The organism is Nocardioides sp. YIM 152588, from assembly GCF_040191335.1.
In the GTDB taxonomy this organism is placed as follows: domain Bacteria; phylum Actinomycetota; class Actinomycetes; order Propionibacteriales; family Nocardioidaceae; genus Nocardioides.
This window is the reverse complement of the sequence record NZ_JBEGDJ010000003.1, coordinates 110,387-165,594: the sequence shown is the minus strand read 5'-3', so window position 1 is coordinate 165,594 and position 55,208 is coordinate 110,387. Positions and strand designations below refer to the sequence as shown.

Annotated in this window: 54 protein-coding genes and 1 pseudogene; 13 read left to right on the top strand and 42 right to left on the bottom strand. The window is 72.5% G+C overall.

The annotated features are described in order from the left end of the window. Positions 1-152: 152 nt before the first annotated feature. Positions 153-317 carry a hypothetical protein gene (locus tag ABLM29_RS03475; RefSeq protein ID WP_349712427.1) on the top strand — a complete coding sequence of 55 codons (165 nt, stop codon included), beginning with the start codon at positions 153-155 and terminating at the stop codon, positions 315-317. Continuing rightward, positions 314-736: a DUF4439 domain-containing protein gene (locus ABLM29_RS03470; RefSeq protein ID WP_349712426.1), complete on the top strand. Its 423-nt coding sequence runs from the start codon at positions 314-316 to the stop codon at positions 734-736. Before ABLM29_RS03475 ends, ABLM29_RS03470 begins: the two co-directional genes overlap by 4 nt. A gap of 673 nt (positions 737-1,409) precedes the next feature. On the opposite strand, the gene ABLM29_RS03465 is transcribed toward ABLM29_RS03470, so the two are convergent. The 10 genes from ABLM29_RS03465 to ABLM29_RS03420 form a co-directional block, all read right to left on the bottom strand. Then, positions 1,410-2,135, bottom strand: coding sequence for an HAD family hydrolase (locus ABLM29_RS03465; protein ID WP_349712425.1), 726 nt, complete (start codon positions 2,133-2,135; stop codon positions 1,410-1,412). Beyond that, positions 2,132-3,637: a succinyl-CoA:acetate CoA-transferase ScpC gene (gene scpC / locus ABLM29_RS03460; protein WP_349712424.1), complete on the bottom strand. Its 1,506-nt coding sequence runs from the start codon at positions 3,635-3,637 to the stop codon at positions 2,132-2,134. Before scpC ends, ABLM29_RS03465 begins: the two co-directional genes overlap by 4 nt. A gap of 55 nt (positions 3,638-3,692) precedes the next feature. Next, positions 3,693-5,480, bottom strand: coding sequence for a proline--tRNA ligase (locus ABLM29_RS03455; protein ID WP_349712423.1), 1,788 nt, complete (start codon positions 5,478-5,480; stop codon positions 3,693-3,695). 66 nt (positions 5,481-5,546) lie between these two features. Further along, positions 5,547-6,392, bottom strand: coding sequence for a GNAT family N-acetyltransferase (locus tag ABLM29_RS03450; RefSeq protein ID WP_349712422.1), 846 nt, complete (start codon positions 6,390-6,392; stop codon positions 5,547-5,549). 95 nt (positions 6,393-6,487) lie between these two features. Next, positions 6,488-7,645, bottom strand: a complete 1,158-nt coding sequence (ispG, locus tag ABLM29_RS03445) for a flavodoxin-dependent (E)-4-hydroxy-3-methylbut-2-enyl-diphosphate synthase (protein ID WP_349712421.1) — start codon at positions 7,643-7,645, stop codon at positions 6,488-6,490. Positions 7,646-7,725: 80 nt separating this feature from the next. Continuing rightward, positions 7,726-9,096, bottom strand: a complete 1,371-nt coding sequence (locus ABLM29_RS03440; protein WP_349712419.1) for a M50 family metallopeptidase — start codon at positions 9,094-9,096, stop codon at positions 7,726-7,728. 8 nt (positions 9,097-9,104) lie between these two features. Then, positions 9,105-10,205, bottom strand: a complete 1,101-nt coding sequence (locus tag ABLM29_RS03435) for a 1-deoxy-D-xylulose-5-phosphate reductoisomerase (protein ID WP_349712418.1) — start codon at positions 10,203-10,205, stop codon at positions 9,105-9,107. Positions 10,206-10,217: 12 nt separating this feature from the next. Next, the gene (locus ABLM29_RS03430; protein ID WP_349712416.1) at positions 10,218-10,631 is read right to left on the bottom strand and encodes an MmcQ/YjbR family DNA-binding protein; all 414 of its coding nucleotides are present in this window, start codon (positions 10,629-10,631) and stop codon (positions 10,218-10,220) included. Positions 10,632-10,667: 36 nt separating this feature from the next. Then, the gene (gene meaB / locus ABLM29_RS03425) at positions 10,668-11,615 is read right to left on the bottom strand and encodes a methylmalonyl Co-A mutase-associated GTPase MeaB (RefSeq protein ID WP_349712415.1); all 948 of its coding nucleotides are present in this window, start codon (positions 11,613-11,615) and stop codon (positions 10,668-10,670) included. Then, a complete protein-coding gene (locus ABLM29_RS03420) occupies positions 11,599-12,801 on the bottom strand; it encodes an acetyl-CoA C-acetyltransferase (protein WP_349712414.1) in 1,203 nt (400 codons plus the stop codon). The genes meaB and ABLM29_RS03420 overlap by 17 nt, the downstream gene beginning before the upstream one ends. 166 nt (positions 12,802-12,967) lie before the next feature. On the opposite strand from ABLM29_RS03420, the gene mce reads away from it, so the two are divergent. Further along, positions 12,968-13,417 carry a methylmalonyl-CoA epimerase gene (gene mce / locus ABLM29_RS03415; protein ID WP_349712412.1) on the top strand — a complete coding sequence of 150 codons (450 nt, stop codon included), beginning with the start codon at positions 12,968-12,970 and terminating at the stop codon, positions 13,415-13,417. Between the two features lie 22 nt (positions 13,418-13,439). On the opposite strand, the gene ABLM29_RS03410 is transcribed toward mce, so the two are convergent. From ABLM29_RS03410 to ABLM29_RS03400, 3 genes are read right to left on the bottom strand one after another with little or no spacing between them, the layout of a single operon-like run. Further along, positions 13,440-14,291 carry a 5-oxoprolinase subunit C family protein gene (locus ABLM29_RS03410; protein ID WP_349712410.1) on the bottom strand — a complete coding sequence of 284 codons (852 nt, stop codon included), beginning with the start codon at positions 14,289-14,291 and terminating at the stop codon, positions 13,440-13,442. Next, a complete protein-coding gene (locus ABLM29_RS03405) occupies positions 14,288-14,938 on the bottom strand; it encodes a 5-oxoprolinase subunit B family protein (protein ID WP_349712408.1) in 651 nt (216 codons plus the stop codon). The genes ABLM29_RS03410 and ABLM29_RS03405 overlap by 4 nt, the downstream gene beginning before the upstream one ends. Beyond that, positions 14,935-15,672: a 5-oxoprolinase subunit PxpA gene (locus ABLM29_RS03400; RefSeq protein ID WP_349712407.1), complete on the bottom strand. Its 738-nt coding sequence runs from the start codon at positions 15,670-15,672 to the stop codon at positions 14,935-14,937. The genes ABLM29_RS03405 and ABLM29_RS03400 overlap by 4 nt, the downstream gene beginning before the upstream one ends. A 183-nt stretch (positions 15,673-15,855) precedes the next feature. Here ABLM29_RS03400 and ccrA point away from each other — a divergent pair, with 183 nt between their 5' ends. From ccrA to ABLM29_RS03385, 3 genes are all read left to right on the top strand, one after another. Next, positions 15,856-17,196 carry a crotonyl-CoA carboxylase/reductase gene (ccrA, locus tag ABLM29_RS03395; RefSeq protein ID WP_349712405.1) on the top strand — a complete coding sequence of 447 codons (1,341 nt, stop codon included), beginning with the start codon at positions 15,856-15,858 and terminating at the stop codon, positions 17,194-17,196. Positions 17,197-17,354: 158 nt separating this feature from the next. Then, entirely contained in the window at positions 17,355-18,584 is a 1,230-nt protein-coding gene (locus ABLM29_RS03390) for a coiled-coil domain-containing protein (RefSeq protein ID WP_349712404.1), read from the top strand. Beyond that, entirely contained in the window at positions 18,581-19,738 is a 1,158-nt protein-coding gene (locus tag ABLM29_RS03385; RefSeq protein ID WP_349712402.1) for an AI-2E family transporter, read from the top strand. Before ABLM29_RS03390 ends, ABLM29_RS03385 begins: the two co-directional genes overlap by 4 nt. A 448-nt stretch (positions 19,739-20,186) precedes the next feature. Here the strand turns inward: ABLM29_RS03385 and ABLM29_RS03380 are convergent, their stop codons facing one another. Then, on the bottom strand, positions 20,187-21,164 hold the full coding sequence (locus ABLM29_RS03380) for an EamA family transporter (protein WP_349712400.1): 978 nt from the start codon (positions 21,162-21,164) through the stop codon (positions 20,187-20,189). A 38-nt stretch (positions 21,165-21,202) separates the two neighbouring features. Here ABLM29_RS03380 and ABLM29_RS03375 point away from each other — a divergent pair, with 38 nt between their 5' ends. Then, the gene (locus ABLM29_RS03375) at positions 21,203-21,739 is read left to right on the top strand and encodes a CGNR zinc finger domain-containing protein (RefSeq protein ID WP_349712399.1); all 537 of its coding nucleotides are present in this window, start codon (positions 21,203-21,205) and stop codon (positions 21,737-21,739) included. Positions 21,740-21,813: 74 nt separating this feature from the next. Here ABLM29_RS03375 and ABLM29_RS03370 read toward each other — a convergent pair whose 3' ends face one another. Continuing rightward, positions 21,814-22,599: an alpha/beta fold hydrolase gene (locus tag ABLM29_RS03370; protein ID WP_349712397.1), complete on the bottom strand. Its 786-nt coding sequence runs from the start codon at positions 22,597-22,599 to the stop codon at positions 21,814-21,816. Positions 22,600-22,755: 156 nt separating this feature from the next. Between ABLM29_RS03370 and ABLM29_RS03365 the strand changes: the two genes are divergently transcribed. Continuing rightward, the gene (locus ABLM29_RS03365; protein ID WP_349712395.1) at positions 22,756-23,280 is read left to right on the top strand and encodes a DUF4189 domain-containing protein; all 525 of its coding nucleotides are present in this window, start codon (positions 22,756-22,758) and stop codon (positions 23,278-23,280) included. Positions 23,281-23,317: 37 nt separating this feature from the next. On the opposite strand, the gene ABLM29_RS03360 is transcribed toward ABLM29_RS03365, so the two are convergent. Beyond that, on the bottom strand, positions 23,318-24,481 hold the full coding sequence (locus ABLM29_RS03360) for a 3-hydroxyacyl-CoA dehydrogenase family protein (protein WP_349712394.1): 1,164 nt from the start codon (positions 24,479-24,481) through the stop codon (positions 23,318-23,320). A gap of 122 nt (positions 24,482-24,603) precedes the next feature. Here ABLM29_RS03360 and nucS point away from each other — a divergent pair, with 122 nt between their 5' ends. Both nucS and ABLM29_RS03350 read left to right on the top strand, forming a co-directional pair. Continuing rightward, positions 24,604-25,293, top strand: a complete 690-nt coding sequence (gene nucS, locus ABLM29_RS03355) for an endonuclease NucS (protein ID WP_349712392.1) — start codon at positions 24,604-24,606, stop codon at positions 25,291-25,293. A gap of 39 nt (positions 25,294-25,332) precedes the next feature. Beyond that, positions 25,333-25,938: a DUF952 domain-containing protein gene (locus ABLM29_RS03350; protein WP_349712391.1), complete on the top strand. Its 606-nt coding sequence runs from the start codon at positions 25,333-25,335 to the stop codon at positions 25,936-25,938. Positions 25,939-25,998: 60 nt separating this feature from the next. On the opposite strand, the gene ABLM29_RS03345 is transcribed toward ABLM29_RS03350, so the two are convergent. Next, positions 25,999-26,523 carry a ferritin gene (locus ABLM29_RS03345; RefSeq protein ID WP_349712390.1) on the bottom strand — a complete coding sequence of 175 codons (525 nt, stop codon included), beginning with the start codon at positions 26,521-26,523 and terminating at the stop codon, positions 25,999-26,001. 44 nt (positions 26,524-26,567) lie between these two features. Next, positions 26,568-26,765, bottom strand: coding sequence for a hypothetical protein (locus ABLM29_RS03340; protein WP_349712388.1), 198 nt, complete (start codon positions 26,763-26,765; stop codon positions 26,568-26,570). A gap of 87 nt (positions 26,766-26,852) precedes the next feature. Between ABLM29_RS03340 and ABLM29_RS03335 the strand changes: the two genes are divergently transcribed. After that, positions 26,853-27,212, top strand: a complete 360-nt coding sequence (locus tag ABLM29_RS03335; RefSeq protein ID WP_349712387.1) for an ArsC/Spx/MgsR family protein — start codon at positions 26,853-26,855, stop codon at positions 27,210-27,212. A 57-nt stretch (positions 27,213-27,269) separates the two neighbouring features. Here ABLM29_RS03335 and ABLM29_RS03330 read toward each other — a convergent pair whose 3' ends face one another. Further along, a complete protein-coding gene (locus ABLM29_RS03330) occupies positions 27,270-29,303 on the bottom strand; it encodes an ethylmalonyl-CoA mutase (protein ID WP_349712386.1) in 2,034 nt (677 codons plus the stop codon). Between the two features lie 89 nt (positions 29,304-29,392). Continuing rightward, positions 29,393-29,713, bottom strand: a complete 321-nt coding sequence (locus ABLM29_RS03325) for an STAS domain-containing protein (protein ID WP_349712385.1) — start codon at positions 29,711-29,713, stop codon at positions 29,393-29,395. A gap of 199 nt (positions 29,714-29,912) precedes the next feature. Here ABLM29_RS03325 and ABLM29_RS03320 point away from each other — a divergent pair, with 199 nt between their 5' ends. Both ABLM29_RS03320 and ABLM29_RS03315 read left to right on the top strand, forming a co-directional pair. Then, complete coding sequence (locus ABLM29_RS03320; RefSeq protein ID WP_349712384.1) at positions 29,913-30,503, top strand: cob(I)yrinic acid a,c-diamide adenosyltransferase; 591 nt, start codon at positions 29,913-29,915, stop codon at positions 30,501-30,503. 67 nt (positions 30,504-30,570) lie between these two features. Further along, the gene (locus ABLM29_RS03315; RefSeq protein ID WP_349712382.1) at positions 30,571-33,762 is read left to right on the top strand and encodes an SNF2-related protein; all 3,192 of its coding nucleotides are present in this window, start codon (positions 30,571-30,573) and stop codon (positions 33,760-33,762) included. A 130-nt stretch (positions 33,763-33,892) separates the two neighbouring features. Here ABLM29_RS03315 and ABLM29_RS03310 read toward each other — a convergent pair. From ABLM29_RS03310 to argS, 22 genes and pseudogenes are all read right to left on the bottom strand, one after another. Next, positions 33,893-34,335: pseudogene (locus ABLM29_RS03310) on the bottom strand (DUF2550 domain-containing protein). A gap of 3 nt (positions 34,336-34,338) precedes the next feature. Next, positions 34,339-34,749 carry a F0F1 ATP synthase subunit epsilon gene (locus ABLM29_RS03305; RefSeq protein ID WP_349712381.1) on the bottom strand — a complete coding sequence of 137 codons (411 nt, stop codon included), beginning with the start codon at positions 34,747-34,749 and terminating at the stop codon, positions 34,339-34,341. A gap of 1 nt (position 34,750) precedes the next feature. Next, positions 34,751-36,205 (bottom strand): F0F1 ATP synthase subunit beta, encoded by a 1,455-nt coding sequence (atpD, locus tag ABLM29_RS03300; RefSeq protein WP_349712380.1) that lies wholly within the window; start codon positions 36,203-36,205, stop codon positions 34,751-34,753. 40 nt (positions 36,206-36,245) lie between these two features. Further along, entirely contained in the window at positions 36,246-37,160 is a 915-nt protein-coding gene (locus ABLM29_RS03295; protein ID WP_349712379.1) for a F0F1 ATP synthase subunit gamma, read from the bottom strand. A gap of 6 nt (positions 37,161-37,166) precedes the next feature. Beyond that, positions 37,167-38,804 carry a F0F1 ATP synthase subunit alpha gene (atpA, locus tag ABLM29_RS03290; RefSeq protein WP_349712378.1) on the bottom strand — a complete coding sequence of 546 codons (1,638 nt, stop codon included), beginning with the start codon at positions 38,802-38,804 and terminating at the stop codon, positions 37,167-37,169. A 63-nt stretch (positions 38,805-38,867) separates the two neighbouring features. Beyond that, positions 38,868-39,671, bottom strand: a complete 804-nt coding sequence (locus ABLM29_RS03285) for a F0F1 ATP synthase subunit delta (protein WP_349712377.1) — start codon at positions 39,669-39,671, stop codon at positions 38,868-38,870. Beyond that, a complete protein-coding gene (locus ABLM29_RS03280) occupies positions 39,671-40,231 on the bottom strand; it encodes a F0F1 ATP synthase subunit B (protein WP_502889156.1) in 561 nt (186 codons plus the stop codon). Before ABLM29_RS03280 ends, ABLM29_RS03285 begins: the two co-directional genes overlap by 1 nt. 59 nt (positions 40,232-40,290) lie before the next feature. Continuing rightward, positions 40,291-40,512, bottom strand: a complete 222-nt coding sequence (atpE, locus tag ABLM29_RS03275; protein ID WP_149726302.1) for an ATP synthase F0 subunit C — start codon at positions 40,510-40,512, stop codon at positions 40,291-40,293. Positions 40,513-40,595: 83 nt separating this feature from the next. Continuing rightward, positions 40,596-41,393, bottom strand: a complete 798-nt coding sequence (gene atpB, locus ABLM29_RS03270) for a F0F1 ATP synthase subunit A (protein ID WP_349712376.1) — start codon at positions 41,391-41,393, stop codon at positions 40,596-40,598. A 9-nt stretch (positions 41,394-41,402) separates the two neighbouring features. Next, the gene (locus ABLM29_RS03265) at positions 41,403-41,648 is read right to left on the bottom strand and encodes an AtpZ/AtpI family protein (protein WP_349712375.1); all 246 of its coding nucleotides are present in this window, start codon (positions 41,646-41,648) and stop codon (positions 41,403-41,405) included. Between the two features lie 32 nt (positions 41,649-41,680). After that, positions 41,681-42,070, bottom strand: a complete 390-nt coding sequence (locus ABLM29_RS03260; RefSeq protein WP_349712374.1) for a hypothetical protein — start codon at positions 42,068-42,070, stop codon at positions 41,681-41,683. Between the two features lie 135 nt (positions 42,071-42,205). After that, entirely contained in the window at positions 42,206-43,408 is a 1,203-nt protein-coding gene (locus tag ABLM29_RS03255; protein ID WP_349712372.1) for a glycosyltransferase family 4 protein, read from the bottom strand. A 4-nt stretch (positions 43,409-43,412) separates the two neighbouring features. After that, entirely contained in the window at positions 43,413-44,159 is a 747-nt protein-coding gene (locus ABLM29_RS03250) for an L-threonylcarbamoyladenylate synthase (protein ID WP_349712371.1), read from the bottom strand. A gap of 77 nt (positions 44,160-44,236) precedes the next feature. Then, positions 44,237-45,094: a peptide chain release factor N(5)-glutamine methyltransferase gene (prmC, locus tag ABLM29_RS03245; RefSeq protein WP_349712370.1), complete on the bottom strand. Its 858-nt coding sequence runs from the start codon at positions 45,092-45,094 to the stop codon at positions 44,237-44,239. After that, on the bottom strand, positions 45,095-46,168 hold the full coding sequence (prfA, locus tag ABLM29_RS03240; RefSeq protein ID WP_349712369.1) for a peptide chain release factor 1: 1,074 nt from the start codon (positions 46,166-46,168) through the stop codon (positions 45,095-45,097). An 88-nt stretch (positions 46,169-46,256) separates the two neighbouring features. Further along, positions 46,257-46,475 carry a 50S ribosomal protein L31 gene (rpmE, locus tag ABLM29_RS03235; RefSeq protein ID WP_349712368.1) on the bottom strand — a complete coding sequence of 73 codons (219 nt, stop codon included), beginning with the start codon at positions 46,473-46,475 and terminating at the stop codon, positions 46,257-46,259. A gap of 132 nt (positions 46,476-46,607) precedes the next feature. Beyond that, complete coding sequence (gene rho / locus ABLM29_RS03230; protein ID WP_349712367.1) at positions 46,608-48,419, bottom strand: transcription termination factor Rho; 1,812 nt, start codon at positions 48,417-48,419, stop codon at positions 46,608-46,610. 270 nt (positions 48,420-48,689) lie between these two features. Then, positions 48,690-49,598 (bottom strand): homoserine kinase, encoded by a 909-nt coding sequence (thrB, locus tag ABLM29_RS03225; RefSeq protein WP_349712366.1) that lies wholly within the window; start codon positions 49,596-49,598, stop codon positions 48,690-48,692. A 17-nt stretch (positions 49,599-49,615) separates the two neighbouring features. Continuing rightward, positions 49,616-50,716: a threonine synthase gene (gene thrC / locus ABLM29_RS03220; protein WP_349712365.1), complete on the bottom strand. Its 1,101-nt coding sequence runs from the start codon at positions 50,714-50,716 to the stop codon at positions 49,616-49,618. Continuing rightward, positions 50,713-52,041 carry a homoserine dehydrogenase gene (locus ABLM29_RS03215; protein ID WP_349712364.1) on the bottom strand — a complete coding sequence of 443 codons (1,329 nt, stop codon included), beginning with the start codon at positions 52,039-52,041 and terminating at the stop codon, positions 50,713-50,715. The genes thrC and ABLM29_RS03215 overlap by 4 nt, the downstream gene beginning before the upstream one ends. Continuing rightward, complete coding sequence (gene lysA / locus ABLM29_RS03210) at positions 52,042-53,433, bottom strand: diaminopimelate decarboxylase (RefSeq protein ID WP_349712362.1); 1,392 nt, start codon at positions 53,431-53,433, stop codon at positions 52,042-52,044. A 16-nt stretch (positions 53,434-53,449) separates the two neighbouring features. Beyond that, the gene (gene argS / locus ABLM29_RS03205; protein WP_349712361.1) at positions 53,450-55,129 is read right to left on the bottom strand and encodes an arginine--tRNA ligase; all 1,680 of its coding nucleotides are present in this window, start codon (positions 55,127-55,129) and stop codon (positions 53,450-53,452) included. Between the last annotated feature and the right edge of the window lie 79 nt (positions 55,130-55,208).

Here is a 55,208-nt window from a genome sequence, read left to right as displayed (position 1 = left end):
CAGGTCGGTGCGGTCAGCCTGGCCGGCGCCCCGTGGCTGCCGTGGTACGCGCTGCTGCTCGGCGCCCGGATCGGGTTCAACGCCGACCTGCACACGCTGCCGCCGGTCACCTCGCCGAGCTGGAGTGGGACGGGTCCGTCGACGAGGCCGAGGTGCCCCGCGGCGAGCGCCGGGCGCGGTCGACGCTGCTGGAGACCGAGGCGGCGCTGCGCGGCGACCTCGTCGAGGGCGCGCTGGACGCCGGCAGCGGGGCCCTGGCCCAGGTCCTCGCCTCGATGGCCACCGCGGTGGCGCAGCGCCTGGTGGTGCTCGGATGAGCGCCGACGCCACGCTGGAGGCGCTGCAGCGGACGCTGGCCGGCGAGCACGCGGCCGTCTTCGTCTACGGCGCCCTCGGCGCCCGCACGTCCCGCTCGGCCGCGCCCCTCGCCTACGCCCGGATCACCGACGCCTACCTGGTCCACCAGGAGCGCCGGGACGCCCTGCTCGCGATGATCGACGCCGCAGGCGGTACGCCGGAGGCGCCCGAGCCGGGCTACCGGCTCGGCGACCTGGGGGACGCCGCGGCGATCGACGCCCGCGCCCGCGAGCTGGAGCAGGCCGCCGCGGCGAGCTACGCGTTCCTCGTCGCCAACAGCACCGAGCGCACCCGCCGCTGGGCGATCGACGCGCTGCTCGACGCGGGCGTGCGGAGCCTGGAGTTCGGCGGCCGGCCGCAGACGCTGCCCGGCCTCTGAGGCGAACGGGTCTCGACGGCCTCGACCAGCCGGAGCAGGTGGTTTCGAGGCTCGCTTCGCCCGCACCCCGACCACCGGCGGGAACGGTGGTTTCGAGGCTCGCTTCGCTCGCACCCCGACCACCGGCAGGAAGGGTGGTCGTCGCGCAGGTGGTTTCGAGGCTCGCTTCGCTCGCACCTCAACCACCGGCGCCAGCCACCGGCGGCGACCATAGAACTGACGGCTGCGAGCGCGGGGAACGCGCAGCGAGAGCCGGGAGGGAGCGCAGCGACCGGACGGCGCGAGCGAAGCTTCGCCGCGCGCAGCCGCCGCAGGCCGCCAGACCACCTCGACCACCGCGGCGGCCAACTGCGAGGCCGGCAGCGCGGCGGAGCGAAGCGGAGACGCGCTCGGCCCCAAAAACTCTGATGGCCCGCGATCTTCCTTCGGAAAGCTCCCGAGATGCTTTCCGAAGTTGGAGTCGCGGGCCATCAGTGACCGGGGACAGCGGTCTCATTCGTCAACGAGGAGGTGGGGCTCACCGTCTGACATGCACGATCTTGCAACACGAGAGGCCTCCGCGTCGCGTCAGCGCGATCCTCATAAATCTGCACTGCAGGAACCTGCAGTCGATTGCACAATCCTGCAATCCGGGCCGCCGAGTGGGGCCGCACGATCGCCGGTGGGACGTACGTCACCACCAACTGGAGACAATAGCCGGAATCTCGGCCAGACGGTGGGCGATCCCATCCGGAGATCCCTCAGAATGACCACGCTGGTCGTCGGGGATGGTGCTGTGCGGGACGTGGATCGCGCGCATCCCGACCTGCTGGGCACCCCACACGTCGTCGTACAGGCGGTCGCCGACGTAGACGCAGCGCGCGGGGTCGACGCCGCCGACGGCCTCGCAGGCGGCCTCGAACGCCCGCGGCGACGGCTTCGTCCAGGGGATCTCACTGGTATAGACGTCCCCGTCGATGAGGTCCGCGACGCCGTCGCGCTCGAAGAAGCCGACGTGCCACTCCCGCGGCCAGATCGTGTTGGAGAGGACGCCGACCCGGATCCCCTCGCCGCGCAGCCACTCGAAGAGCGGGCGGACGTCGGGGTCGGTCTCGGTGTGCGGCAGCCAGAACTCGTAGTAGGCCTCGAGCAGCGCCGCGTCGTGGTCCAGGCCCGCCTCGTCGAAGAGGTCGGCGATCGTCGCGCTGCGCTGCTCGTCCCGGCTGCGGGCCCAGATCGCGGAGCCCGCCCGGTGGAGCCTCGCCGCGTTCGCGTGGTGGTCGTCGTCCCGGGTCGGGGTCCGCACCACCGCCTGGGCGAGCGCCAGGGACTCGGCGTGGAAGTCGACGTCGTGCCACCGGGTGAGCGTGCCGCCCCAGTCGAAGACGACGGCCTCGATGCCGCTCCCCCGGGAGCTCACATCCGGCCTTCCTGCAGGTAGCGGACGTGCCAGCCGAGGGCCTCGTCGAGCAGGTGCGGGGTGTGCCGGGCGTGGGGCCGGGCGGCGCGGGCGCGGGCCACGTAGTCGTGCAGCGCGTCCTTGTAGTCCGGGTGGGCGCAGGCGTCGATGATGCGGCCGGCGCGCGCGTTGGGCGAGAGCCCGCGCAGGTCGGCGATCCCCTGCTCGGTGACCAGCACGTGCACGTCGTGCTCGGTGTGGTCGACGTGGCTGACCATCGGCACGATCGACGAGATCGCCCCGGCCTTCGCGGTCGACGGCGAGACGAAGAAGTTCAGGTAGGCGTTGCGGGCGAAGTCGCCGCTGCCGCCGATCCCGTTCATGATCGAGGAGCCCATCACGTGGGTCGAGTTCACGTTGCCGTAGATGTCGGCCTCGATCATCCCGTTGATCGCGATCACCCCGAGGCGCCGGATGACCTCAGGGTGGTTGGAGATCTCCTCGCTGCGCAGCAGGATCTTGCCCTTGTAGGAGCCGAGGTTCTCCAGGAACCGCTGCTGGCCCTCCGGGGAGAGCCCGAACGAGGTGGCCGACAGCGAGCGCAGCTTGCCCGCGTCGAGCAGGTCCAGCAGTCCGTCCTGGATCACCTCGGTGTAGGAGGTCAGGTGCTCGAACTCCGCGTGCAGCAGACCCTCCATCACCGCGTTGGCGACGTTGCCCACCCCGGACTGGAGCGGCAGCAGGCGGGCCGGCAGGCGTCCCGCGTGCACCTCGTGGCGCAGGAAGTCGACCAGCGTCTCCGCCATCGCCCGCGACGCCTCGTCGGGCGCCGAGAGCGGCGTGTTGCGGTCGGGGGCGTTGGTCTCGACGACCGCGATCACCTTCGCCGGGTCGACCCGCAGGTACGGGTCGCCGATCCGCTGCAGCGGGTCGGTCAGCTGGATCGGGACCCGCTGCGGCGGGAGCTTCGTGCCGTAGTAGACGTCGTGGAAGCCCTCGAGGTCGCGCGGCAGCCACCGGTTGACCTCGAGGATCACCCGGTCCGCCACCTCGAGCCAGGTCTTGTTGTTGCCGACCGACGTGCCGGGCACCAGGAGCCCGTTGGGCAGGATCGCGGCGACCTCCACGATCGCCACGTCCAGCTTGCCGTAGAAGCCGAACCACGCCTGCTGGGCGGTGTGGGAGAGGTGGGCGTCGAGGTAGTCGACGGTGCCGTCGTTGATCAGCCGGCGCAGGTCCGGGTCGGAGTTGTAGGGCAGCCGGCGGTCCACGCCGTCGACGCGGGCCAGCTGGCCGTCCACCTCGGGACCGGTGGAGGCGCCCGACCAGATCCCCACCCGGAACGGCTCGCCACGGTCGTGGGCGGCGCGGATCCGCTCCGCCAGCGCCACCGGCACCGCCTTCGGGAAGCCGGCGCCGGTGAAGCCGCTGATCCCGAGCGCCTCGCCCGGTCGGATCAGGGACGCCGCCTCGTCGGCGGACATGACCTGCTCGCGGAGTATCGGACAGTCGATCCTCGCCATGGCTCGTCCCTCTCCCTCCGGCGGCGGCCCCGCCGCGGCTGTTGTCGGTCCCGGGTCAGTCCCGGACCAGGTCGATCAGGTGTCGCGCCGCCTCGCCCAGCGCGACCTCGGTCCGCTCGCCGGTACGGCGGTCCTTCACCTCGATCACGCCGTCGGCCACGCCGCGGCCGAAGGTGACGATGGTCGGCACGCCGATCAGCTCCGCGTCCTTGAACTTCACGCCCGGGCTGACCTTCGGGCGGTCGTCGAAGAGCACCTCGACGCCGGCGGCGGACACCTCCGCGACGAACGCCTCGGCCGCGTCGAAGACCGCCTGGTCCTTGCCGGTCGCCACCACGTGCAGGTCGTACGGCGCCACGTGGCGCGGCCAGCACAGGCCGATCTCGTCCAGGGTGTCCTCGGCGATGGCGGCGACCGCGCGGGTCACGCCGATGCCGTAGGAGCCCATGGTCACCGTGACCAGCTTGCCGTTCTCGTCGAGCACCTTGAGGTCCAGCGCGTCGGCGTACTTGCGGCCGAGCTGGAACACGTGGCCCATCTCGATGCCGCGGGCCGAGGCGAGCGTGCCGTCGTCGCCGCGCTCGGCGCAGCGCGGGCAGGCGTCGCCGTCGCGCACCTGGGCGGCCTCGATGGTGCCGTCGGGGGTGAAGTCGCGGCCGGCGACCAGGTCGAGCACGTGGCTGCCGGGCGTGTTCGCGCCGGTCACCCACGCGGTGCCGGTGACCACGCGCGGGTCGACCAGGTAGCGGATCCCGCTCTTGCCCTCCTCGCCGAGGACCTCGGGGCCGATGTAGCCCTTGACCAGCGCGGGGTGCTTGGCCAGCTCGTCGTCGTCCATCGGCTCGACCGCGATCGGCTCGAGCTGGCCCTCCAGGCGCTTGACGTCGACGTCGCGGTCGCCCGGCAGGCCGATCGCCAGCGGCTCGCGGGTGCCGTCGGGGTGCACCAGCACCACCATCACGTTCTTCAGGGTGTCCCCCGCCGCCCACGGGCGGTCCTCGCGCGGGTACACCGCGTTGAGGTGGTCCACCAGCGAGGCGATGGTCGGGGTGTCCGGGGTCGCCTCGGCGTGCGCGGCCGGCAGGGCGTCGTACGCCACCGCGGCCGGCGGGGAGACCTCGACGGCCTCCACGTTGGCCGCGTAGTCGCAGCGGGTGCAGCGGACGTAGGTGTCCTCGCCGACCTCGGCCTTGGCCAGGAACTCCTCCGAGGCCGAGCCGCCCATCGCGCCCGACGTCGCCTTCACGACGACGTAGTCGAAGCCGAGCCGGTCGAAGATCCTGATGTACGCCGCGCGGTGGGCCTGGTAGCTGGCCTCCAGCCCGGCGTCGTCGACGTCGAAGGAGTAGGAGTCCTTCATCACGAACTCGCGGCCGCGGAGCAGCCCGGCGCGGGGACGCGCCTCGTCGCGGTACTTGTTCTGGATCTGGTAGATCGACAGCGGCAGGTCCTTGTACGAGCCGTAGAGGTCCTTGACCAGGAGCGTGAACATCTCCTCGTGCGTGGGCCCGAGCAGGTAGTCGGCGTCCTTGCGGTCCTTCAGGCGGAAGATCCCGTCGCCGTACTCGGTCCAGCGGCCGGTGGCCTCGTAGGGCTCGCGCGGCAGCAGCGCGGGGAAGGTGACCTCCTGGGCGCCGATGGCGTCCATCTCGTCGCGGATGATCCCCTCGATCTTGCGCAGCACCTTCAGGCCCAGCGGCAGCCAGGTGTAGATGCCGGGCGCGGCGCGGCGGATGTAGCCGGCACGGACCAGGAGCTTGTGGCTCGGCACCTCGGCGTCCGCCGGGTCCTCCCGCAGGGTGCGCAGGAAGAGGGACGACATCCGGGCCACGCGTGCACTCATGACGGCAAGGTTAGGGGTTCGCCGGCGCCCACCGCGATCCGGCATCGGCACCGGTCCACCCCCGGCTCAGAACATGACGGTGGCGAAGCGCCGGGTCTCGACGAAGCCGGCCCGCTCGTAGGCGGCGCGGGCGGGCAGGTTCCAGTCGTTGACGTAGAGCGAGACCACCGGCGCGATCTGGGCCCGCACGTAGCGGACGACCGCCGCCATCCCGGCCGTGGCCAGCCCCTCGCCGCGGCGGTGCGGCGGCACCCAGACGCCCTGGATCTGGGCCGCGTGCTGGGTGGCGCAGGCGACCTCCGCCTTGAAGACGAGCTCGCCGTCGTCGTACCGGGCGAAGGAGAGGCCGCGCGCGACGAGCTGGGAGACCCGGGCGCGGTAGAGGTCCGCGGCGCCGCCCGCCTCGGGCGAGACGCCGACCTCCTCGGTGTACATCGCCACGCACGCCGGGTAGAGCAGGTCCATGTCGGAGCGGACCGAGAGCCGCACCGCCGGGTCGGGGGCCACGTCGGGGTCGCGGGCGATCTCCAGGTGGCGCTGGTCCCAGCGGATCTCGCGCGGCGAGCCCCAGTGCGGCGCGACCCGCTCCCAGAACGGCCGTACGGCGTCCTGGGGCCCGACGATCGTGGAGACGCTGCGGCGCCGGGTCAGCGCCCGGTCCGCGAACGCCACGGCGGCCTCGACGTCCGCGCCGATCGGCACCAGGTTGGCCGCGACGTGGCAGGCGGCGACCAGCTCGCCGTCCTCGAACCGGCCCCACATCTCGCCACCGAGCCAGCGTGGCTCCAGGTTGGTGGTGCGGGCCCGGTGCACGGCGAAGGCGTTGACCACCGGGTCGCGCTCGGCGAGGGCCAGGAACGCGCCCAGGTCCGCACCGGTCAGGGTGCGGACGCCGTGTCGGGTGATGAGCACAGCCGCAGCCTACGAGGTGCGGGCCGAGTCCGGGTGCACAGATTCCGTCGGCGGGACTGCGATTCGCTCCGCCGCCGCTCCGCAGACCGGCGGGGTCAGGAGACCGACACCTCGGCGCCGGCGCCCTCGACCGGCTCCATCGACTCGGCGATCTTCATCGCCTCCTCGATCAGGGTCTCCACGATCGCCGACTCGGGGACGGTCTTGATGACCTCGCCCTTGACGAAGATCTGGCCCTTGCCGTTGCCCGAGGCGACGCCCAGGTCGGCCTCGCGGGCCTCGCCGGGACCGTTGACGACGCAGCCCATGACGGCGACGCGCAGCGGCACCTCCAGGCCGTCCAGGCCGGCGGTGACCTTCTCCGCGAGGCTGTAGACGTCGACCTGGGCCCGGCCGCAGCTGGGGCAGGAGACGATCTCGAGGCGGCGGGGACGGAGGTTGAGGGACTCCAGGATCTGCAGGCCGACCTTGACCTCCTCGACCGGCGGAGCGGAGAGCGAGACCCGGATCGTGTCGCCGATGCCCTTGCTCAGCAGGGCGCCGAAGGCGACCGAGGACTTGATGGTGCCCTGGAAGGCGGGGCCGGCCTCGGTCACGCCGAGGTGCAGCGGCCAGTCGCCGGCCTCGGCGAGCAGCTCGTAGGCGCGCACCATGACGACGGGGTCGTTGTGCTTCACCGAGATCTTGAAGTCGTGGAAGCCGTGCTCCTCGAAGAGGCTGGCCTCCCAGACGGCGGACTCGACCAGCGCCTCGGGCGTGGCCTTGCCGTACTTCTCCATCAGGCGCTTGTCGAGCGACCCGGCGTTGACGCCGATCCGGATGGAGGTGCCGTGGTCCTTGGCGGCCTGGGCGATCTCCTTGACCTGGTCGTCGAACTTCTTGATGTTGCCCGGGTTGACGCGGACCGCGGCGCAGCCGGCCTCGATCGCGGCGAAGACGTACTTCGGCTGGAAGTGGATGTCGGCGATCACCGGGATCTGGCTGTGCTGGGCGATCTCGGAGAGCGCGGCGGCGTCGTCGGCGCTCGGGCAGGCCACCCGGACGATGTCGCAGCCGGCCGCGGTGAGCTCGGCGATCTGCTGCAGCGTGGCGTTGACGTCGGAGGTCAGCGTCGTGGTCATCGACTGCACCGAGATCGGGTGGTCGCTGCCCACCCCCACCTTGCCGACCTGGATCTGCCGCGTCTTGCGACGCGGGGCCAGCACCGGTGCTGGTGCGGCGGGCATCCCGAGGCTGATGGGGGTCGATGTCATGGCGCCCAGGGTAGTCGGGCGGCCTCGCCCATCACGACTTCGGGCTCACGACTTCGGGCTCACGACTTCGGGCTCAGGGCTCAGGACTCGAGGTGCACCGGGACCACGAGGTCCCCGACGATCAGCACGATGCCGAGAACCAGGATCGCCGAGGCGACCACGTAGGCGACCGGCAGCAGCTTGGCGGCGTCGACGTACCCCGGGTCCGGGCGGCGGCGCAGCCGGGCGATCCCGCGGCGGATGCCCTCCCACGCGGCGCTGGCGATGTGGCCGCCGTCCAGCGGCAGCAGCGGCACGAAGTTGAACATGCCGATGAAGAAGTTGAAGCCGGCGATGAGCAGCAACAGCGAGACCACCTTCGACTGCAGGTCGATCTCCGTGTGCGCCGCGGTCTCCCCGGCGAGGCGGCCGCCGCCGACGATGCTGACCGGACCGGCCGGGTCGCGCTCCTCCAGCCCGACGATGGCCTGGGCGACGTCCCAGACCTTGGCCGGGAGCGTGGCCAGGGACTTCACGACCTCGACGGTCATCGACCCCATCTGGTCGATCGTGTAGATCGGGCCGCCGGTGGTCGGGGTGGCGACCGGCCGCACGCCGAGGAAGCCGACCGGCTCGGGCTCGGTGTCGCCGACCTCCAGGAAGCGCGGGGTGACCGTGGTGGCGGTGTGCAGGGTGACCAGCTCGCCGTCGCGATCGACCACGACCGTGGCCTGCTCGTCGCCGTTGGCCCGGATCAGCGTCTGGAGCTGCTTCCAGTCGGTGACCTCGACCCCGTTGAAGGAGACGAACTCGTCGCCGACCTCGATGCCGGCCTCGTGGGCCGGCGCCGGGGAGCTCTTCAGCTCCTCGGCGGTGCAGGCGCGGCCGTCCTCGTCGGGCGGCACGATGCAGGCCTGGACCTCCGCCACGGTGGTCTCGATGTCGGGGTCCGCCGGGTTGCCGAACGTGGCGAAGACGCCGGTGAAGATCAGGAACGCGATGGCGATGTTGACCGTCGGGCCGCCCGCCATCACCACGATCTTCTTCCACGACGGCATCTTGTAGAAGAGCCGGTCGGCGTCCTCGGGCTGGATCAGCTCCCACTCCGCCGCGCGGGCGTCGGAGATCAGCTGGGTGAACATCCCCGTGTTGGACTTGCGCACGCGCACCTGGGTGACGGTGTTGCCCTGGGCGTCGAGGACCTCCTCGGTCTCCTCGACCAGCTGCTCCGCGCCCGGCGGCAGCATGCCGATGATCTTGACGTAGCCGCCCAGCGGGATCGCCTTGACGCCGTACTCGGTCTCGCCGACCCGCTTGGACCACACGGTCGGGCCGAACCCGATGAAGTACTGGGTCACCTTGCCGCCGAACCTCTTGGCCGGGATCAGGTGACCGAGCTCGTGCAGGCCGATGGAGGCGAGGATCGCGACCACGAAGACCACGACGCCGAGGAGGTAGAGCAGGGCGGTCATCGGTTCCTTCAGGTCGTGCGCTGGGTCAGCTCGAGGTGGCGTGCGGCCTCCTCGCGCGCCCACGCGTCGGCCGCGAGGACGTCGTCGATGGTGAGGCCGTCCTCCGAGGGTACGTCGTGCGCCCCCACGACGCCCGCCACCACGTCGACGATCCCGGTGAACGGCAGCCCGCCGCGCCGGAACGCGTCGACCGCGACCTCGTTGGCGGCGTTGTAGACGGCCGGCGCGGTGGCGCCGCGCGCGCCCGCCTCCCGGGCCAGCGCGACCGCGGGGAACGCCTCGTCGTCGAGCGGGAAGAACTCCCAGGTCTCGGCCCGGGTCCAGTCGACCGCGGGCGCCGCGTCGGGCACCCGGTCGGGCCAGGAGAGGCCGAGGGCGATCGGGATCAGCATCGTCGGCGGGCTGGCCTGCACCAGCGTCGAGCCGTCCACGAACTCCACCATCGAGTGCACGACGCTGGTCGGGTGCACCACGACCTCGATCCGGTCGTAGGGGATGCCGAAGAGCAGGTGCGCCTCGATCACCTCCAGCCCCTTGTTGACCAGGGTGGCGGAGTTGATCGTGATCACCGGACCCATGTCCCAGGTGGGGTGCGCCATCGCCTGCTCGGGGGTGACCGCGGCCAGGTCGGCGCGGCTGCGGCCGCGGAACGGGCCGCCGCTCGCGGTCAGCACCAGGCGTCGCACCTCGTCGGCGCGGCCGCCGCGCAGGCACTGCGCCAGCGCGCTGTGCTCGGAGTCCACCGGGACGATCTGGCCGGGCTTGGCGCGCTCCAGCACGAGCGGACCGCCCATCACCAGCGACTCCTTGTTGGCCAGCGCCAGCGTCCGGCCGGCGTCGAGCGCGGCCAGGGTGGGCCGCAGGCCGACGGCGCCCGTGATCCCGTTCAGCACCACGTCGCACGGCCGCCCGGCCGCCTCCACGCTGGCCTCCTCGCCGAGGCCGTGGAAGTCGGGGCGGAACTCGGCCACCTGCCGCTCGAACAGGTCCGGGTTGCTGCCGCCGGCGGTCAGCCCCACCACCCGGAACCTCTCCGGGTTGGCGCGGACCAGGTCGAGGGCCTGGGTGCCGATCGATCCGGTGGATCCGAGGATGACGACGTCTCTCACCCGGCCATCCTCTCAGCCCCGCTGCGGCCGCCCTCCCCCGGCGAGGAAGTCGGCCGCCAGGCGCTTCGGGGCCCGGTCCAGCCAGGCCTCGACGATCATCTCCTCGAGCTCGTCCAGGTCGATCGCGTCCAGCCGCACCAGCACCGCCGGGTAGCCGTCGAAGTGCGGGATCGTGAAGTAGACGTCCGGCTGCCCCTCGACCAGCGCCTCCTTCTCGCCGAGGTCCGGCACCCGGATCCCCGCGATCTCCCCCGTGGGCACCTGCTGGTCGAGCGACTCCAGGTCCGCGCGGTCCTTCTTGCCCAGCGGGCGCTCCCAGACGAAGCCCTTCTCCCGGACCCGGAACATCTGGTTGCCCCAGGAGGTCTTCTCGTCGGTCTCGGGCAGGGAGAGCGCGATGCGCCGTACGTCCTCGAGGGTCGCCATGGCCTCACCGTAGGACCCACTACCGACTCCGGAGCCTCAGAGCAACGTGTCGGCGGCGGCGTAGGGGTCCGACCGTCCCGCCGCGACGTCGGCGGCGAGGCCGTCGAGCTTGGCGCCGTCGCCGAGGTCGCCCCAGCGGGCCCGCATCGCGGTGAGCGCGATGGCCTCGATCTCGTCCCGCGCCCGGCGGGTACGGCGCCGGGCCAGCGTGCCGTCGTCGGCGGACCGGGCGTGGTGCTCGTCGAGGGCGTCGACCACCTCCGCGACGCCGGTCCCCTCGGTGGCGACCAGGCGCAGCACCGGCGGGCGCCAGGCGTCGGCGGCGCGCTCGGCGTGCGACAGCATGGTGCGCAGGTCGCGGCGTACCTTGTCGGCGCCGTCGCGGTCGGCCTTGTTGACCACGTAGACGTCGCCGATCTCGAGCAGCCCGGCCTTGGCGGCCTGGATCCCGTCGCCCATGCCGGGGGCGAGCAGCACCGCGGTGGTGTCGGCCAGCCGGGCGATCTCGACCTCGCTCTGCCCGACCCCGACGGTCTCGACCAGGACCACGTCGAACCCGCCCGCGTCCAGCACCCGCAGCGCCTGCGGCGTGGCCCAGGTGAGCCCGCCGAGGTGGCCGCGGGCCGCGGTGGAGCGGATGAAGACGTCCGGGTCCGTGGCGTGCTCGGACATCCGGATCCGGTCGCCGAGCAGCGCACCGCCGGAGAACGGCGAGGACGGGTCGACCGCCAGCACGCCGACGCGGCGGCCGCGGCGGCGGTACTCGCCGATCAGCGCGCTCGTCGAGGTCGACTTGCCGACGCCGGGAGCACCGGTCAGCCCGACCACCTGGGCCCGTCCGGCGTGGGGCGCCAGCGCGGCCATCGCCTCGCGCAGCAGCGGCGAGTCGTCCTCGACCAGCGAGATCAGACGACCGATCGCCCGGGCCTGCCCCTGGCAGGCCCGGGCGACGAGGTCGTCGACGGTGTCAGTTCGACGGGACACGCACGATCAGGGCGTCGCCCTGGCCACCGCCACCGCAGAGCGCGGCGGCACCGATGCCGCCACCGCGGCGCTTGAGCTCGAGGGCGAGGTGCAGCACGACCCGGGCGCCGGACATGCCGACCGGGTGGCCGAGCGCGATCGCGCCGCCGTTGACGTTGATCTTCTCCTCGGGGATCTCCAGCGCGCGGGCGGACTCGATGCCGACCGCGGCGAAGGCCTCGTTGAACTCGACCAGGTCGAGGTCGGCGGGCGTGATGCCCTCCTTGGCGCAGGCCTTCGCGGTGGCGTTGGCCGGCTGCATCTGGAGGCTGCTGTCCGGGCCGGCGACCATGCCGTGGGCGCCGATCTCGGCGAGGTACTCCAGGCCCAGCTCCTCGGCCTTGGCCTTGCTCATCACGACCACGGCGCAGGCGCCGTCGGAGATCTGGGAGGCGGAGCCGGCGGTGATCGTGCCGGACTTCGAGAACGCCGGGGGCAGCTTGCCCAGCGACTCGGCGGTGGTGTCGCCGCGCACGCCCTCGTCGGAGGAGACCACGATCGGCTCGCCGCGGCGCTGCGGGATCGTCACCGGGACGACCTCGTCGTCGAAGACGCCGTTCTTCCAGGCGGCGGCGGCCTTCTGGTGCGAGGCGGCGGCGAACTCGTCCTGCTCCTCGCGGCTGAGCTGGGTGCCCTCGGCGTTGATCTGCTCGGTCAGGCCGCCCATCGCCTGCTGCGTGGCCTGGTCGTAGAGCGCGTCGTAGGCCATGGAGTCGACCAGCTTCACGTCGCCGAACTTGAAGCCCTCGCGGGACTTGGGCAGGACGTGCGGGGCGTTGGTCATCGACTCCATGCCGCCGGCCACGATGATGTCCGCCTCGCCGGCGCGGATCATCTGGTCCGCGGTGGCGATGGAGTTGAGGCCCGACAGGCACACCTTGTTGATGGTGATCGAGGGCAGGCTCAGCGGCAGCCCCGCGGCGATGCCGGCGGTGCGGGCGGGGTTCTGCCCGGCGCCCGCGAGGATGACCTGGCCCATGATCAGGTAGTCGACCTGGTCGCCGCTCACGCCGGCCTTCTCCAGCGCGCCCTTGATCGCCACGCCGCCGAGCTCGGCAGCGGAGAGGCTCTTGAGGCCGCCGAGCAGGCGGCCGATCGGGGTGCGGGCGCCGGCGACGATGACGCTCGGGTTGGCGGACTGGGACATGGTGCCTCCGTGAGTTCGTGGACATCTGCGGGGCCGCATGGGAGCCCCACGCGGGCGGCCCGTCCTCCTCGGCAGACTACTCGCCGGTAGCCAGGCCCGTGGAGGGCGTCCACGCCCAAACGAGGTGAGGCGCTGATCACACTCCCCTGCCTGCACAATAGTCGCCATGAGTCTGACCGATGACCTGCCCGAGCAGCTGTTCACCGCCATCGACCACGTCGGCATCGCCGTGCCCGACCTGGACGCGGCGATCGCGTTCTACCGCGACACCTTCGGGATGGTCGCCGTGCACGAGGAGACCAACGAGGAGCAGGGGGTCCGCGAGGCGATGGTCGCCGTCGGCGACTCCGGCTCCTGCATCCAGCTGCTCGCCCCGCTGAACGAGGACTCCACGATCGCCAAGTTCCTGGACCGCTCCGGCCCGGGCGTGCAGCAGATGGCCTACCGGGTGACCGACCTCGACCACGTCTCCTCGGTCCTGCGCGAGCGCGGCGTGCGCCTGCTCTACCCCGAGCCCAAGCGCGGCACCGCGGACAGCCGGATCAACTTCGTCCACCCCAAGGACGCCGGCGGCGTGCTGGTGGAGCTCGTCGAGCCCTCCGCCGCCCCCCACTGACCCACCCCGGTGGCCATCGGTGTCAGGCCCAGCGGAAGCGCACCTCGTCGCCCGGCCGGACCTGCGCGAGCCGGTCGACGTCCGCGTCCAGCACCACCCCGATCACCGGGTAGCCCCCGGTGACGGGGTGGTCGGGGCCGAAGACCACCGGCCGCCCGTCCGGCGGGATCTGCACGGCGCCGCGCAGCGCGCCCTCGCTGGGCAGCTCACCGCGACCCGGCACGGCCTCGAACGCCGGCCCCGCCAGGCGCACCCCGATCCGGTCGCTCTCGGGGGCGACCCGCCACGGGCCGCGCACCAGCGCCCCGGCGTCGCGGACCCAGTCCGCCCGCGGCCCCGGCACCACCCGCAGCACCGGCACGTCGTCGTACGCCGCCGGCGGGACGGCGTCGACCAGCATCGCGCCACCGGGCACCGGCCCGACCGCGAGCCGGTCCCCCACGCCGACCGGCGCCGGGCCGAGGCCCGAGAGCGTGTCGTGCGCCGCCGAGCCCAGGACCGCGGCGACGTCGAGGCCGCCGCGCACGGCGAGGTAGCTGCGCAGCCCCGAGGCCGGCGACCCGAGCCGCAGCCGCTGCCCGGCCCGCAGCGCCAGCACGGCGCCGGTCGGCTCGGCGCGGCCGCCGCGGTCGACCGCGACCGGCGCCCCGGTCACGCTCACCCAGCACGTGCCGACCGCCTCCACCTCCAGCCCGCCGAGCACGACCTCCAGCGCGGCGGCGCCCGGCTCGTTGCCCAGCAGCCGGTTCGCGAGCCCGTACGACGCCCGGTCGGCCGCGCCGCTGCGCCCGACGCCGACGCCGGCCAGCCCGGCGCGGCCAGCGTCGGTGACCAGGCAGGGCCCGCCCAGCGCGCGGACGACCAGCGCGCTCACCGCCCCGCCTCCCGGAACCGCACCACCGCGCCGGGGAGCAGCAGCGCGGGCGGCTCCCGGTCGGCGTCCCAGAGGGTCAGGTCGGTGCGGCCGATCAGCTGCCAGCCGCCCGGCGAGGAGCGCGGGTAGACGCCGCTGAACTCCCCCGCGAGCCCCACCGAGCCGGCCGGCACCGCGGTCCGCGGGGTGGCCCGGCGGGGCACCCGCAGCCGGGGGTCGCCGCCGACCAGGTAGGCGAAGCCGGGCGCGAAGCCACCGAACGCGACCCGCCAGGCGGCGCCGGTGTGCGCGGCGACCACGCCGGCCTCGTCGAGCCCCGTCAGGGCGGCCACCTCGGCGAGGTCGGCGCCGTCGTACCGGACCGGGATCTCGACCTCCGGCGGCGCCGGACCGGGCGGCGGTCCGGGTTCCGCCCCGAGGCCCGCGCCGGAGAGCAGGGCGGGCACGAGCGACCGCAGCCGCTCGGGGTCGATGCCCGACCGGGCGACCAGCAGCACGGTCCGCGCCCCGGGCACCAGGTCCTCGACCAGCTCCTCGAGGCGACCTCCCCCGGCGCGCAGCGCGTCGACGCAGGCGAGCACAGCGGCGGTGTCGGCGACCTCCAGCAGCAGCCCGCGGTCGCCGTAGGGCAGGACGCGCACGCTCATGCGAACGGCGCCACCGTCAGCCCGGCCTCGGCGAGCGCGGCGCGGACCGCGGCGGCGAGCGCGGGGGCGCCCGGGGAGTCGCCGTGGATGCAGAGGGAGGCGACCTCGCCGGCCTCGACCAGCGCGAGCGCCTGCTCGGCGACCTGCCGGGGCGAGGTCAGCACGGCGCCGGGCTCGGAGCGGGGCACCAGTCGACCGTCGGAGCCGTAGGCGCGGTCCGCGAAGCCCTCCGCGACCACCGGCAGCCCGGCCGCGGCGGCCCGCTCGAGCAGCACGGACCCGGGGAAGCCGAGGATCGGCACGCGCCCGAAGTCCAGCACGGCGGCGACCACGGCATCCGCCTGCTCCGGGTGGGTGGTGACGGCGTGGTAGAGCGCGCCGTGGGGCTTGAGGTAGGCGACCTTGGACCCCGCGGCCCGGGCGAGCGCGTCCAGCGCGCCGAGCTGGTAGAGCACGTCGGCGGCGAGGTCCTCGGGCGAGACGTCGATGAAGCGGCGGCCGAAGCCGGCGAGGTCGTTGTAGCCGACCTGGGCCCCGACGCTGACCCCGAGCCGGGCGGCCACGGCGACGGTGCGGCGCAGCGTCGCCGGGTCGCCCGCGTGGAAGCCGCACGCGACGTTCGCGCTGGTCAGGTGCGGCAGCAGGCGCTCGTCGTCGCCGAGCTCCCACCGGCCGAAGGACTCCCCCACGTCGGCGTTGAGGTCGACCGGCCGGGCCTCATCGGAACCGTCCACGTCGCGGGCACCGCCTCTCCTCGGGGTCACCGAATCTATGGTGACCCATGTCACAACACGTCGAACAATGAGACGCCCGTCACGATCCGCGCACGCGGAGGTTACCGGCGGGTATCTTCCACACCGGCTAGACCTCCGCAGCCTTCACACCGCTAGCCATCAACCACTAGGGAGACGACGCTCGTGCAGCACATTCTCGACGCCATCCTCGCCGAGGGGACCTCTTCGGAGGACTTCGCGAACCTGGACCTTCCGGAGTCCTACCGGGCGGTGACCGTTCACAAGGACGAGGTCGACATGTTCGAGGGCGTCCCCTCCAAGGAGAAGGACCCCCGCAAGTCGCTGCACCTGGACGAGGTGCCGCTCCCCGAGCTCGGCCCCGGCGAGGTCTTCGTCGGCGTCATGGCCTCCTCGATCAACTACAACACCGTGTGGACCTCGATCTTCGAGCCCGTCTCCACCTTCGGCTTCCTGGAGCGCTACGGCCGGATCTCGCCGCTCACCAAGCGCCACGACCTGCCGTACCACATCGTCGGCTCCGACCTCTCCGGCGTCGTGCTGCGCACCGGCCCCGGCGTGACCAAGTGGAAGGCCGGCGACCGGGTCGTCGCGCACTGCCTCTCGGTCGAGCTGGAGTCCGCCGACGGCCACAACGACACGATGCTCGACCCCGAGCAGCGGATCTGGGGCTTCGAGACCAACTTCGGCGGCCTCGCCGAGGTGGCGATGGTCAAGGCCAACCAGCTGATGCCCAAGCCCGAGCACCTGACCTGGGAGGAGGCCGCCTCACCCGGCCTGGTCAACTGCACGGCGTACCGCCAGCTGGTCTCGAAGAACGGCGGCGCCATGAAGCAGGGCGACAACGTCCTGATCTGGGGCGCCTCCGGCGGCCTCGGTGGCTTCGCGACCCAGTACGCCCTCAACGGCGGCGCCACCCCGATCTGCGTGGTCTCCAACGAGGAGAAGGCCCAGATCGTGCGCAACATGGGCGCGGACCTCGTCATCAACCGCTCCGAGATGGACTTCAAGTTCTGGAACGAGGACGGGACGCAGCAGAACCCCAAGGAGTGGCAGCGCCTCGGCAAGGCGATCCGCGAGCTCACCGGCGGCGAGGACATCGACATCGTCTTCGAGCACCCGGGCCGCGAGACGTTCGGCGCCTCGGTCTACGTGACCCGCAAGGGCGGCACGATCACCACCTGCGCCTCCACCTCGGGCTACATGCACGAGTACGACAACCGCTACCTGTGGATGAACCTCAAGAAGATCATCTCCAGCCACTTCGCCAACTACCGCGAGTCGTGGGAGGCCAACCGCCTCATCGCCAAGGGCAAGATCCACCCGACCCTGTCGAAGACCTACCGCCTCGAGGAGACCGGCCAGGCCGCGCTCGACGTGCACCACAACAAGCACCAGGGCAAGGTCGGCGTGCTCGCGCTCGCCCCGACCGAGGGCCTGGGCGTGATCGACACCGAGCTGCGCGAGCAGCACATCGACAAGATCAACCTCTTCCGCGGGATCTGACCGACGCCACGACGTCCGTCGACGAGGCTCCCGGCGCCGACGCGCCGGGGGCCTCGTTACATTTTGGAGCACAACCGGTACGGCGTGTGTGAACTGCTTCGGGCATCAGGGATCATGGTGCGGTCCCCCCTTTTCCCAGACGCACGGAGACGCCCCCGATGAGCGACCAGGGTCTGTCCATCTTCGACGAGCCGAACGACGACACCGGCTCGTCCGGCGACGGCAGCGCGACCACATCCACCACCGACTCCCAGACGACGCAGGTGATCCCGACCGTCGCCGAGACCCCGAAGCCGACCGCCGCGCCCAGCACGCGGCCGACCGCCCCGCCGGCGGGCGCCGCGCGCCCGACCACGCCGGGCATGTCCACCGGTGCGCCCGCGGGCCCCGGCAACCCGGCCGGCCTGCCGGTCGTGCGCCGCGGCGGCTACGACCGCGTCGCGGTCGACGCCCAGATCCGCCAGCTGTCGGCCGACAAGACCTCCCTCCAGGAGCGCGTCAAGGCCGCCGAGAGCCGCGCCTCCGACCTGGAGAAGGACCTCAGCAAGGCCAAGGGCGAGCTCGAGGAGCACGTCACCCCCTCCTACGCCGGACTCGGCGGTCGCGCCAGCGCGATGCTGCGCCTGGCCGAGGAGGAGGCCGCCGAGCTGGCCGAGGCCGCCGAGCGGGACGCCGCCGAGATCCGCGACCAGGCCAACCGCGACGCGAAGGCGATCCGCGCCGAGGCCACCCGCGAGGCCGACGACATGCGCGCCGTGCAGCTGCGCGAGCTCGAGGACAACCGCACCCGCCTGCTCGCCGACGCCGAGCAGGAGCGCGCCCTGGCCAAGAGCGAGGCGGAGGACACCCTCGCCGGCGCCCGGCGCGAGGCCGACCAGCTGCGCCTGGCCGCCCAGCAGGAGACCGGCGAGATGCGCGCCGCCGCCCAGCGCGAGGTCGAGCAGGCCCGCGCCGCCGCGGACCGCGAGGTCCAGGAGGCCCGCCGGATGCTGGCGGTGGAGAAGGAGCGCCTGGCGCGCGAGGCCACCGACCACCACAACAGCGCGGTCGCCGAGACCCGCCGCCTGGTCGAGGAGGCCGAGCAGCGGGCCACCGCCGCCGAGGAGCGCGCCGCCGACTCCGCCAAGCAGTCGGCCGCCAACCGGGCCGCCGCCCAGAGCGAGTCCGAGGGGCTGCTGAGCCGCGCCCGCCGCGAGGCCGAGCAGATCGTCGCCTCCGCCCGCACGCAGGCCGAGTCGATCACCGCGAGCGGTGACGCCGAGGCGCAGCGCGAGCTGGCCAAGACCCGCTCGGAGCTCGACCGGCTCACCAAGCGTCGCGACTCGATCACCGCGCAGCTGGCCTCGCTCGCCGAGCTGGTCGCCGGGTTCGGCGAGGACGAGAGTTGATCGGCGGCCGGCGCGGGAAGCATCCGATCGACCCCGACCCGGCGGCCTCGTCGTCCGACGAAGCCGCCGAGGAGGTGGCGGAGGAAGCCCCCGCGCCGGCCCCCTACGGCCACCAGGGCGAGCCGTTCGACCGCCGGTCGCCGTTCTTCATCGGCTTCACCGGCGGCGCCGGTGCCCTCCTGGCGTTCGCCCTCTTCACCGCGCTGCTGAGCATCAGCTCGGTGGTGCTCCTGATCGTCGTCTCGTTCTTCCTCGCCGCCGGCCTCAACCCGTCGGTGGAGTTCCTGGAGCGACGCGGCCTGAAGCGCTCCTGGGCCTGCGGCGCCGTCACGGTCGCCGCGCTGGCGCTCGTCGCGCTCTTCCTGGTGGCCATCGTCCCGGTCATCACCGACCAGGTCGCCGCGCTGACCCAGAACGTCCCGACCTGGCTCGACCAGCTCAACCGGAACGAGCGGATCCAGGCCCTCAACGACGAGTACGACCTCATCGACAAGGCGGAGTCCTTCGTCACCGACGGCGACTTCATCTCGACGCTCTTCGGCGGCGCGCTCGGCTTCGGCCTGAAGATCGTCTCCGCGCTCTTCAACGGCTTCGTCATCGTCATCCTGACGCTCTACTTCCTGGCGTCGCTGAAGACGACGACCGGCGCGCTCTACCAGCTCGCCCCGGCCTCGCGGCGCGAGCGGGTCTCCAAGCTGGGCGACAAGGTGATCCACAACATCGGCGGCTACGTCTCCGGTGCGTTCGTGGTGGCGACCACCGCCGGACTCTCCTCGCTGGTCTTCCTCTGGTTCACCGAGGTGCGCGAGTACGCCGTGGCGCTGGCCTTCGTGATCGCCGTGCTCGACGTGATCCCGATGATCGGCGCCACCCTCGGCGCCGTGGTCGTCACCGCGATCGCCTTCGCGACCGACGTGCGCAGCGGCATCGCGTGCGCGATCTTCTTCCTGATCTACCAGCAGGTCGAGAACTACATCGTCTACCCGCGGGTGATGAGCAAGTCGGTCGACCTGCCCGGCGCGGTGATCGTGATCGCGGCCCTCGTCGGCGCCGCGCTGCTCGGCGTGGTCGGTGCGCTGCTCGCGATCCCGGCCGCCGCCGCGGTGGTGCTGGTGCTGCGCGAGGTCGTGGTCCGGCGGCAGGACCTGCGCTGACGCCGGAACGGCGACAGGGCATGTCATCGGCCGGGGCGGTCGGGCAGGCCCGCCTGAGGCGGTCGGGGCCGGCTCGGCCGAGGCGCATGTAACACGCTGTTCGCCGTTCTGCTCGGCCGTCGACGTCGGTTCGATCCCGTCGCGGCGGGCTGGAAGTGACGTGGACGGCCGGGTGGCCCGGTGGACCGCGTGTTACATGGCCGAACCTGGCTCGACCCGACTCACCCGGCCGGACCGGCCGGACCGGCTCGGGTCGTGTGCCTGAGGCATCGAAATAGAGGGTTGCTGGGCACACGAGCCCGCCCACGCCCGCCCCGCCCCGCCCCGCCCCGCCGCGGGTCGTGTGCCCCACACATCGAGATGCCGGGTTCTGAGGCACACGACCCCGCCCGGGCACTCAGCCGCTCGGCGGACACTTCGGCGGAGTGAACGAGTGGGGCGCCCGCCCTCAGACGGTGACCGGCTCCGGCGCCACCACGGCGCGCTCGCCCACCTTGACGAGGACCACGCCGGCGAGGATCAGCACGCCGCCGAGCAGCTGCACCGGGCCCGGCAGCTCCGCGAGCAGCACCCACGCCCACAGCACGGCGAAGACCACCTCGCCCAGCGCGACGAACGACGCCACCCGCGAGCCCAGCGCCCGCGCGGCGCCGATCCCGGTCACGTAGGAGACCGCGGCGGTGAGCACGCCGAGCAGCAGCACCGGCACCCACCACGGCACCGTCGACCCCGCGTAGGCGACCGCCTGCGCGTTCGCCGCGACCGGCAGGGCACCCACCAGCGCCAGCAGCCCGAGCGCCGCTCCCCCGACCAGGAGGCCGCCCGCGGCCAGGGCGAGCGGCGGCAGCCCGCCGGCGTCGTCCGCCGAGATCAGGAAGTACGACGCCGCGCCGACCATCGCCGCCAGCGCCCAGGCGACACCGGCCGGGTCGAGGCGGGCACCGGTGAACAGGTCCAGGACCAGCAGCAGGCCGACGGCCGCCACCCCGGCGCCGCCGAGCGTCAGCGGGCCGGGGCGCTGGCCGCGGCGCACCCAGAGCCAGCCGACCACGGCCACCGGGGCGGCGTACTCGATCATCAGCGCGGGCCCGACCTGCATGTGCTGGACGGCGGAGAAGTAGCAGAACTGCGCCCCCGCCACCGCGAGCAGGCCGTAGGCGAGGATCCGGCCGGCGTTGCGCCGGACGACGGACCAGCGGCCGCGCAGCGCGGCCACCCCGAAGGGCAGCACGACGACGGCGCCGATCGCGATGCGGAGCCCGACGACGGCGCCGGGACTCCAGCCGGCCGCGAGCAACGGACGCGCGAGGGCACCCGAGAGCGCAAAGGTGGCCGCCGAGAGGATCGCGAGGCCGAGCCCGCCCCGACCACCCCGGACGCCCGGGGCCGGCGCCACCACGGGCGCGTCATGAGCAACTGATGCCATGACACATGACGCTACGCCCGGCGATGTAACCTGTCAAAGTGGTTTTCGCTGATGACACGGAACTGGCGCTCCAAGCGGCCGCCGCGCTCGTGAACACGGCCGAGCCCCCGGACACGCTCGCCACCGTGGCCGATCTCGACCGCTTCTTCGACGAGCACGCCTACACCGGCCGGCACGACAGGGACGCCGCCGAGCTCGCGCAGGTCAGGGCGGTCCGCCCCGCGCTGCGCGACCTGCTGCTCGCCGACCGGGACGAGGCCGCCGCGCTGGTCAACGCGATGCTCGCCGAGCACCGAGCCCTCCCGCGACTGGTGCGCCACGACCCGCAGGACTGGCACGTGCACGCGGTGACCCCCGAGCGCCCCCTCGCGGAGCGGATCGTGGTGGAGACCGCGATGGCCATGATCGACGTGATCCGCGCCGACGAGATGTCGCGCCTCGGCGAGTGCGCCGACGACGGCTGCGCCGGCGTCGTGCTGGACCTCTCGCGCAACCGGTCGCGCAGGTTCTGCTCGACCGCCTGCGGCAACCGCAACGCCGTCGCCGCCTACCGGGCCCGGCGGGCCGGGGACTGAGCGGCCGGACGGGCCGGGGACTGAGCGGCCCGACGGGCCGCCGACGGGGCCCCGACGGGGCCCGACGGGGTGACTCAGTCGCGGGCGAAGCGGCGGACGGCCTCGGCGAAGATCTCCGGCTGCTCGGAGTGGACCCAGTGCCCGGCCTCCTTGATCACGAGCCGCCGGTTGTTCGGGAACCAGCGGTCCATCGCGGGCTCGTACTCCTCGGTGACGTAGGAGGACCGCCCGCCGGCGACCCACAGCACCGGGCCCTCGAACGGGGCGACGCCCTCGAGCCGGTCCTCGGGCCAGTCCGCGATCGTCGGCAGGTCCCGCTCCAGCAGCGGCAGGTTGGCCTGCCACCGCCAGCCGTCGCCGTCGGCGTCGCGGCGCAGGTTCTGGAGCAGGAACCCCCGGACCGCCGGGTCCGGGGCCACCGGCGCGAGCAGGCCGTCCGCCTCCTCGCGGCTGCCGAGGGTGGTCAGGTCGATCGCGTTGAGCGCGTGCGGGTACCGCGACAGTCCCCCGGGCGTCTCGGCGTAGCGCACCGGCGACATGTCGGAGACCACCAGGCGTCGTACCAGCCCGGGCTGGGTGAGCGCGAGGAGCATCGCGACCTTGCCGCCCATCGAGTGGCCCACCACGGTGGCGGTGCCGTCGTCGGGCACCACGGCGGCGACCTTCTCGGCGACCTCGAAGTAGTCGAAGTGGTCGGTCCAGGGTGACCGGCCGTGGTCGGGCAGGTCGACCATCAGGATCCGGTGCTCCCCGGCCAGGGCCTTGCCGATCGTGGTCCAGTTCCGGCCCTGACCGAACAGGCCGTGGAGGAAGACCACCGGCGAGCCGTGCTCGCCGAGGGTGAGGGAGTGCAGCGCCACCCCGGGAGTCTCCCAGACGCGACCGGGCCGGGCGGGCCTGGCCCGGATCGGGGTTGCCGAGGTGCGCCGGCGGGTGCAGACTCCCCGAGAGGCATCTCCGCCCGGTTCACCGACGCGGCGCCGGTGGACGGGGCACCCACCGACCCGAGGAGCGCGATGATCCTTCCACGAGCACTGCTGCACTGGACGATCGCCGCGGTCCTGGCGGCCGCTCTGGTCGCCGGCACGGCCGCCACGGCACCGGCGGCCCGGGCCGCCACCGACGGGTCCGACCGCGACGCCGCCGCCCTCACCACCGCCCGGTACGACGCCGGGCAGCGCCCGACGGCGCGGCGCGGCTGCACCAAGCGCTGCTTCGGCGCGATCTCGGTCAACCCCAAGGACGGGGTCGCCTACAGCGTGATCAACCTGTCGCAGAAGAAGGCCGCGGTGAAGACCGCCCAGCGGCGCTGCAAGAACCGCAGCGACCACCCCGGCCAGTGCCGTAAGGCCGCCTGGACGCGGAACGCCTGCGCGGCCGCGGCCGCCCGGGTCCACGACGGCCAGGTGGTCGCCTGGGGCGGCGACTGGGGCCAGACCAAGAAACGCGCGATCCGCAAGGCGAAGAAGGCCGTCCGGGCGATCTCCTCTCCCCCGGGCAAGATCAAGAAGTGGTCGGCGGTCTGCACCGCCAACAGCTGATCCCGCCGACCTGACGGCTGCGGCCGCGCCATCCAGCTCAGTAGGTGTGGAAGCCCTTCTTCGTCTTGCGCCCGAGCTCGCCGGCCGCGACCTTCGCCTCCAGCGTGGCCGCGGGCGCGAAGCCCGGCTCCTTGAACTCGGCGTGCAGCTCCTTCTGGATCGCCAGGGAGACGTCGTTGCCGACCACGTCGAGGAGCTCGAACGGCCCCATCGGGAAGCCGGCGGCCTCCTTGATCGCGGTGTCGATGACCTCGAGGTCGACGCCGGTCTCGGCGAGCAGGACCGCGTCGTTGAGGTAGGGGAAGAGCAGGCAGTTGACGATGAAGCCGGAGCGGTCGCCGCAGGAGACGGCGACCTTGCGGACCTTGGCGCACAGCGCCTTGACCGTCTCGTCGACGTCGGCCGCCGTCGACGGCGTGGTGACCACCTCGACCAGCTTCATCACCGGGGCCGGGTTGAAGAAGTGCATGCCGATCACGTCGGCGGGGCGGTCGGTCGCAGCACCCAGCTGGGTGACCGGCAGCGACGAGGTGGTGGTCGCGAGGATCGCGCCCGGCTTGCAGATGCCGTCGAGGTCGCGGAAGAGCTCGAGCTTGACGTCGAGGTCCTCGGCGATCGCCTCGACCACGATGTCGACGTCGGCGAGCGCGGCGCGCTCGGTGGCGCCGGTCAGGCGCGCCAGGACGGCCGCCTTGTCGTCCTCGGTGGACTTGCCCTTGGCGATGGCGCGGTCGAGGTTCTTCGTGATGTAGCCGACGACGCCGTCGAGCTTCTCCTGGCTGCGGCCGACGTAGACCACGTCGTAGCCGCTCTGCGCGAAGACCTGGGCGATGCCCGAGGCCATGGTGCCGGTGCCGACGACGCCGACCTTGGCGATGTCGCGCTTGAACGTCGGCCGCGGGGCGTCGGCGCCGGCACCGAGCTCGGCGAAGGTGCCGCCCTCGGTGGCGAGCCGGTCGAGCAGGGCGGCCGGCTGGTGCAGGCGGTCGCCGCTCTCGGCGTACCGCTTCGCCAGGGCGTCGCGGACGGTCGCGGCGCCCAGCTCGTCGATCAGCGTGAGAGGGCCCTGGGCGTAGCCGCAGCCGAACACCATGCCGGCCTCGATGTCGGTCACCGAGGCGTAGGACGCCTCGTACATCCGCACCGCGTGGTTGAGGTACGGCAGCACAAGCGTGTCGAAGATCTCGTCGCTGGAGGTCATGCGCGGCAGTGTGTCACCCCGCTCCTCCCATGACTACCCGTCGGTAACTATTCGAGACGGACGTCACATCGCCTCGGGCTGCGTGACGGGCGCGGTGACCCCACCCGGTAGCCTCGGGCGCTGTGAGAATCGTCGTCGCGCGCTGCCAGGTGGACTACGCCGGAAGGCTCACCGCCCACCTCCCGATGGCCACCCGGGTGCTGATGATCAAGGCGGACGGCTCGGTGCTGGTGCACTCCGACGGCGGCTCCTACAAGCCGCTCAACTGGATGTCGCCGCCGTGCACCGTGCGCGAGGGCGAGACCGAGGACGGCACCGTCGAGTGGACCGTCACCGCGAAGGCGACGAAGAACCAGGCGCCGGACACGCTGCGGATCCTGATCGAGGAGGTCCACCACGACACCTCCCACGACCTCGGCATCGACCCGGGCCTGCAGAAGGACGGCGTGGAGAAGCACCTGCAGGAGCTCCTCGCCGACCACCCGGGCACGCTGGTGCCGGGACTGAGCCTGGTCCGCCGCGAGTACCCGACGGCGATCGGCCCGGTCGACCTGATGTGCCGCGACGCCGACGGGGTGAGCGTCGCGGTCGAGATCAAGCGGCGCGGGGAGATCGACGGGGTCGAGCAGCTGACCCGCTACCTGGAGCTCCTCAACCGGGACCCGCTGCTGGCGCCGGTGCGGGGCATCTTCGCGGCCCAGGAGATCAAGCCGCAGGCACGGGTGCTCGCCGGTGACCGCGGGATCACCTGCGCCGTCGTCGACTACGACGCGCTGCGCGGGCTCGACGACCCCACCGACCGGCTCTTCTGAGCGCTCCTCCGACCGGGTCCACCACCGAGGGGCGGCGTCGTGGCCACGATCTTCCACCTGGCGCTGGCCTCCGACTGGGCGGCGGCGCAGCAGACGGGCGAGTACGCCGTCTCCACCCGCGGCCGCACGCTGGCCGAGGAGGGCTTCATCCACGCCAGCCGCGGCGACCAGTGGCCGGGCGTGCGGGCCGCCTTCTACGCCGACGTCGACGAGCCGCTGCTGCTGCTCCGCATCGACACCGACCTGCTCGACGTACCGGTGGTGGACGAGCCGGCGGCGCCCGGGGCGGCCGAGACGTTCCCGCACATCTACGGGCCGCTGCCGACCACCGCCGTGGTCCGGGTGCTACCGCTCTCCCCCGCCGGGCGGCCGGCGGCCGCCGCGACCGCGCCGAGCCCCGCCCCCAGCACCAGCACCAGCACCAGCACCAGCACCAGCACCTTCGCCGCGGTCTACTTCCGCGAGATGTTCGCCAATGCCGGACTGATCCTGCTGGTCCTCGCGGTGGGCTTCGCCGGGATCCTCCTCGGCGTCGCCCTCGGTGGGGAGGCGGGCCCGGGCATCGGCGGGATCACGGGCACCGCACTCGGCCTGGCGCTGGCGACTCTGCTGTACCGCCGCCGCGCCAAGCGCGGTAGTCCCTGACGAAAAGCACCCGCAACCGCGGAGATCAGGTGCTTTTCGTCAGGGACTACCCGTGATCGGTCAGGCCCCGGCGACCGGCGGAGCCGTCGGGTCGGCCTCGTCGCCGGCGGCCTCGCGGGCGACCCAGTCCTCGATGGCGTTCACGTCGTCCTTGCTGCGGGTGACGACGGTGAGCAGGTCGCTGACCGTGGCGACCTCCTCGACCTGCTCCTTGATGAACCACTGCATGAACTGCTCGGAGGCGTAGTCGTACTCCTCGCGGGCGATCCGCACCAGGTCGTTGACCTGCGCCGTGACCGTCTTCTCCTGCTCCAGGGCGAGCGCGACCGGGGCCACCACGTCCCCGAAGTCGGCCGTCGGCGCCGGCAGCGCCGGGATCCTCACCTCGGCGTCGGTGTCCAGGAGGTACTGGACCATCATCATCGCGTGCTCGCGCTCCTCGAGCGCCTGGCCGTAGAAGAACGCCGCCATCTGGGGCATCGTCAGCGCGTCGTAGTAGACCGCGCAGGCCAGGTACTGGTTGTGGGCGGCGAGCTCGTTGCCGATCTGGGCGTTGAGCTGGTCGGTGAAGCGGGAGGCTGCCATGGGCGCCAAGCCTAGTGGGCGGCCCGGAGGGCCGAACGCGCAGGTCAGGCTGCCTTGGCGAGCTTCTTCTTGGTGACCTTCTTGCCGTCGGTGCGCACCAGCTCGCGCTTCTTCACCGTGTACCCCTCCGGCAGGGTGCCCTCCTTGAGCATCCGGATCGGGCAGCGACCGCAGCGCGACTTGGAGACGCAGCACTTGGTCTTCGGGAGCCGGGCCTTGCCCGACCTCTTCTTCTTGCCCACGTCGAGCAACGTAGCACAAGGATAGGCGAGCCTTACCTGCCCCGATCCTGGCCGGGACGACCCCCTGACCCGCACTAGGGTGGCGCCGTGATCGAGATCTGGCTCAACCCCGCCTGCTCCAAGTGCCGCACGGCGGTGAGCGAGCTCGAGGCCTCCGGGAGCGAGTACGTCGTCCGCCGCTACCTCGACGACCCGCCGACCGTCGCCGACCTCGAGGACGTGCTGGGCCGGCTCGGCCTGGAGCCGTGGGAGATCGCGCGCACGGCCGACGCCCGCAAGCTCGGCGTCGGCCTGCCCGCCAAGGAGGCGGCGTACCGCGCGGAGTGGGTGCGCCTGATGAGCGCCCACCCTCGGCTGATCCAGCGCCCGATCCTCACCGCCGCCGACGGCACGACCGTGGTCGGCCGCGACCCCGACTCCCTGGCCCGGGTGATCGCCGCCGGCTGAGCCCCACAACGAGCGCGAGTCGGCAGAAAGTTTCTGCCGACTCGCGCCTCGTGCGGGTCAGGCCAGGTCGTTGGCCGTGCGGATCACGTCGACGATGCCGCCCATGATCTCGGTCAGCCCGAAGTCCTTGGGCGTGTAGACCGCGGCGACGCCGAGCTCGACGAGCCGCTTGGCGTCGGACTCGGGGATGATCCCGCCGACGATCACCGGGATGTCGGCGACGCCCTGGGCCCGCAGGCCGTCCAGCACCGCCGGGACCAGCTCCATGTGGGAGCCCGAGAGGATCGACAGGCCGACGCAGTGCACGTCCTCCGCGACCGCCGCGGCGACGATCTGCTCCGGGGTGAGCCGGATGCCCTGGTAGATCACCTCGAAGCCGGCGTCGCGGGCCCGTACGGCGACCTGCTCGGCGCCGTTGGAGTGGCCGTCGAGGCCGGGCTTGCCGACCAGCAGCCGCAGGCGGCCGCCGAGCTCCTCGCCGGTGGCCTTGACCCGCTCGCGGACCGCGGTCAGCTCGGCGCCGGCCTCGGCCACGCCGACCGCGCCGCCGACGCCGGTGGGCGCCCGGAACTCGCCGAAGACGCCGCGCAGGGCGGCCGCCCACTCACCCGTGGTGGCCCCGGCGCGGGCGGCGGCCAGGGTCGCGGTCATCAGGTTGGCGCCGGTCTTGGCGTCGTCGGCCAGGCGGGCCAGCGCGGCGTCCACCTCGGCCTGGTCGCGCTGCGCCTTCCACGCCTCGACGGAGGCCAGCGCGGCCTTCTCGGCCTCGGGGTCGGCGACCATGATCGCGCCGTCGAGGTCCGCGGTCAGCGGGCTCTGCTCGGTGGTCTCGAACCGGTTCACGCCGACGATGACCTCCTCACCGCCCTCGATCCGCGCGCGCCGCGCGGCGTGGGAGGAGACGAGCTCCTGCTTCATGTAGCCGGAGTCGACGGCGGCGATCGCGCCGCCCATCGCCTGCACCCGGTCGATCTCGGCCTTGGCGCCGGCGACCAGCTCGGCGACCTTCGCCTCGATCACGTGCGAGCCGTCGAAGATGTCGTCGTACTCCAGCAGGTCGGACTCGAAGGCCAGCACCTGCTGCAGCCGCAGCGACCACTGCTGGTCCCAGGGCCGAGGCAGGCCGAGCGCCTCGTTCCAGGCCGGGAGCTGGACGGCACGGGCGCGGGCGCTCTTGGAGAGCGTCACGCCGAGCATCTCCAGCACGATCCGCTGCACGTTGTTCTCGGGCTGCGCCTCGGTCAGTCCGAGGCTGTTGACCTGGACGCCGTAGCGGAAGCGCCGCATCTTCTCGTCCGTGACGCCGTAGCGCTCGCGGGTGATCTCGTCCCAGAGCTCGACGAAGGCGCGCATCTTGCACGTCTCCTCGATGAACCGGACGCCGGCGTTGACGAAGAACGAGATCCGGCCGACGACCTTCTCGAAGTCCTCGTCGCTGACCTGGCCCGCGGCCTTGACCGTGTCCAGGACGGCCATCGCGGTGCACAGCGCGTAGGCCAGCTCCTGCGTCGGCGTCGCCCCGGCCTCCTGCAGGTGGTAGCTGCAGATGTTGATCGGGTTCCACTTCGGGATGTTGTTGACCGTGTAGGCGATCATGTCCGCGGTCAGCCGCAGCGACTGCTCCGGGCCGAAGACGTAGGTGCCCCGCGACAGGTACTCCTTGATGATGTCGTTCTGGGTGGTGCCGGCCAGCTGGGCGGCGACCTCCTCCGGCGACAGCTCGGGGTTCTGCTCCTCCGCGACGACCTGGTACATCGCGAGCAGCCACATGGCGGTCGCGTTGATCGTCATCGAGGTGTTCATCCCGGTCAGGGGGATCTGGTCGAAGAGCTTGCGCATCTCCCCCAGGTGCGGCACCGGTACGCCGACCTTGCCCACCTCGCCGCGCGCGAGCGGGCTGTCGGGGTCGTAGCCGGTCTGCGTGGGCAGGTCGAAGGCGACCGACAGGCCGGTCTGGCCCTTGGCCAGGTTGGTGCGGTAGAGCGCGTTCGACGCCTCGGCGGTGGAGTGGCCGGCGTAGGTCCGCATCACCCAGGGGCGATCCTTGGGGTGGTTGACCTGACCGTCGGCGGACGCGGGAGTGGTGCTCATGTGCGCAGCCTAGGCCGATTCCGTACTCGCTGGTAACAGCGTCCGGTGTGGGAAAGACGACGCGGCGCCCTTCCCGGGCCCGCCACGGCTCAGACCGCGATCGATCCCCGCTCGAGCTGGACGACCCGGATCAGGTGGGTCAGGTGCAGCATCCGCAGCACCTGCGGCGACGCACCGCGCAGGGCGATGTGGTCGCCACGCCAGACCGCGCGCCGGCTCGCCGCACCGATCACGCGCAGCGCGGTGACGTCGACTGACACGACCCCGTGCAGGTCGATCACGATCGCGCCGCCGTGCTGGCGCAGGTGGTCGTAGATCGCGGTCCGCACCTCGCCGGTCGACCGCACGTCGAGGTCACCCCGTAGGAGCAGCGTCGGCCCGTCGGCCGTGATCTCCAGCGTGTCCACCATCTGCTCCCTCCGCGCCCCCAGCTCCCGAGACTGTGGGCTTCCTCACCAATGGTGACGTTCCGGAGCGGCCTTGGGTTGCATAGCACAAGGAATTTCTCGCGTGTCGAACAGGTTCCATGTCCACCTCTCCAGGCCGAGATTCTCTGGCCGGCCGCGGACGGCGGGACGGGCCCGGGGCGGCGTCTCCTAGGCTGGAGCCATGGTGAACCTGACCCGGATCTACACCCGCACCGGCGACGCCGGGCAGACGCGCCTGGGCGACATGAGCGTGACCGCGAAGACCGATCCGCGCCTGGCCGCGTACGCCGACGTCGACGAGGCCAACGCCCACCTGGGCGTCGCCCTGGCGACCGGCGGGCTCGACCCCGAGGTCGCCTCCGTCCTGCTGCACGTCCAGAACGACCTGTTCGACGTGGGCGCCGACCTCTGCACCCCGGTGGTGGCAGACCCGGAGTACCCGCCGCTGCGGATCGAGCAGGACTACGTGGACCGGCTGGAGGCGTGGTGCGACCGGTTCAACGCCGACCTGCCGACGCTGCGCTCGTTCATCCTCAACGGCGGCACCGCGGCGGCCGCGCACCTGCACGTGGCCCGGACGGTGATCCGGCGCGCCGAGCGCGCCGCCTGGGCGGCCCACGACGTGCACGGCGAGACGATGAACCCGCTCGCGATCACCTACCTGAACCGGCTCTCGGACCTGGTCTTCATCCTCGCCCGGCACGCCAACCGCGAGAACGGCGACGTGCTCTGGGTGCCCGGCGGCGAGCGGGCCGCAGGCGCCGGCGCCTGAGCCCGCAGCGCAGGAGCGCCGCCGCCCACTCGTCGGCGTCGCGCCCGCGTGCCACGATGGCGCTGAGATGAACATCCTTGCCGGCCTCACCGACGAGTTCCTCACCGAGCACTTCGCTCCCGAGACGCTCGAACGGGCCCAGCCCTACGCGGGACGGGTCACCGACGTCGAGCTCAACTCGCTGAGCCAGGGCTCGGTGACCGCGACCGCGGTGGTGCCCGGCACGCGTCCGGAGCCCTACCAGGTGCAGATGCACGCCGAGGTCGGCACCTCGGGCAGCGGGTGGCTGTTCACGGTCTGCACCTGCCCGGTGCGCTCGCTCTGCAAGCACGGGGCGGCGCTGGCGCTGCACCTGCGCCGCGGGTTCGTCGGCCAGGGACGGAGCGCGCCCTGGCAGCGCACCCTGACCCGGCTCGCCGAGGAGCTGCAACGGCAGGCCCCCGGCGTCGAGGCCCAGGTACCGCTGGCCCTGGAGTTCTCCCTGGACCGCCGCCGCGGTCTCGGGTCCGGCCGCACCGTGCGGCTGCGGCCGCTCCGCCCGGGCGCCCGGCAGCCGTGGGTGCGCACCGGCGCCGAGTGGTCCGACATCCCGCACGCGGTCGCCACCCACCGGCACCCGCCCGCCCAGGGGGCCGCCGTCGGCTCGCTCCAGACGCTGCTCCAGGCCCACCGCCCGGCCGGGTACGGCGCGGGCCCGCCCGCGCTCGACGAGTTCGGCCCGACCGCGCTGCGGCTGCTCCGCGAGGCCGACGCGGCGGGCGTCCGGCTGATCGCCGGCTCCGGGCTGAGCGGCGTCGTGCTCGCCGAGGAGCCGGTCACGCTGGTCGCCGACGTCACCGCCGCCGAGCGCGGCAGCGCCGTGCAGGTCCGCGTGGCGATCGACGACGGCACGCAGCGCCACCACGGCGACGACGTACTGCCCATCGGCCACCCGGCGTCCCTCGTCGGGCTGCTGTCCGACGGGTTGCTGACCCTGGCCGAGGCGTCCACGCCGATCCCGCCCGCGGCGCGGCACCTGCTCGAGGGCGACCCGGTCACCGTGCCGGAGGCCGACGTGCCCGACCTGCGCGAGCGGCTGCGCGGCCTGGTCCGCCTGCTTCCGGTCCGCTCCCCCGACGGCGCGGTCGAGGTGCCGTCACCGCTGCGGCCGCTGCTGGTGCTGACGGTCACCTGGCTCAGCTCGACCGGCGCGACGCTCGCCTGGCAGTGGCAGTACGACGACGGCCCGGCCGCGCTCCGGTGCGACCTGCGCAGCACCGACACCCTCGGCGGCGTCCGCGATCCCGCGGCCGAGGCGGCCGTCCTCGAGCGCGTCCCCGAGGCGCTGCGCGACCGCACCGAGATCCTCGACGGCGACGCCCTCGCCTTCGGCCTGCACGACCTCCCGTTCCTGCGCACCCTCCCGGACGTGCGGGTCGAGGAGGAGCAGCGGCCGGACTTCCGGGAGGCCACCGGCGCGCCGAGCATCTCCTTCGACCTCGTCGAGCCGGAGCCGGACCCGGACGCGGAGGCCGACGCCGCCACCACCGACTGGCTGGACCTGGCCGTGGTCGTCACCGTCGAGGGCGAGGCGATCCCGCTGCCCGACGTCATCGCCGCGCTCACCCTCGGCCGCGAGCACCTCGTCCTGCCCAGCGGCCTGTTCATCACCACCGACCGCCCCGAGTTCGACCGGCTGCGCGACGTGGTCGCGGCCGCCGCCGAGCTCCGCGAGCCCGACGGCGACCGGATCGGCGTCGGCCGGCACGACCTCGGCCTGTGGGCCCAGCTCGCCGACACCGGCGTGGTGGCCAGCGAGGCGGCCGAGTGGGTGCGCCGCGCCCGCGCGCTGCGCGACCTGGAGGAGATCCCGCGGCCGGAGCCGACCGGCATCGGCACCGACCTGCGCTCCTACCAGCGCGAGGGCTTCTGGTGGCTGGCCTTCCTCTGGGAGCACGGGCTCGGCGGGATCCTGGCCGACGACATGGGTCTGGGCAAGACGCTGCAGGTGCTGACCCTCATCGCCCACGCCCGGGCGCGGCGGCCCGAGGACCCGCCGTTCCTGGTGGTGGCCCCGACCAGCGTGGTGACGGCCTGGGCCGGCGAGGCCGCCCGGCACGCGCCCCACCTGAAGGTCGGCGTGGCCGCGCGTCGGACCGACGACGTCGCCGGGCTCGCCGCCGGCAACGACGTCGTGGTCACGACGTACACGCTGCTCCGGCTCGCCGAGGACGACTACGCCGCCGAGTCCTGGAGCGGGCTCGTGCTCGACGAGGCGCAGCAGGTCAAGAACCACCAGTCGAAGACCTACGCCGCGGCGCGCTCCGTCTCCGCCCCCTTCCGGCTCGCGGTGACCGGAACGCCGTTCGAGAACCGGCTGATGGAGCTGTGGGCGCTGCTCTCGATCACGGTCCCCGGCCTCTACCCGTGGCCCCGCGAGTTCCAGAACCACGTGGTGCGCCCCGTCGAGCGCAGCGGCGACCGGGCGGCGCTGGACCGGTTCCGGCAGCGGATCCGCCCGTTCCTGCTGCGGCGGACCAAGGAGCTGGTCGCCGACGACCTGCCGCCGAAGCAGGAGCAGGTGCTGGAGGTCGACCTCTCCGAGCGCCACCGCAGGGTGTACGACGCGCACCTGGCCAAGGAGCGGCAGCGGCTGCTCGGCCTGCTCGACGACTTCGACCGCAACCGGGTCGCGATCTTCTCCGCGCTCACGACGCTGCGCATGCTCGCGCTCGACCCGGCGCTGGTCGACCCCGAGCACGAGCGGGTCGGCTCGGCGAAGACCGAGGTGCTGCTGGAGCACCTCGCCGAGATCGCCGCCGAGGGGCACCGGACCCTGGTCTTCAGCCAGTTCACGTCGTTCCTGCGCCGGGTGCGGGAGTCGCTGGCCGACGTCAACATCCCGACCGCCTACCTGGACGGGTCGACCAGGGACCGGCAGGGCGTGATCGACCGGTTCCGCGAGGGCGACGCCTCGGTCTTCCTGATCTCGCTCAAGGCGGGCGGCACGGGCCTCACCCTGACCGAGGCCGACTACGTGTTCGTGCTCGACCCGTGGTGGAACCCGGCCGCGGAGGCGCAGGCCGTCGACCGCGCACACCGGATCGGCCAGACCTCGCGGGTGCACGTCTACCGGATGGTCGCCACCGACACGGTCGAGGAGAAGGTGATGGAGCTCAAGGCGCGCAAGGCCGAGCTCTTCGCCCAGGTGATCGACGGCGAGGGCGCGATGACGACCGCGCTGGACGCCGACGACATCCGCTCGCTGTTCACGGACTGACACCCGGACTGCCGAGTTGGGGGAAAGCGACCTCCGAGTTGGGGCCAAGCGACCGGTGCCGGTCGCTTGGCCCCAACTCGGAGGTCGTTTTCCCCCAACTCGGCCAACGGGTGAACGCCGAGCCGGCTGGCTACTGCTTGTTCCAGTCGGTGCCCGGCGGGCGCGCCTCGAGCCACGCCTGGAACCCCGTCAGCGAGGAGGGGCTCATCGCGAGCTCCACGGGGCCGCGGGGTGACCGGCACACGATCACCACGTGGTCGGGGAAGAGCGAGCTGCTCTCCTCCCCCACGGCGGAGCGCTGGTCCTCGTAGACCAGGTCCGAGCGGGCCCACGAGGCGCGGGGCGCCGGGAGAGGGTGAACACCCGGAACCACTCCAGGCGCTCACCCGAGTAGCGGCCCAGGCCGAGGGCCCAGCCGCGACCGGAACGCCCGCTCCGGATGCGGTGGCTCATCTCGAAGGTGCCGCCGTTGCGGGCAAGGAAACGGCGCCGGACGATCAGCCCGGCGCCGTATCCAAGAGCCAGGAGCAGCACGACACCCGCAGTGTCGACGAGCCACTCCCACCAGTGCATCGCCTAGGAGACTCGCTCGGCTGCGCGCAGCCGCGTCTCGGCGCGACGGATCTCCTGCTCGGCGTTGTCCCGCGACTGCAGCAGGTGCTCGCGCGCCTGCTCCAGGTCGGCCTTGACCGCGTCGACGTGGATCTCCTCACCCAGCTCGACGATCTCCGACAGCACCGAGACCCGGTCGTTGGCGACCGAGATGAAGCCACCGGACACCGCGGCGACGACGACGTCGTCGGTGCCGGACACCTGGATCTCCACGACCGCCTCGGACATGAGCGAGAGCAGCGGCGCGTGCCCACGCAGCACGCCGATGTCACCCTCGGTCGTGCGCGCGATCACCATCGCTGCCTCGCCGGACCACACGGTCCGGTCGGCGGCGACCAGCTCGACGTGCAGCGTGCCCTCAGTCGTGTCGGCCATGTCAGAGGCTCTTCTGGATCTCGGCCCAGTTGCGCTCGACGTCGTCGAGGCCACCGCACATGAAGAACGCCTGCTCGGCCACGTGGTCGTACTCACCGTCGGCGATCTTGTTGAACGCCTCGATGGTGTCCGCCACGGGGACGGTCGAGCCCTCGATGCCGGTGAACTGCTTGGCGACGTAGGTGTTCTGCGACAGGAACCGCTGGATCCGGCGCGCCCGGGACACGATGATCTTGTCCTCTTCGGACAGCTCGTCGACACCGAGGATGGCGATGATGTCCTGGAGCTCCTTGTTGCGCTGCAGGATCTGCTTCACCCGGATCGCGCAGTCGTAGTGCGCCTGACCGATGTACTGCGGGTCGAGGATCCGCGAGGTCGAGGTCAGCGGGTCCACGGCCGGGTAGATACCCAGCGACGCGATCTCACGCGACAGCTCGGTGGTCGCGTCGAGGTGGGCGAAGGTGGTCGCCGGAGCCGGGTCGGTGTAGTCGTCCGCCGGCACGTAGATCGCCTGCATCGAGGTGATCGAGTGACCGCGGGTCGAGGTGATCCGCTCCTGCAGCACGCCCATCTCGTCGGCCAGGTTCGGCTGGTAGCCCACCGCGGACGGCATGCGGCCGAGCAGCGTGGAGACCTCCGAGCCGGCCTGGGTGAACCGGAAGATGTTGTCGATGAACAGCAGCACGTCCTGCTTCTGCACGTCGCGGAAGTACTCCGCCATCGTCAGCGCCGAGAGGGCGACCCGGAGGCGGGTGCCCGGCGGCTCGTCCATCTGGCCGAAGACCAGGGCGACCTTGTCGAAGACGCCGGCCTCCTGCATCTCGACGATGAGGTCGTTGCCCTCACGGGTGCGCTCGCCGACACCGGCGAACACCGACACACCGGCGTGGTTCTTGGCCACGCGGGCGATCATCTCCTGGATGAGCACGGTCTTGCCCACGCCGGCGCCGCCGAACAGGCCGATCTTGCCGCCGGTCACGTACGGGGTCAGCAGGTCGATGACCTTGATGCCGGTCTCGAACATCTGGGTCTTCGACTCGAGCTGGTCGAACGCGGGCGCCTTGCGGTGGATGCCCCAGCGCTCGTTGATCTCGAGCTGCTCGCCCTCGGCGAGGTTGAGCACGTCACCGGTCGCGTTGAACACGTGGCCGAGCGTGACGTCGCCGACCGGGACCTCGATCGGGGCACCGGTGTCGGTGACCGACTGGCCGCGGACCAGGCCGTCGGTGGGCTTCAGCGAGATGGCCCGGACCATGCCGTCACCGATGTGCTGGGACACCTCGAGCGGCAGGACCGCGGTCTCGCCGCCGAGGGTGACCTCGGCCTCGAGCTTGTTGTAGATGTCGGGCATCGCGTCGACCGGGAACTCGATGTCGACGACGGGGCCGATCACCCGGGCGATACGACCGACCGAGGCCGCGCCGGCGGCGGTGGTCTCTTCAGCGGTTGCAGTCATTGTCTTACTCCGTTGAGCTGGAAAGGGTTTCGGTTGGTCGTCAGTCGGCCGCGGCCTGGGCGTCGGCGAGCGCGTTCACGCCACCGACGATCTCACTGATCTCCTGGGTGATCCCGGCCTGGCGAGCCTGGTTCGCGATCCGGGTGAACTTCTTGATGAGCTCCTCCGCGTTGTCCGTCGCGGACTTCATCGCCTTCTGGCGGGCGGCGAGCTCGGAGGCGGCCGCTTGCAGCAGGCTGAAGAAGATCCGGCTCTGGACGTACTGCGGGAGCAGCCCGTCCAGCACGCTCGCCGGGGACGGCTCGAACTCGTAGAGCGGCAGCAGGTCGCCCTCGGCGGGCGGCTCCTCCCCCTCGACGACCTCGAGCGGCAGCAGCCGGACCGCGGTCGGCTCCTGGGTCAGCATCGACCGGAACCGGGTGTAGACCACGTGGACCTCGTCGACGTCGCCCTCCTCGCCCTGCTCCTTGAGGAAGGCCTCGATCAGCGCGGAGCCGATCTCGGCGGCCTTGTCGTAGGTCGGCTGGTCGGAGAAGCCGGTCCAGGACTGCACGAACGGGCGCTGGCGGAACTTGAAGTACGCCTCCGCCTTGCGACCGGCGAGGAAGTAGTCGATCTCCTTGCCCTCGTCGCGCAGCCGCTCGCTCAGCCGCTCGGCCTCCTTCAGGACGCTCGAGGAGTAGGCACCGGCCAGACCACGGTCGCTGGTGATCACCAGCACCGCGGCCCGCTTCGGGTTCTCCTCCTCGCGGGTCAGCGGGTGGTCGACGTTCGAGAACGTCGCCACCGCCGACACCGCGCGGGTGAGCTCGCGGGCGTACGGCGTCGCCGCCTGCGCCCGCTGCTGCGCCTTGATGATCCGGGACGCAGCGATGAGCTCCATGGCACGCGTGATCTTCTTCATCGACTCCGTCGACTTGATCCGCGCGCGGTACTCACGCAGCGATACGGCCATGTGGGATCAGCCCCGCTTCTGCTTGACGATCTGCTCCTGCTCGAGCTCCTCGTCACCCAGCGCCTCGGCCGCAGCCTCGTGGCCGACCTTGATGGAGTTGCCCTCGGAGGTCTCGAACTGGTCCAGGAAGGAGTCGTAGGCGGCGGCGAGGCCGTCCTCGACCTCGAACTTGAGCGACTCGCGGATGCTGGCGAGCAGGCCCTCGTGCGAGAGGCGCAGGTAGTCGAGGAACTCACCCTCGAACCGCAGCACGTCGCCGGTGGGGACCTTGTCCAGGCGGCCCGAGGTGCCCAGCCACAGGGAGACGGTCATCTCCTCGACCGGGTACGGCGAGTACGCCGGCTGCTTGAGCAGCGCCATCAGGCGCTGACCGCGGTCCAGCTGCTGACGCGAGGCGGCGTCGAGGTCGGACGCGAACATCGCGAACGCCTCCATCGCGCGGTACTGCGCGAGGTCGACCTTGAGCGAGCCGGTGACGGCCTTCATCGCCTTGGTCATCGCCGCGCCACCCACGCGGGACACCGAGATGCCCACGTCGATCGCCGGGCGCTGGTTCGCCGCGAACAGGTCCGACTGCAGGAAGATCTGGCCGTCGGTGATCGAGATGACGTTGGTCGGGATGAACGCCGAGACGTCGTTGGCCTTGGTCTCGATGATCGGCAGACCGGTCATCGAGCCCGCGCCCAGCTCGTCCGAGAGCTTCGCGCAGCGCTCGAGCAGCCGGCTGTGCAGGTAGAAGACGTCACCCGGGTACGCCTCGCGGCCCGGCGGGCGGCGCAGCAGCAGCGACACGGCGCGGTAGGCCTCGGCCTGCTTGGTCAGGTCGTCGAAGACGATCAGGACGTGCTTGCCGTCGTACATCCAGTGCTGGCCGATGGCCGAGCCGGTGTAGGGGGCGAGGTACTTGAAGCCCGCGCTGTCGGAGGCGGGGGCGGCGACGATGGTGGTGTACTCCAGCGCGCCGGCCTCCTCGAGGGCACCCCGCACCGAGGCGATGGTGGAGCCCTTCTGGCCGATGGCGACGTAGATGCAGCGGACCTGCTTGGACGGGTCGCCCGAGTCCCAGTTCTGCTTCTGGTTGATGATCGTGTCGATCGCCACCGTGGTCTTGCCGGTGGCGCGGTCGCCGATGATCAGCTGGCGCTGGCCGCGGCCGATCGGCGTCATGGCGTCGATCGCCTTGATGCCGGTGGCGAGCGGCTCGTGCACCGACTTGCGCGCCATCACGCCGGGAGCCTGGAGCTCCAGCGCGCGGCGGCCGGTGGTCTCGATGTCGCCGAGGCCGTCGATCGGGGCACCCAGCGGGTCCACGACGCGGCCGAGGTAGCCGTCGCCGACGGGGACCGAGAGGATCTCGCCGGTGCGGCGGACCGTCTGGCCCTCCTCGATCTTGTCGAAGTCACCGAGGATGACGACGCCGATCTCGCGGTCCTCGAGGTTCAGCGCGATGCCGAGCGTGCCGTCCTCGAACTCCAGGAGCTCGTTGGCCATGGCCGAGGGCAGGCCGGCCACGCGGGCGATGCCGTCCGCGGCGGCCGCGACGGTGCCGACCTCTTCCTTGCTGGCAGCGGCGGGCTGGTAGTCCGCGACGTACTTGGCGAGCGCGTCGCGGATCTCGTCGGGACGGATGGAGAGTTCCGTCATCTCAGTGCCTTCTCTCTTGTTCGTGAGGTCTTGAAGTCGGTGGGGGTTCGGCGAGTACGCCGGTCAGCCCGCGATCTTGCGGCGGGCGTCGTCGAGGCGGCTGAGGATCGTGCCGTCGATCACGTCGTCGCCGATCTCGACCCGGAGGCCGCCGATCAGCGCGGGGTCGACCACGACGTTGAGGTGGACCGGGCGGTCGTACTGCCGGGACAGCGCCCCGGCCAACCGGTCCGCGTCCGCGGCGGTGAGCTCGCGCGCGACGTGCACCGTCGCCACGCGCTCACCGAGCACGTCCGCGGCGACCTTCTCGTAGTCCTCGAGGGCGGCGGTCACCGTGCGGTAGCTGCCACCGAGGGCCTGCTTGGTCAGCGCCACCGTGGACGGGAGCGCCTTGCCGGCGAGCAGGTCGTCGACGAGCGACTCCTTGTCCGCCAGCGAACGGGCGGGGTCGGAGAGCGCGCCCCGCAGGCCGGCGTCGCCGTTCACCGCCTCGCGGACCGTGAACAGCTCGGCGACCACGCGGTCGCCCTCACCGCCCGCGGCACGCACCGACGCCACCACGCTGATCTGCTCCAGCGCGTCGGCCAGGTCGCGGGTCCGGGTCCACCGGCGGCCGACAGCGGCCGTCAGCAGGTCCAGCGCCGCGGCGTCGACCTTGCCGCCGAAGACCTCCGTGACCAGGCCCTTGCGGGCCTGCTCCGGCGTGGTCTGGTCGGTGACGAACCGGCGCAGCGCGCCCTCGGCCCGCAGGCTCTGCGCCAGCGAGTAGAGGTCGCCCGCGACGGCGCCGGCCGTGGCCTCGGCCACCCCACCGACCTGGTCGGTGAGGGCGGCCGCGGCCTCGGCGGAAGCACCCCGGAACTGCATCAGGCGTCCTTCCCGACCGTGTCGGCCGACTCGAGCTCGGCGAGGAAGCGCTCCACGACGCGCGCCTGGCGCTCGTCGTCCTCGAGGGCCTCCCCGACGATGCGGCCGGCGAGACCGGTGGCCAGCGTGCCGACCTCGGCGCGCAGCGACGTGACCGCCTGCTGACGCTCCGCGTCGATCTGCGCCTTGCCGGCGTCGACGATCCGCGCGGACTCGGCCTGAGCCTGCTCGCGCATCTCGGCCACGATCGCCGCGCCCTGCTCGCGCGCCTCCTCACGGATGCGCGCAGCCTCGTGGCGGGCCTCCGAGAGCTGCTGCTCGAGCTCGGCGAGCTTGGCGTCGGCCTCGGCCTGCTTGGTCTCGGCCGCGGCCAGTCCGCCCTCGATCGCCGACGTGCGCTCGGCGTACGTCTTCTCGAAGTTCGGAACCACGTACTTCACCACGGCGAAGAACAGGATGCCGAAGACGATCAGGGCGAGGACGACCTCGATCCACTCGACCGCAAGCGGGCTCGGCTCGTGGCCGCCTTCCGCGGCGAGGATCACCATCAGTGACTTCATACTCAGACCTTGTCGATCAGGTGTGGGCTAGGAACGGACGTCGTCGGAGACGACGAGCGTCACTGAGTGCTGGAGCCCGTGAGCACGAAGGCCAGGGCGATGCCGATGATGGCCAGCGCCTCGGCGAGCGCGAACCCGAGGATCGCGATCGACTGCAGGCGGCTCTGCGCCTCGGGCTGGCGGGCAACGCCGTTGATGTAAGCGGCGAAGATGAGACCGATGCCGATACCCGGGCCAATGGCAGCCAGGCCGTAACCGATCATGTTGAGAGAGCCACCCATGGCTACTTTCCTTTCGGGTTGTTTTCTCGTGTGAGAACTGTGGGTTGTGGTCGGGGCTTGATCAGGGGTCGATCAGGGGTTGATCAGTGCTCGTCGGCGAGCGCGCCCTGGATGTACATGGCGTTCAGCAGGGTGAAGACGTAGGCCTGCAGCACCTGCACCAGGAGCTCGAGGAACGCGACCAGGATCGCGAGGACCCAGGCGACGGGGCCGGCCACGTAGCCGATGCCGCCGTGCTCGACGAGGTACAGACCGCCGGTCGCGAACAGCACCAGCAGGATGTGACCCGCGAACATGTTGGCGAAGAGACGGAGGGCCAGCGTGACCGGGCGGACCAGGATGTTGGAGAAGAACTCCAGGGGCACCAGCAGCGGGTACATGATCGGGCTGACGCCCGCCGGCACGCACTGCAGCTTGAGGTAGCCGACGAGCCCGTGCTTGTGGATGCCGACGGCGTTGTAGATCACCCAGGAGAGGCCGGCCAGGGCGTAGGCCATGCTCGCCCGGCTGAACGTCGGGAACTGGATGAACGGGATGCTGGAGAACAGGTTGTTCGCCAGGATGAAGAAGAACAGCGCCGTCAGGTAGGGCACGAACTTCTGGAAGTCGTGGCTGCCGATGATGTCGCGGCCGATGCTGTTGCGCGTGAAGTTGTAGGCCGACTCACCGGCGAACTGCAGCTTGCTGGGCACCATCCCGCGCTGGCGGGCGGCGGCGAACAGGAAGCCGAAGACCACCAGGGCCGAGAGCACGAGCAGGAGCATCGGCTTGGTGACGTCGATGCCGCCGACGGTGAAGACCGGCGGCAGGTCGAAGATCCCAGGACCGGGCGCTTCGAAGCCGCCTTCGGCGGCGAGGGGGGCGCTGGTTGCGAGATTCACCAGGTCTCCTTATTCCGTGTCCTGCGAGTGTGTGTCTGTGGGGTTCTGGGGCGCGGCGTCGTCCGGCGTGAACCGGGCGACCGTCATGTAGATGCCGAGTGCGGCACCCAGCACGACGCCGATCGCCACCAGGAAGTGCGTGTCGAGCCAACGATCAGCGAGCCAGCCCAGGAAACCGTAGAACGCGACCCCGGCCACGATGTAGCCGAACGCGCGCCACGGATCGCCCTTCGGCGAGTCGTCGGGCTGACTCATTGCGGGACGGAGGATAGCAGCCGGTCGGGGGGTCATCGTCCACCGCCCTCGGTGCTCGCCTGGCCACTACGGGCCATGTCACCCGGGACCGGCTCGTAGGCCGGAATCCGGGCGCGCGAAGCGGTCCCCAGGTGCACGCCGGTCCAGACCAACGCACCCAGGATGATCGCGCCGCCGAGCCAGCCGCGGTCCAGGCTCGAGTCGAGCAGTCCCGAGCGGTTGAGCGCGACGAAGACCAGCGCCATCGCCACCACCTGGAAGGTGTAGGTGACGAGGGCGAAGAGCAGCGACGCGGCCGGCATCAGCCGGGCCACGACCTGCACCGCCGCGGCACCGAAGCCGAAGACGGCGACCGCGACCAGGGTCCCGACCACCGCGCCGGCGACGGCCGTGCCGTCGGCCAGGACGGCCGCGCTCGCCACGAGGGCGACACCGCTCGCCAGAACGGCGAGGGCTGAGCTCCGGATCGGAGCTGCGGTCGTCATCATCGGCGGCCGTCCTCAATCGACGTCAGAGGGGGTCCTACAGGTCCCCCAGAGAGTTCGTGAAAGTTATCACTAGGTCCCGAGAGCGTCCGAATCGGCACCCTGTGGAGCCGACTCGGCAGACGGCGCGCGGGGCGGATCCGCGACCGACGTGGTCCTCAGCGGCGCGTGCGCCGCCGGCAGCAGGAAGGTGAGGCCGACCGTCACGGCCAGCGCGGCGAGGATGCCAACCCAGACCAGCGTGCCGGTGAACAGGCTGGCCAGGACGGTGCTGAAGGCGATCAGCCCCGCCCACAGCCACATGATGACCACCGCACGGCGGTGGGAGTGCCCGATCTCCAGCAGGCGGTGGTGCAGGTGCTGCTTGTCGGGCGCGAACGGCGAGCGGCCGGCCCGTGTCCGGCGTACCACCGCCAGCACCAGGTCGGCCAGCGGCACGATCAGGATCAGGACCGGCAGCGCCACCGGCAGCAGCACCGGCAGCAGGCTGGCGCGGGCCCCGTCCGCGCCGGCGGTCAGGTCACCCGGCGAGAACTGGGTGGTGACGGTGATCGCCGTCGCGGAGAGCACCAGGCCCAGCAGCATCGACCCGGAGTCCCCCATGAACAGGCGCGCGGGGTGGAAGTTGTGGGCGATGAAGCCGATGCAGGCGCCGGCCAGCGCCGCGGAGAGCAGCGCACCGGTGGTCGCCCGGGTGACGTCGTTGAGCACGGTCAGCGAGTAGCTGAACAGGAAGAACGCCATCGCGCTGATCCCGATCACGCCGGCGGCGAGGCCGTCCAGGCCGTCGATGAAGTTCACCGCGTTGACCGTGGTGAGCACGATCATCGCGGTCAGCAGGGCGCCCTGCGCCTCGTCGAGGGAGAACTGGCTGCCGTCAGACTGGTAGAACCAGCGGAACTGGATGCCGGAGTAGACCAGGTAGCCGACGGCGAGCACCTGGCCGCCGAACTTGGTGAGCGCGTCCAGCTCGAAGATGTCGTCGAGCACGCCGACGCCGCAGACCAGCGCCCCGGCGATCAGCACCGACCGGGCGTCGTCGAAGACGAACGGTCCGCTGTTGCCGAGGAACGGCAGCTCCTGGGCGACCAGGAAGGCGGCGACCAGGCCGCCGAGCATCGCCACGCCGCCCATGTAGGGGATCGGCTCGGCGTGCACGTCGCGGTCACGGACCTTGGCCACCGCCCCGGTGCGGATCGCGACCTCCCGGGCGACCACGGTGAGCAGGTACGTCACCGCCGCCGCGACCAGGAAGACCAGCAGGTACTCCCGCACCGGGTCACTCCCCTCCGGCCGCCGCGCCCTCGGCGGGCTCGCTCGGCTCGGTGTCGGGCTCGGTGTCGGGCTCGGTGTCGGCTTGGGCGGGCTCGTCGGTCTCGACGGTCACGCCGTACTCCTTCAGCGCCTCGTCCAGCTCCGCGACGGCGATCGCGCCCAGCCGCAGCAGCCGGGGCCGCTCGCCGGTGGCGTCGACGATCGTGGAGGGCGTGGCGCCCGGGGAGTCCCCGCCGTCGATCACCACGGCGACCTTCTCCCCCAGCATCTCCAGCGCCGCGTCCGCGTTCGTGGCGGCGTCCAGCCCGGTCAGGTTCGCCGAGGAGACCGCGAGCGGCCCGGTCCGGTCCAGCAGCTCGCGGGCGGCCGCGTGGTCCGGCATCCGGACCGCGACCGTGCCGCGGGTCTCCCCCAGGTCCCACTGCAGCGAGGGCTGCTGGTGGCACACCACGGTCAGCGGCCCCGGCCAGAACGCGTCCACCAGGCCACGGACGTAGCCCGGCACCCGGGTCGCCAGTGCGTCCAGGGTGGTCGCGGAGCCGACCAGCACGGGCGGCGGCATGTCCCGGCCGCGGCCCTTCGCGGCCAGCAGGCGGGCCACGGCGTCGGCGTCGAAGGCGTCGGCCCCGATCCCGTAGACGGTGTCGGTCGGGAGCACGACGAGGCGTCCCCGCTGGATCGCGAGGCTCGCGGCCTCGACGGCGGCGTCGCGCTCCTCCTCGGAGCCCGTCGGCATGCGCTGCGCAGTCACGGCCCCCATCCTCTCATCGCGAGCACCCGGCGTCGCCAGTCGGAGTCCGGCGCGTCAGCGCCCGACCCGCTTGCGCGTCAGCGCCCGACCCGCCGCGCGGTCAGGTAGCGGGGCCGGTCCGCGAGGTCGCGGTGGTCGCGGACCTCCTCCCAGCGGCCCGCCGCGGCGAAGACCGCGGGCGCCGCCTCGCCCTGGACGTCGGCGTGCTCGACGCCGATCACGCCGCCCGGGCGGAGCAGGTCCGCGCCGCGGCCGGCCAGCACGCGGATCGCGTCCAGGCCGTCGTCGCCGGAGAACAGCGCCAGGTGCGGATCGTGGTCGCGGGCCTCGCGGGCGACCGACTCCCACGCCTCGAGCGGCACGTACGGCGGGTTGCAGACCACCACGTCGACCCCGCCCAGCAGGTCCTCGAAGGCGGTCGCCAGGTCGCCGGCGCGCAGGTCGACCCCGCTGCCGGACAGGTTGCGCCGCGCCCACTCCAGCGCGTCCTCGGAGAGCTCCACCGCGTGCACGTCGGCGGCCGGGACCTCGTGGGCCACGCTCGCGGCGATCGCGCCCGAGCCGGTGCACAGGTCGACCACCACCGGGGTACGCCCGGCGGCGGCCACCGCGGCGGCCGCGTCGACCGCCCACCCGGCCAGGAGCTCCGTCTCCGGCCGCGGCACGAAGACGCCGGGGCCGACCGCCAGCTCGACGTAGCGGAACGCCGCGGTGCCGGTCAGGTGCTGCAGCGGCTCCCGGTCCGCGCGGCGCGCCACCAGGGCGTCGTACCGGGCCGCGGCGGCGTCGTCGACGTGACCGACCAGCGCGAGGCTGGCCCGCGAGGTGCCCAGGACGTGCGCGAGCAGCTCGGCGGCGTCGTACTCGGGGCTGGCGACGCCGGTCTCGCGGAGCCGACCGGCCGCCGCGCGCTGCAGGTCCGCGGGCCTGGCCACTCAGCCCTCCAGCGCGGCGAGGCGGGACGCCATGTCGGCCTCGACGCACGAGTCGAGCAGCGGCTGGAGGTCGCCGTCGAGCACCTGGTCGAGGTTGTAGGCCTTGTAGCCGGTGCGGTGGTCGGAGATCCGGTTCTCCGGGAAGTTGTAGGTGCGGATCCGCTCCGAGCGGTCCACCGTGCGCACCTGGCTGCGCCGGGCGTCGCTGGCCTCGGCGTCCGCGGCGTCCTGGGCGGCCTGCAGCAGCCGCGCGCGCAGGATCCGCATCGCCTGGTCCTTGTTCTGCAGCTGCGACTTCTCGTTCTGGCAGCTCACCACGATCCCGGTCGGCAGGTGGGTGATCCGGACCGCGGAGTCGGTGGTGTTCACGCTCTGCCCGCCCGGGCCGCTGCTGCGGAAGACGTCGATGCGCAGGTCGTTGTCGTGGATCTCCACGTCCACCTGCTCGGCCTCCGGCATCACCAGCACGCCGGCGGCGCTGGTGTGGATGCGGCCCTGGGACTCGGTCACCGGGACCCGCTGGACGCGGTGCACGCCGCCCTCGAACTTGAGCAGCGCGTACGGCGCCTGGCCGGGCTCGGGGCTGCCGGACGCCTTCACGGCGACGGTCACCGACTTGTAGCCGCCGAGGTCCGACGGCGTCGCGTCGATCGCCTCGACCTTCCAGCCGCGGCGCTCGGCGAACCGGCTGTACATGCGGAGCAGGTCGCCGGCGAACAGCGCGCTCTCCTCGCCGCCCTCCCCCGACTTCACCTCGAGCAGGGCGTCCTTGTCGTCGGCCTCGTCGCGGGGCACCAGCAGCCGGCGCAGCCGCTCGGCGGTCTCCTCGCGCTGCGCCAGCAGGTCCGTGACCTCCTCGGCGAACGCCGGGTCGTCGGCGGCGAGCTCGCGGGCGGCCTCGGCGTCCTCACCCAGGCGGGTCCACTCCCGCCAGGTGCCGATGATGCCGCTCAGCTCGGCGTACCGACGGTTGAGCGTGCGGGCGAGCCGGGCGTCCGCGTGGGTCTCGGGGAGCGCGAGACGGCCCTCGAGGTCGGTGTGCTCGGCGAGCATGCCCTCGACTGCTTCGAACACTGCGGGCTCCTGACGTGGCGGGGCGGGTGCGTGGGTAAAACGAAACGCCGGCCCCGCCCCGTGGGGCAGGACCGGCGCTCGAGGGCAGCTACTTCTTGGTAGCGGCCTTGCCGTACTTGGCCTCGAACTTCGCGACGCGACCGCCGGTGTCGAGGATCTTCTGCTTGCCCGTGTAGAACGGGTGGCACTGCGAGCACACGTCGGCGTGGATGCTGCCGGAGGTGGAGGTGCTGCGGGTGGTGAACGAGGCGCCACAGGTGCACGTCACGTCGGTCACCACGTAGTCCGGGTGGATGTCCTTCTTCATGATGTCCTCACAGGAGTTCGAGGGTCCCGGGTCGTCCACGCGGGTTGCGGGACGTGAACCGGAGCCAACCGGTGATTCTACGCGGGTGGTGGGAGCCGGCCCAATCGCCGGATCCCACCCCCGCGCCGGGCGTCAGGCGCCCGCGCGCTGCACCTGGGTGAGCAGCTCGATGTTGGTGCGGGTCGCGCCGAGCCGCTCCGCGAGCGCCACCCCGGCGCCGCGGTCGTCGTCGGCGAGGGTACGCCGGAGCCGGCCCACGATCTCCAGCTCCTGCTCGCTCAGCAGCAGGTCGTCGCGGCTGGTCCCGGAGGCGACCGGGTCGATCGCCGGGAAGACCCGCTCCTGCGCCAGGTCCCGGCGCAGCACGATCTCGGCGTTCGCGGTGCCGGAGAGCTCCTCCAGGATCAGGTGGTCGGTCGTGGAGCCGGTGTCGAACGCCGCCGTCGCCAGGATGGTCAGCGAGCCGCCACCCTCGACGTTGCGGGCCGCGCCGAAGAAGTACTTCGGCGGGTGGACCGCCGCGACGTCGAGGACGCCGTGGCTGACCCGGCCGCCGGCCGAGGCGTGGTGGTAGGCGCGCGCCAGCCGGGTCAGGCCGTCGCAGAGCACCACCACGTCGTGGCCCAGCTCCACCAGCCGCTTCGCGCGCTCGATGGCGAGCTCGGCGAGGCTGGTCTGCTCCGCGGCCGGCCGGTCGAACGTGCTGGCGATGACCTCGCCGCGCACGGCCCGCTGGAACTCGGTGACCTCCTCGGGGCGGGCGTCGAGCAGCACCACCATCAGGTGGCTCTCCGGGTTGTTCGCGCTGATCGAGGCCGCCACCGACTGCAGCAGCCGGCTCTTGCCGGCCTTGGGCGGCGAGAGGACCAGCCCGCGCTGGCCCTTGCCGATCGGCGCCACCAGGTCGATGACCCGGCCGGTGGTGTTCTCCGGCGTCGTCTCCAGGCGCAGCCGGTCGGTCGGGTGGACCGGCGTCAGGCTGTCGAACTCGCCGCGGTTCTTGGCCAGCTCGGGGTCGGCCCCGTTGACGGAGTCGATCCGCACCATCGGGTTGAACTTCTCCCGGCGCTCGCCCTCGCGCGGCTGGCGGACCTGGCCGGCCACGGCGTCGCCGCGCCGCAGGCCGTACTTGCGGACCAGCGACAGCGACAGGTAGACGTCGTCGGCGCCGGCCAGGTAGCCACTGGTCCGCACGAACGCGTAGTTGTCGAGGACGTCGAGGATGCCGGCGGCCGGCACCAGGACGTCGTCCTCGCGCACCTCGGTGTCGGGCTCGCCGCGGCCGCTGCGGCTCGCGCGGTCGCGGCCCCGGCGGCGGCGGTTGCGGCGGCTGCCGCCGTCGCCGTCACCGTCATCGTCTCCGTCGTGGTCGGCCTGCTGCCTGTCGGCCTGCTGCTTGTCGGGCTGCTGCCTGTCGGCCTGCTGCCTGTCGGGCTGCTGCCTGTCGGACTGCTGCTTCTCGGACTGCTTGTCCGACGGCTTCTCGGACTGCCTGTCCGACTGCTTGTCGGCGGGCTTGTCCGCCTGCTTGTCGGCCGACCGGTCCTGCTGCGGCTGCTGGCGCTGACGGCGGCGGGAGCCGCCCTGCGGGGCACCCTCGCCGTCGGCCTTCTCCGCGGGCTTCTCCGCGGACTTGTCCGCCGGCTGCTCCTTCGCGGGCGCGTCCTTCGCGGGCTGCTGCTCCTTCGCGGGCTGCTGCTCCTTCGCGGGCGCGGCCTTCGCGGGCTTCTCCTTGGCGGGGACGTCGGGTCGGGCCGAGCCGGTCTGCTGGGACTGGACGGCCTTGATCGCCTCGATCAGCTGGGCCTTCTTCATCCCGCTGGCTCCGGCGATGCCCATGCTGCCCGCCATCGCCTTGAGGTCGGCGAGCAGCATCGAGTTGAGCCCACCGCGCTTCTTCGCCGGCGCCGACTGCGCCGTGGTGGGTTCGCTGGTTTCGGTCACGTGAGGTCCTTCCCACGTATCACAGCCACCCGCACGCGGCGTTCTCCACCGCCGGTGGCCTCTGGTCAGAATCCCCGGGGCGCGGTCGCGGGACGGTGCCGGCATCGAGAGCGAGCATCGGGCCGGACTGGCCACGGGCTAGCGCCGCGGAGAGCCCGCTGGCGCGCAGTCAATGTACCACCGGGCACCGCTCCCCGCAGGAGGATGCCCGGTGAGCAGCGAGATGGTGGTTTCGAGGCTCGCTGCGCTCGCACCTCAACCACCGACAGGTCAGTCGGCGATGGCGCCGCGCGGGTCGACCGGCAGCACGTGCGCCTGCCACCCGGCCGGGCACCGCCGCACCAGCGCCTCCGACTCGGAGTCGCGGCCGGCGTCGACGAAGGCCAGGACCGTGGGCCCCGCCCCCGACACCACCGCCGGTACGCCGTCGGCGCGGAGCTCGGAGATCAGGGCCAGGCTGTCGGGCATCGCCGGGCGCCGGTACTCCTGGTGCAGCCGGTCCTCCGTGGCGCGGAGCAACTCGTCGGGGCTGCTGGCCAGCGCGGCCACCAGCAGCGCCGCGCGGCCCGCGTTGCGGGCGGCGTCCGCGTGCGGCACCTCGGCGGGCAGCAGCCCGCGCGCGACCTCGGTCGAGACCGGCTCGGACGGCACGAACACGACGGCGCCGACCCGCGGGTCCACGGAGCCGGGCACGGCGTAGAACGAGCCGTCGGGGTCCTGCCCGGAGATCACGAAGCCGCCGTACAGCGCCGGCGCGACGTTGTCCGGGTGTCCCTCGATCCCCGCGGCGAGGTCCAGCAGCGCGGCGTCGTCGAGCAGCAGCCGGCCGCCGGCGACCAGCTCGCGGGCCAGCCAGACCCCGGCCACGATCGCGGCCGAGGACGAGCCCAGGCCGCGGGCGTGCGGGATCACGTTGTGGCAGACCAGCCGCAGCCCCGGCGGGTTCAGCCCCAGCCGGTCGAAGACGGCGCGCATCGAGCGGACCACCAGGTGCCGGTCGTCCAACGGCACCGTGTCGGCGCCGACGCCGTGCACCTCGACCACCAGGCCGGCGGCGATCACCTCGGCCTCGAGGCGGTCGCGCAGGTCCAGCGCCAGCCCGAGCGTGTCGAACCCGGGGCCGAGGTTGGCCGAGGTCGCGGGCACGGAGACCCGGACGGGTCCCTCCACGAAGGTCATCGCGGCGGGGTCCGCGCTCAGAGGCCGGCCGCGGCGGCGGCCGCGTCCACGTCGGCGTCCACCACGGTGTCCGGCAGGACCAGGCCCTCCAGCGCGGTCGCGATGTCCTTGAGCCCGTGCCCGGTCACCGTGATCGCCACCGTCGAGCCCCGGTAGGACTCCCCCGCGGCGAGCTCGGCGAGCAGGCCGGCGATGCCGGCCGCCGAGGCGGGCTCGACGAAGACGCCGTCGCGGCGGGCCAGCTCCTTCTGCGCGGCCAGGATCTGGGCGTCGGAGACGGCGGCGAACCGGCCGCCGGACTCGTCGCGGGCCGCCTCGGCGAGCTTCCAGGAGGCGGGGTTGCCGATCCGGATCGCGGTCGCCTTGGTCTCCGGCTCCGGGAACGGCTCACCGGTGACCAGCGGCGCGGCGCCCTCGGCCTGGAAGCCCCGCATCACCGGGCGCCTGCTGGCGTGGCCGGCGGCGGCGTACTGCGTGTAGCCGAGCCAGTACGCCGCGATGTTGCCGGCGTTGCCCACGGGCAGCAGGTGGTAGTCGGGGGCGTCGCCGAGCATGTCGACGATCTCGAACGCGGCCGTCTTCTGCCCCTCGAGGCGGGCCGGGTTGACCGAGTTGACCAGCGCGACGGGGTACTTCCACGCCATCTCGCGGGCCATCCGCAGGCAGTCGTCGAAGTTGCCCCGGACCTGGATCACCTGGGAGCCGTGGAGCACGGCCTGGGCCATCTTGCCGGCGGCGATCTTGCCCTCGGGGACGAGGACGATCGGCGTCACACCGGCCTTGGCGGCGTAGGCGGCCATCGAGGCGGAGGTGTTGCCGGTGGAGGCGCAGACCACGGCCCGGGCGCCCTCGTGGACGGCCACCGACAGCGCGGTGGTCATCCCCCGGTCCTTGAACGAGCCGGTCGGGTTGTTGCCCTCGACCTTGAGCCAGACCTCGGCACCGGTCAGGTCCGAGAGCCAGCCGGAGTGCACCAGCGGGGTGCCGCCCTCGCGCAGCGTGACCGCCGGCGTGTCCGCCGGGATGTCCAGCAGCGGTCGGTACTCCTCGATGACCCCGCGCCACTGGTGGGCGGTTGCCGGCTTCAGACCCACGGCCTCGCTCATTCCCTCGCTCATTCCTCGGCGCCTTCCACCCGCATCACCGAGGTGACCTCGCGGACGATGTCCATGGTGCGCAGCTGCTCCACGGTCGCCGACAGCTGCGCGTCGGAGGCCTCGTGCGAGACCACGACCAGCTGGGCGTCGTCGCCGCGGCCCTCCTGGCGCACGGTCTGGATCGACACCCCGTGGTCGGCGAAGGCGTGCGCCACCGCGGCCAGCACGCCGGCGCGGTCGTCCACGTCGATCGCGACGTGGTAGCGGGTGCGGGTCTGCCCCATCGGCAGCACCGCCCGGTCGGCGTACGCCGACTCGCCGGCGCCGCGCGTCTCGGCCAGGTGGTTGCGGGCGACCGTGACCAGGTCGCCCAGCACCGCGCTCGCGGTCGGCGAGCCGCCGGCGCCGGGGCCGTAGAACATCAGCTGGCCCGCGGCCTCGGACTCGACGAAGACCGCGTTGTAGGCCTCGCGGACGCTGGCCAGCGGGTGCGACCGGGGGATCATCGCCGGGTGCACGCGGACCGAGACGGCCTGCTCGCCCGAGTCGCTGGTGCCCAGCTCGGCGATCGCGAGCAGCTTGACGACGCTGCCCATCTCGCGCGCCGAGCGCACGTCGCCGGCGGTCACCTCGGTGATGCCCTCGCGGTGCACGTCGGCGGCGGTGACCCGGGAGTGGAACGCCAGGCTGGCCAGGATCGCGGCCTTCGCGGCGGCGTCGAAGCCCTCGACGTCGGCGGTCGGGTCGGCCTCGGCGTAGCCGAGCTCCTGGGCCTCCTCCAGCGCCTCCTCGAAGCCGCTGCCGAGGGTGTCCATCTTGTCCAGGATGAAGTTCGTGGTGCCGTTGACGATGCCCAGCACCCGGGTCACCCGGTCGCCGGCCAGCGACTCGCGCAGCGGGCGCAGGATCGGGATCGCCCCGGCCACGGCGGCCTCGTAGTACAGGTCGCGGCCGGCCTTCTCGGCGGCCTCGAACAGGGTCGGGCCGTCCTCGGCCAGCAGCGCCTTGTTGGCGGTCACCACCGAGGCGCCGCTCTCCAGCGCCGCCAGGATCAGGGTGCGCGCCGGCTCGATGCCGCCGATCACCTCGACCACCAGGTCGATGTCGCCGCGGGTCACCAGGCCCAGCGCGTCGGTGGTCAGCAGCCCCTCGGGCACCTCCACCTCGCGCTCGGCCTCGAGACGCCGCACCGCGACGCCCGCCAGCTCGACCGGGGCTCCCACCCGGGCCGCCAGGTCCGAGGCCTGCTCGTCGAGCAGCCGGATCACCTGGGACCCGACCGACCCGCACCCGAGCACGGCCACCTTCAGCGGTCGGACACCCGACCGCTTGTCTCCCTCACTCATTCAACCCACATCCGTTGCCAACAAGTCGTCCTCAGTCTCCCGCCTCACCACGACGCGCGCGACACCGTCCCGCACCGCGATCACCGGCGGGCGCAGCGCGTGGTTGTAGTTCGAGGCCATCGAGCGGCAGTACGCGCCCGTCCCGGGCACCGCCAGCAGGTCACCCGGGGCGACGTCGGCGGGCAGGAACTCGTCGCGGACCACGATGTCGCCGGCCTCGCAGTGCTTGCCGACGACCCGGGCCAGCAGCGCCGGCGCGTCGGAGTCGCGGGCGGCCAGCGTGCAGGAGTAGTCGGCGTCGTAGAGCGCGGTGCGGATGTTGTCGCTCATCCCGCCGTCGACGCTGACGTAGGTGCGCACGGCGCCCGCGTCGAGCGTGACCGGCTTGACCGTGCCGACGGTGTAGACGGTGCACATCGACGGCCCGACGATGGCGCGGCCCGGCTCGATCGAGAACCGCGGCTGCTCGATCCCGAGCGCGCGGCACTCGTGCGCCACGATCGCGCGCATCGCCTCGGCCAGCGCGGCGGGCGTCGACGGGTCGTCCTGCGTCGTGTAGGCGATGCCGAAGCCGCCGCCGAGGTCCATCTCGGGCATGGTCACGCCGAGCTCGTCGGCGACCCGGGCGTGCAGGCCGAGGACGCGGCGCGCGGCCACCTCGAAGCCGGCGGCGTCGAAGATCTGGCTGCCGATGTGGGAGTGCAGGCCGAGCAGCTCGATGCCCGGCGCGGCGGCGAGGCGGCGTACCGCCTCCAGGGCGTCGCCGGAGGTGATCGAGAGACCGAACTTCTGGTCCTCGTGCGCGGTCGCGATGTACTCGTGCGTGTGCGCCTCGACGCCGGCGGTGACGCGCACCATCACCCGGGCCGTCAGGCCGGTGTCACGGGTGATCATCTCCAGCCGCTCGACCTCGGTCAGCGAGTCGACGATGATCCGGCCCACGCCGAGCGCGACGGCCCGGCGCAGCTCGGCGACGGTCTTGTTGTTGCCGTGGTAGCCGATCAGCCGCGGGTCCACGCCGGCGCGCAGGGCGACGGTCAGCTCGCCACCGGAGCAGACGTCGAGGTGGAGCCCCTCGTCCGCGACCCAGCGGGCCACCTCGGTGCACAGGAACGCCTTGCCGGCGTAGTAGACGTCCCAGCCCTCGAAGGCGTCGCGGAAGGCGCGGGCGCGGCCGCGGAAGTCCTCCTCGTCCAGGACGTACGCCGGGGTGGTGTGCTCGGCCACCACGTCGGCGACGGCGATGCCGCCGACGACCAGGTCGCCGTCGCGCTTGTGGGCGGTGCTCGACCACAGCTGCGGGACGAGCGCGTTGACGTCGGCGGGCGCGCTCAGCCAGGCGGGTCCGCGCAGGGCTCCGGGCGCGTGCGCCCAGCCGGCCTCGTGGGTCATCTCCGGTCCCCCGCGATCACATGCGCTCGGGCGCGGAGACGCCGAGCAGGTCGAGACCGTTGGCGATCACCGTCTGCACCGCGACCACGAGCACCAGGCGGGCCAGGTTCGCCGGGCCGACGGGCTCGTCGCCCTGCGGCAGCATCCGGCACTCCTTGGTGTCGTACCACTTGTTGAACACCGAGGCGGTGTCCTCCAGGTAGCGGGCGATCCGGTGCGGCTCGCGCAGCTCGGCGGCGCTGGCCACCACCCGCGGGAAGTCCGCCAGCGCGCGCACCAGGTCGCCGTCGCGCTCGTGGCCGAGCAGCGAGGGGTCGAACTCCCCGGTCGTCACATCGGGGAGCGCCATGCCGAGGTCGCGGGCGTTCTCGATCATCCGGCAGGTCCGCGCGTGGGCGTACTGCACGTAGTAGACCGGGTTGTCGTTGGACGCCTTGGTGATCTCGGCGACGTCGAGGGTCAGCGGCGAGTCGGCCGGGTAGCGGGCCAGCGAGTAGCGCAGCGCGTCCACGCCGATCTCCTCGGCCAGCTCGTTGAGCGTGACGATGGTGCCCGCGCGCTTGGAGAGCTTGAGCTCGGCGCCGTCGCGGTAGATCTTGACCAGCTGGCCGATCAGCACGTCCAGGGTCTGCGCCGGGTCGTCGCCCACGCAGGAGGCCATCGCCTTGAGCCGGCCGACGTAGCCGTGGTGGTCGGCGCCCAGCAGGTAGAGGCAGCGGTCGAAGCCGCGCTCGCGCTTGTTCAGGTAGTACGCCGTGTCCGAGGCGAAGTAGGTCAGCTCGCCGTCGGACTTGATCAGCACCCGGTCCTTGTCGTCGCCGAAGTCGGTGGTGCGCATCCACAGCGCGCCGCCGTCCTCGAAGACGTGGCCGAGCTCCTTGAGGCGGGCCAGGGTGTCGGGCACGGAGCCCGACTCGTGCAGCGACAGCTCGGAGAACCACACGTCGAAGTGCGTGTTGAACATCGCGAGCTGGTCCTGCTGCTCCTGGAGCTGGATCTCGTAGCCCCGTGCCCGGACGGCGGCCAGGCGCTCCTCGGCGGGCAGCTCGAAGATGCCGGGGCTGGCCGCGCCGACCGCCTTCGCGAGGTCGTCGATGTAGCCGCCGGCGTACCCGTTCTCCGGGGTCGGCTCGCCGAGCGCGGCGGCGATGATCGAGGCCGCGAAGTTGTTCATCTGCACGCCGCGGTCGTTGATGTAGAACTCGCGGGTCACCTCGGCGCCGGCGGCGGTCAGCACGCGGCCGATCGCGTCGCCGAGCACGGCCCAGCGGGTGTGCCCCAGGTGCAGCGGGCCGGTCGGGTTGGCCGAGATGAACTCGACGTTGATCCTCTGCCCGGCCAGGGTGTCGGTGCGGCCGTACGCCGCGCCCGCGGCGACGATCTCGCCCGCCAGGCGACCCTGGGCGCCGGCCTCGACGCTGATGTTGAGGAAGCCGGGCCCCGCGATCTCGACCCCGCCGATGCCGTCGGCCTCGGTCAGGCGGGCCGCGATCAGCTCGCCGAGCGCGCGCGGGTTGGTGCCGGCCTTCTTGGCCAGCTGCAGCGCGACGTTGGTGGCGTAGTCGCCGTGCCCCTTCTGCCGGGGACGCTCCACGGTCACGGTGGCCGGGACGCCGTCGGGCAGCGCCAGGGCGCCCTCCTCGACGAGTGCCTCGAGGGTGCCGACGACGGTGGCGGAGAGCTGCTCTGGTGTCACCGGCACAGCGTATCGGCGGCTCCCGGTTTCTCTCGCACCGATAGGACCCGGTAGTGTTCGGCGCGCGCCGCTGAGGTGG

Bases quoted from the DNA above. Each gene is read 5' to 3' on its own strand.
- ABLM29_RS03320 (WP_349712384.1), top strand. From the start codon at position 29,913: ATGGTGAACCTGACCCGGATCTACACCCGCACCGGCGACGCCGGGCAG.
- thrB (WP_349712366.1), bottom strand. From the start codon at position 49,598: ATGACCTTCGTGGAGGGACCCGTCCGGGTCTCCGTGCCCGCGACCTCG.
- ABLM29_RS03420 (WP_349712414.1), bottom strand. From the start codon at position 12,801: ATGTCCCAGTCCGCCAACCCGAGCGTCATCGTCGCCGGCGCCCGCACC.
- ABLM29_RS03305 (WP_349712381.1), bottom strand. From the start codon at position 34,749: ATGGCCGACACGACTGAGGGCACGCTGCACGTCGAGCTGGTCGCCGCC.
- ABLM29_RS03360 (WP_349712394.1), bottom strand. From the start codon at position 24,481: ATGACCTCCAGCGACGAGATCTTCGACACGCTTGTGCTGCCGTACCTC.
- ABLM29_RS03380 (WP_349712400.1), bottom strand. From the start codon at position 21,164: ATGGCATCAGTTGCTCATGACGCGCCCGTGGTGGCGCCGGCCCCGGGC.
- atpE (WP_149726302.1), bottom strand. From the start codon at position 40,512: ATGGGTGGCTCTCTCAACATGATCGGTTACGGCCTGGCTGCCATTGGC.
- ABLM29_RS03365 (WP_349712395.1), top strand. From the start codon at position 22,756: ATGATCCTTCCACGAGCACTGCTGCACTGGACGATCGCCGCGGTCCTG.
- lysA (WP_349712362.1), bottom strand. From the start codon at position 53,433: ATGACCCACGAGGCCGGCTGGGCGCACGCGCCCGGAGCCCTGCGCGGA.
- ABLM29_RS03265 (WP_349712375.1), bottom strand. From the start codon at position 41,648: ATGAGTCAGCCCGACGACTCGCCGAAGGGCGATCCGTGGCGCGCGTTC.
- ABLM29_RS03470 (WP_349712426.1), top strand. From the start codon at position 314: ATGAGCGCCGACGCCACGCTGGAGGCGCTGCAGCGGACGCTGGCCGGC.
- ABLM29_RS03215 (WP_349712364.1), bottom strand. From the start codon at position 52,041: ATGAGTGAGGGAGACAAGCGGTCGGGTGTCCGACCGCTGAAGGTGGCC.
- ABLM29_RS03345 (WP_349712390.1), bottom strand. From the start codon at position 26,523: ATGGCAGCCTCCCGCTTCACCGACCAGCTCAACGCCCAGATCGGCAAC.
- ispG (WP_349712421.1), bottom strand. From the start codon at position 7,645: ATGACATCGACCCCCATCAGCCTCGGGATGCCCGCCGCACCAGCACCG.
- ABLM29_RS03440 (WP_349712419.1), bottom strand. From the start codon at position 9,096: ATGACCGCCCTGCTCTACCTCCTCGGCGTCGTGGTCTTCGTGGTCGCG.
- ABLM29_RS03390 (WP_349712404.1), top strand. From the start codon at position 17,355: ATGAGCGACCAGGGTCTGTCCATCTTCGACGAGCCGAACGACGACACC.
- atpD (WP_349712380.1), bottom strand. From the start codon at position 36,205: ATGACTGCAACCGCTGAAGAGACCACCGCCGCCGGCGCGGCCTCGGTC.
- ABLM29_RS03280 (WP_502889156.1), bottom strand. From the start codon at position 40,231: ATGAAGTCACTGATGGTGATCCTCGCCGCGGAAGGCGGCCACGAGCCG.
- ABLM29_RS03330 (WP_349712386.1), bottom strand. From the start codon at position 29,303: ATGAGCACCACTCCCGCGTCCGCCGACGGTCAGGTCAACCACCCCAAG.
- ABLM29_RS03285 (WP_349712377.1), bottom strand. From the start codon at position 39,671: ATGCAGTTCCGGGGTGCTTCCGCCGAGGCCGCGGCCGCCCTCACCGAC.
- ABLM29_RS03455 (WP_349712423.1), bottom strand. From the start codon at position 5,480: ATGAGTGCACGCGTGGCCCGGATGTCGTCCCTCTTCCTGCGCACCCTG.
- mce (WP_349712412.1), top strand. From the start codon at position 12,968: ATGAGTCTGACCGATGACCTGCCCGAGCAGCTGTTCACCGCCATCGAC.
- scpC (WP_349712424.1), bottom strand. From the start codon at position 3,637: ATGGCGAGGATCGACTGTCCGATACTCCGCGAGCAGGTCATGTCCGCC.
- ABLM29_RS03315 (WP_349712382.1), top strand. From the start codon at position 30,571: ATGAACATCCTTGCCGGCCTCACCGACGAGTTCCTCACCGAGCACTTC.
- rpmE (WP_349712368.1), bottom strand. From the start codon at position 46,475: ATGAAGAAGGACATCCACCCGGACTACGTGGTGACCGACGTGACGTGC.
- ABLM29_RS03325 (WP_349712385.1), bottom strand. From the start codon at position 29,713: ATGGTGGACACGCTGGAGATCACGGCCGACGGGCCGACGCTGCTCCTA.
- thrC (WP_349712365.1), bottom strand. From the start codon at position 50,716: ATGAGCGAGGGAATGAGCGAGGCCGTGGGTCTGAAGCCGGCAACCGCC.
- ABLM29_RS03430 (WP_349712416.1), bottom strand. From the start codon at position 10,631: ATGGCGACCCTCGAGGACGTACGGCGCATCGCGCTCTCCCTGCCCGAG.
- ABLM29_RS03405 (WP_349712408.1), bottom strand. From the start codon at position 14,938: ATGAGCGTGCGCGTCCTGCCCTACGGCGACCGCGGGCTGCTGCTGGAG.
- ABLM29_RS03295 (WP_349712379.1), bottom strand. From the start codon at position 37,160: ATGGCCGTATCGCTGCGTGAGTACCGCGCGCGGATCAAGTCGACGGAG.
- atpA (WP_349712378.1), bottom strand. From the start codon at position 38,804: ATGACGGAACTCTCCATCCGTCCCGACGAGATCCGCGACGCGCTCGCC.